We start from the raw sequence: 57,671 nt of genomic DNA, 5'->3' as shown, positions 1-57,671 counted from the left end.
CTGATTACCGCGCTCGACCCCGATACCATCAACCGCATTGAGATCCATGATATCGAACCTTTCGAACGGCTGGTGCGCGGGCGCGTGGCATTACTGGGCGACGCCGGGCACAGCACCACGCCGGATATCGGCCAGGGCGGCTGTGCGGCGATGGAGGACGCGGTGGTGCTGGCAATTGCCTTACAAACCAACTCGCTCGGCATTGAAGACGCGCTGTTGCGTTATCAGGAAAAACGCAGCCACCGGGTGAAGGACCTGGTGCTGAAGGCGCGTAAGCGCTGTGATGTCACCCACGGCAAAGAGATGGCGATCACCCATGGCTGGTACGAAGAACTGAAAAGCGAAACCGGCGAGCGCATTCTCTCTGGTATGCAAGAAACCATTATGGGCGGACCGCTGGCCTGACTCTGCCCAGCCTCTGCGGCAAGGCTTTACCGTCAAACGCTCAAACTGCGGATGCGCCCCGCCGCCAGTTCGATCACCCGGTCCGCCGTGGCGATGGTTTCCGGCCGGTGGGCGATCAGTAAAATGGGTAACCCAAGCTGGCGTAAGGTCTGGCCAATCAGCGTTTCGTTATTAACGTCCAAATGACTGGTGGCTTCATCGAGGATCAGCAACTGTGGCTGCTTGTACAACGCCCGCGCCAACAGTAAGCGCTGTTTCTGCCCGGCGGACAGGGTTCCCCCCATTTCGCCGATTAACGTCTGGTAACCCATCGGCAGTTTTTCGATGTCCTGTTCCAACTGCGCCAGACGAGCACATTCGCCAAGCTTTTGCTGATCAACCCGGGAAGAGAAAAACGTCATGTTTTCGGCAATGGAGCCGCGAAACAGTTGGTCCTCCTGCAACACCACGCCGATATGCTGGCGAACCTGTTGATAATCCCCCTGCCGGTGCTCGATGCCCAACGTGCGGATCACCCCGGCGGTCGGCGGATACAGCCCCAGTACCAGCTTGGCCAGCGTGGTCTTGCCGCAACCAGAGGCTCCGACCAGCGCCAGCACCTCACCGGGCATGATTTGCAACGAGACCTGCGAGAGGATCTCACGTTCGGTTCCGGCGTATTTAAAACTGACCTGCTCCAGGCTCAACGCAGGGCGATCGCTCGGCCAGACGCAGGTCGCTGAAGGCCCATTGGCACCACCTGCCGCCTGTGACGCCGCATCTTCACGCGCCGCGAGCACAATATCCGCCAGCCGTTGGTTATAGACATCCAGCATGCGGTACGCGACCAGTTTGTCGATCAACCCATTGATGCTGGACGAGAAGCGCCCCTGAAAGGACATATAAGCCACCAGCATACCCACCGAAAACTGACCGGCCAGCACCGCGCTGGCCCCCAGCCACAGCACCGCCGCCCCCACCACGCTGCCGATGACGGTCTGCATAATGCCGTACACCATCATCAGTTTGCTTTCGTGCAGTTGAGCATTGCGGCGGGCAACATTCAAATTACGCCAGACCGATTCGCGCGGCGTCAGCGCCCCATTGACCCGCAGGCTCAGCACCCCGCGCAGGCTCTCCAGAAAGTGGCTGGATTCCTGGGTACCGGCGACCCAGCTATCATCTGCCGCTTTACGCAGAGTACTGAACCAAAACAGCCGCAGCAGGCCATAAACCAGAGCGGCGGCCAACGCGACCAGGGTTAATTTGGCACTGTAGAAAAACATCATGGTCAGCGTGCCCACCACCAGTAACACATCCAGAAAGGCTTCGAGCAGCGTGGTGGTCAGCGTGTCCTGAATGGTGTCGACGGCATCGAATTTGGCGCTGATATCCCCCATATTGCGCGCCTCAAACCAGCTAATTGGCAGCCGCAACAGGTGGTGAAACACGTTCGCCGTCCACTGCATGTTGAAGTTGACCGCCATGGTGAGGGTCGCCCACTGTCGGGCCAGTTCCAGTAGCGTTTGGATCGCGGCCATCAGCAACATGGCGATGACGATCAGCGTCAGCAGGCTGGCGTCCAGCGCCACCAACACTTCATCAATCACCAGTTGGTTGATCAGCGGGCCAATCAGCGCAAAGACTTCGAGCGCCAGGGCGAAACAGAAGATCCTGCCCAGCGCCGATTTCAGGCCCTGAGTCTTGCCAATAAGATCGAACAGGCGGATCTTTTTTCGCTGATCTTTGACCGTAAACTGGTGAGTGGGCGTCAGTTCCATGGCAACGCCGGTAAAGTGACGGTTCGCTTCCCGCAGGCTCATGGTTACCGCACCACGAGCCGGATCGTGCAATTCCAGCCTCTGCCCTCGCACCCGTTTGAGTACCGTAAAGTGATTCATGTCCCAGTACAAAATGCAGGGCACCGCCAGCAGGTGCAATTCTTCAAGTTCCAGCTGCACGGCGCGCCCACTTAAGTGCAGCTGTTCGGCACAGCTCATCAACTGCGAAAATGTCATGCCGAGCTGCGAAACGTTAAATCGTGCTCGCAACGTGGGCAGATCAACCCGGTATCCATGCCATCCGGCAATCATCGCCAGACAGGCCACGCCACACTCTGCCGATTCTGTCTGGCGAATCAACGGCAGGCGCTTGCGCCATCCCCAGTTAATCACTTCGGTAACGTCCATGTTCAGATCCTTCCTTGCAGACTCCATAACGGTTCCAGCAGCCACTCGTACAGGCGGCGGCTGTCCAGCTCCACATCCGCAGACACGGTCATGCCGACTCGCAACGGCTCCTGTCGGCCATAGGCCGTAATGGTGGTTTTATCCAAGGCTACGATGACGCGGTAATGCCCTTCGTTTTCCTTCCACACCATCGGGTTTTGCAGCAACGCCTCGCTGGCGCTGAGGCTGGTGTCGGTTATGGCGCGGGTGACGCCATACTGCACGCCAAATTTTTCATAGGGGAATGAGGCAAAGCGCAGCCCCACTCGCTGCTGGGGCTTGATAAACCCCACCGCTTTGCTTGGGGCAAACAATTCGACCTGTAACTGTGCATCATCAGCGACCATCATCAGTAAAGGATCGCTTTGTTTTACCGTCTGACCGGCCCGCGCCAGTACCACGGCGATATGCCCATCCACCGGGGCGGTCAACGTATGATCGCGCTGGGCGCCCAGTTCGATCTCCTGCTGTTTAATGCCCTGTAACTGACGTTCAAGCTCGGCGTCACGCCCTTGCTGTTGTTGTTCCAGGGTCCGAAGCTCTGAGGCCGCCGCGGCAAGCTCGCGTTTTAGCCGCAGCTGCGCCTGTCGCTGGAGTTCAACCTTTTCCTGCGCCGTCGACAGCGTCATTCGCTGCTGCTGAAACTCCAGCTCGGAGACATAGCCTTTGGCGATCAGTTTGCGGTAGCGCTCCATCAACGAATGTGAAAGTTTCGCCTGTTGCTGAACCAGCAGCATTGCCGCGTCTGCGCTGGACAGCTCCTGATTGAGCTGCGCGATGCGTTGCCGTACGCCGGTTTGCTGCAGAACGCGGGTTGCCAGTTCTTGAGCGCGCTGGTGCTCCAGCATGCGATATTGGCGATTTAATGAATCAGAAACCGACGCCAGCGTACCGACGCCCTGCCCATTGAAATATTCGCCGCTGAGCCGATACAGCGCCTGACCGGCCTTGACCGCCGCCCCTTCCGCCACCAGCCTTTCGGTGACCTGCCCGGCGCTGCGGGCTACCACCTTGATCAACCCGCTGGACGGCATAACCACCCCCTCCAGCCGCGCTTTGCGGGTATATTCGCCCAACATTAGGAATAGCAAGATGGCCAGCACCAGCAGGACGCTGACCCAGGCATAGACGGTTAAACTGAGGCTGGCGGGGATAATCACTTCCCCCTCGGCCCTGGTGGCCTGAGCGGCAAAATAACCCTCGCGGTAAAGCTGGGGGGGACGTCCTGTCATTGGGGGTTATACCTTTATCGGCATTATAGGTCGATAATCATCTTACTGACCGCGACGCTTCCATTTACGGACCAATCCTTGCGCCGAGGTATATATTGACTTCATAAAAGTCATTGTCCCTAACAGCACGAAAAAATAAATCATCCACTTGGCCAATTCACAAGGGATATTGATTTTTAACAGACCGCTATATTGGCTAATCCCCACATTAAAAAACAGATTATGGGATAGCGTAACGGCAAGAATGACCATAATAAAAACCGACCAAAACGTCTTCACAAAAGACACCCATTCAACATTAATATGCAATAATACCAACATGTTATATAGAACACTCATACCAAATTAAATTCACACCACTCATATTAAAACCACATATTCAAAAAACGCAAGGCAGACATAGATATAAACACCATCCAGCATCGTGTCAATATATAAAACCATTTTCACCAATATAATAAACTCAACTAAAGCGAATATCTTATACGAGGCACTTAATTACACAGTTAGCAAGATTTCGATATTTTATCACCCAACTTCGTTTATTCATATTTTAAGCGCCGCCAAATTTGACATTCAATTCACAAGGCCAATAAACCATTAAATAAACGGCGGAGCAAAAGCCCCTCACCCCGGCCCTCTCCCTCGGGAGAGGGGGACGCCCACTTAAACGACGTCGTACATTCTTATTCAGAACTTTGCTTAACTGACCGGCATTACGCCCTTAGTGTGGAGATTAATGGCTGCCCGGATTGGCGCGTAGTCTGGCCACCTGCGCTTCCACATTGCGCCAGGCCGGTTTGTCACCGGCATAACGCTGGCGCAGGTAGTTCACCAGATCTGCCACCTGCCGATCGGAGAAACTGTCCTTAAAGCCCGGCATAAAACCCAGATCGGCGGTGGCAGGTTTGGCAATCCCCTGCAGGATCACCTTGATCAGGTTATCCGGTCGCTCACTGAAAATATTGGTGTTATTGGCCAGATCCGGACTGACGCCAAACAGCTGTGGCCCACCGGCAGCGGCACTGTGGCAGGCCTGACAGGCCCCCTGAAACAGACGTTCACCGGCCTGTTGCCCCAGAGCAGGTTGCAGACGGGTGGCCAGTTTGACCTGCGGCTCTACATTTAATTGAGCCGGACTGCTCAGGGATATCAGATAGTTGGCCATCGCCCGCACGTCAGACTCCGGCAACGTCGCCAGTTCGCTGACCACCGGCCCCATTGGCCCGGCCGCGACGCCGTGCTCGGCGGAATGACCGCTGCTCAGGTACTGGAACAGCTGTTCTTCATCCCAGGGTTTCTCCGCCGTGGCCAGTTGGTTCAGCGCCGGCGCCTCCCAGCCGTCCACCATCGCCCCGGCAAGGAAGCTGCTGCCCCCCTTTTCCGCCCCCATCAGATTACGCGGCGAATGGCAGGCCGCACAGTGCCCCAACCCATTGACCAGATAAGAGCCCCGGTTCCACTGGGCGGTTTGCGCAGGGTCCGGCTGAAACTCGCCCTGACGCAGAAACAGTGCATTCCAACCGGCCATCAACGGGCGGATATTGAACGGAAAACGCATCTGGTTAGCCGGATTGCTCTGCGCGACCGCCGGCTGCGACATCATATAGGCATACAGCGCCTGCATATCACCGTCGGTCATTTTGCTGAACGAAGTATAAGGAAAAGCCGGGTACAGATTACGCCCGTCGCGGCTGATGCCCTGACGCATCGCCCGGTCAAAAGCGCCAAACGACCAGTTGCCGATACCGGTCTCCACATCTGGCGTGATATTGGTGCTGTACAGGATGCCAAACGGAGTCTCCATTGCCAGCCCCCCGGCGTTGGTTGCCCCTTCCGAAGCGGTATGGCACACCGCGCAATCCCCGACGGCGGCCAGTTGACGACCGCGCTCCAGGGTGGCTGCCGACCAGGTACCCGAACCAGGGGTTGCCACCGGGGCAATCTCGGCACGCCACGGCAGTGCCGTAGCCGCTACGCCCAACAGCGCACCGAAAATACCGGCCGCACCGCCAAACCACCATTTACTGCGCCTGGGTTTAACCGCTGGCGCAGCTTGCTGTCGGGCGCTATCCGGGCCGTTCAGCGCCTCGCGCAGTCGGTCGGAAGTGATCGGCAACTCGCGGAAACGAATGCCGGTGGCGTCAAACACCGCGTTGGCAATGGCCGCGGCACTGGGCACCGAAGCAGACTCCCCGGCCCCCAGCGGCGGATCGTAAGGCCGTGGCATCATCACCACGTCCACCTCCGGTACCTCCGGGAAGGTCAGGATCGGGTAAGCCCCCCATTCCTTGCTGGAAATAGTCGATTCTTCGAAGGTCACCCGCTCTTTCAGCACCCGGCTGGTCGACTGGATCACATTGCCGTGGATCTGGTGACGCACGCCGTCCGGGTTGACCATCATGCCCGCGTCATGCCCAACCACAATACGCGTGACCGCCACTTCGCCACTGGCCTTGTCGATCGCCACATCGGCGACCCAGGCCGCCCAGGCGGCACCAAAGCCGGGGAATTTGCTGTGAATATAGCGCGCATAGGCAAAACCACGCCCGCGCAACACACCATCTTCCGCCGGGGTTTGCATCGGTTCGGTGTGCGGCGTCCAGCCAGCGCGCTCGGCGGTGCTGAGCATCAGTTCTGTGGCACGTTGATCCTTGATATAACGCAGCCGATATTCCAGTGGATCCACACCGGCCGCCATGGCCAGCTCATCAATATAGGATTCGTGCGCGAAGGTATTCGGCAGTGCCGACACGCCGCGCATCCAGGAGGCTCGAACGATGGGTGCCATGTCCTCAATGCTGACGCGCAGTTCCGGGTATTCATATGGCGGCACCGAGGTGCGGTCCCCCATCTCATAAGCCACCGGTACCGGTTCAACCATTCCGGTCAGCAACAACGCCAGCGTGGGTGCGCCATTGGACGGGTAATAAGTACGAAAATCATAGGCCACCGGGTGACCGTCGGCGTCCAGCCCACCGTCAACCTCCATCAACTGTGCCGTGCCCTTGGGTTCCCACAGGTGTTCCTGCTCGCGGGTGAGCTGCACCCGTACCGGACGCCCTACCGCACGCGACAATAACGCCGCATCGGCGCAGACGTCATCGGCACAGTTGCGGCCATAGCAGCCCGCCGCCTCCATGCGGATAATGTCGATCTGCTGTTCCGGGTATTCCAGCAGCCAGGCGAGATCGGCACGCAGCAGATGCGGGTTCTGGCTACCTGACCACACCCGTAACTGCTGCGGCTGGTAGTCCGCCAATGCGCAGGAAGGGCCGATCGAAGCATGCAGTTGGTACGGCCACAGGTAACTGCGGGTAAAGCGACGATCGGCGGCGGCCAATGCCGCATCCACATTGCCGGTGTCATGCACCACCCGTGTCGAATGCGGGTTATCACGCAGCGCCTGCGCCACGTCGGTCATCTGCGGCAGGTTACGCCGCCAGTCCTTCCAGCTGACCTGCAACGCCTCTGCTGCCTTGATCGCCTGTTCTTCGCGCTCGGCGACGATGCCGATAAAATCCCCGATCACCACCAGTTTGACGATGCCGGGAATATGGGCAATGGACTGCTCGTCCACCGTCAGCAGGCTGGTGCCGACAAACTCACCGCTGTCATAGCCGGCATACGGCGGCCGCACCACCCGGCCGTGCAGCATGTTCGGCAACCGCATGTCGTGCACATAGGTGGACTCGCCGGTGGCCTTGGCCGGGATATCAACGCGTGCAGTGCTGGTGCCGACCAACCGGTATTCGCCCTGCGGCTTGAGAGGCGCATCGCCGGAGACAGGCAGTTCTACATGCACGCCAGTGACCAGTTCGCCGTAGCTCACCGCCGACCCTTGTGGGCTGGTAATCAGGCCGTCGTTCAACGTCAGTTGCTCAACCGCAACGCTAAAACGCTGCGCCGCCTGTTGCAGCAGCCAGCGACGTGCCTCGGCGGCGGCATTGCGCAGCGGCACGGCAGAAATTTGCAACGTAGCGCTGGCGATGGTCGCGCCCTGATTCGGCGTGCTTTCGGTATCGCCCAGCACCATGCGTACCTGCTCCATACGCAGGTAGAGTTCTTCGGCGACGATTTGCCCCAGCGCGGTGCGCACACCGGTGCCGAGATCAACATGGCCGTTGAAGGCGTAAACCTCACCGCTGTCGCAAATGGCAATAAACAGCCCCTGCTCTTTGGGTTTCAGGTTCGGCGTCTGGCCTTTAGGCACCAGCCCCGGCGGCGGTTGGATCTGATCGATAACCAGCAAGGTGCCATGACGCTGCAATAATTCAGCCTGGCTCGGTACTGAGGAATGGGCGTCAGTCATGGGGCGAGGTTTCCTCACTGCGGCAGAGAATGATGGCGCGCTGAACCGCACGCAGGATTTCGATATGGGTGCCGCAGCGGCACAGGTTGCCGGACAGCGCCTGGCGGATTTCGCGGTCGCTGGGCGACGGATTGCGATCCAACAGGGCTTTGGTGGTCATGATCATGCCATTGAGGCAGTAACCGCACTGCGCGGCCTGTTCTTCGATAAAGGCACGTTGCACCGGGTGCAGACGGTCGCGATCGCCCAAACCTTCCAGCGTGGTCACCACGCGGCCGGTCATACCCAGCGCCGGGATCACACAAGAGCGTGCGGCAATGCCGTCGACCAACACGGTACAGGCTCCGCACTCACCCAGGCCACAGCCGTATTTCGGGCCGTTGAGCGCCAGATCGTTACGTAACACCAATAGCAGAGGAGTATCCGCCATTACCCGGGTATGAATATTTTCGCCGTTGACTGACAGCATCAGCGGATGCTCCGTCAGTGTTTTTACCGCGCCTTCCCTGGGCAATTGCACTTCAGCTATCGCCATTGTTGCGTCTCCGCCTGCGCTCTGGTTATTGTGTCGGCCCACCGCACTCACCAGACAACCGCAGTTGCGGGTGGCGAATCAGCCGGGCGGCTGGTCTTCCAGCATTTTATTGAGCAGGAACATCAGTGCTATACGTTCGGCCGGATTCAACGTACCGAAAGTTAATTCTGTGATCGTCGCCGCATGCGGCAGCGTTCCCGCCAGCAGTACGGCACCGGCGTCGGTCAGCCCGACCACCACTTTGCGCCGATCGACAGGATCCGGCATCACGGTAATCAGCTCGCGTGCTTTGAGCCGCTCGATAATGCCGCGAATGGTGGCCTGATCGACCGCCGTCACCTGTACCAGCTCGGTCAACGAACTCGGGCCCATGTCACGCACCGCGCACAGGGTAATAAACTGCACGGCGGTCAGTTGCGAATCCCCAACGTTTTGCTGGAAAATCGCCACATGGCGCTGATAAACCTTACGCAGCAGGTGCCCGACCTGTTCGGTAAAATGATAATTTTCAGTCTTGCCGCTCTCTGCAGCCGGGTATTCGGGGGGCGTCATTGCGTTACTCTCACCATCAATGGAAACCACCGAGAATAGTACAAACCCCTGCTTTTGGCAGCAAGTTAACTCTGGCTGACCCGCGATGCCGCCGGTGCCACCACTTCACCATCCGCCACCACCGTCTTGCCATCCAGACTGATGTCGCAATGACGTAGCGCGATATCCATATGGCACGGGGTTTTGCGCGTGCCGCCGACTTCGGTATTCGGCCCGGTGGAGAACAGGAAATTGCCGTAGAAAGCACGTGCATCCATACACATACCGTCGTTTTTATCGTGCAGCCCCATCGCCGTCCACTGCGCACGCGGCTGCAGGCCCCAGCCGATATGCGAAATGCCGTACACCTCCGGATCGTTGAAATACTTCATGTACTCCCGCAGATACTCCGCCTCGAAGCCGCCGTGAATGCGCGTCACAAAGCCTTTGTCGATCTCAAGCGTTATGCGTTCGCGCGCGTAACTTTTAAACGGCAGCAGGATATCGCCCACCTCCAGCACCAAAACCCCTTCTGCCTGTTCTTCATTCGGCCAGGTGAACAGGAAACCGCTCGGCCAGTGATCCCAGCGCCCCGGTTCGTCGGCATAGCCATATTCGGTCACCGTGGGGTATTGCCCCAACGGCGCACGGAAATCACTGCCGGCGGCAGACTTCACCTGCATCAAACTGGCACGCTCCAGCACCTCGGCGGCGGCCAGCACCCGCGCTTTATCCTCAACATTAGGCAACATGCGTGCCAACACCTCCGGCGGCTCGACGGCCAGCAGAATGCGCGTGCCGGTTTTCAGGATCTGCTCCTGTTCCGGCGAATGCAGCAACATCATGGTGTCGACAATCAGATCGGCCGCCTCCAGCGCACGTTGTGCCGCGTGGTTACCGGTCAGCGCCGTATCGCCACAGTAAGCCGTCATGTCATTGCCCATGGCGCGCGGATGGTTGAACGACGGCAGTTCTACCGCGTAAACCCTGGCACCCAGGCGCAGTGCCGCATCGGTGGCGGCGCGCACCGTACGCGCATCGGAATAGTGACTTTTCAGGATCGCCACGCTTTGCGAAGCATCAACCTTCGACAGCGTAAGCACCTGCTCGAACAGTTGTACCAACTGACTATCATTGACCGCCATGGTGTATCTCCTGTCTCGCTAAGGGTTGGTCGACGCAGCCAGCATCGATGAGGTTATTTTGCGCAAATTAAAGTGATCACGCTCTTTTAAACATCTAGACCAAAATCAATCGGGAAGCAAGCCCCCGTTTCCAGCCATAAGAAAACCCTATTTAAAGCCCTGCACATCCTGCTGTTAACATGAGTTTAACAGTAATGGCCGGTCAATTAGCGTGAGCCAGATCTAAATTAACACTTGTGCAACTTTGCCTTATTTAGCGTATACACTATAAATCGATCATCCGGCATCACTGCAGATGCCAGGTAAAAAACCAACAGTCAGGGGAATAATGATGAGCAAACAACAACGCATTGCCGTGGTCGGTGCCGGTCTGGGTGGCGCCGCCGCCGCCGGTCTGCTGCAAAAAGCCGGCTTTATCGTCGACCTGTACGAACAGAGCCCGGTGTTTTCCCGTCTGGGGGCCGGCATCCATATGGGGCCAAACGTACTGAAGATTTTCCGCCGTCTCGGTATTGAGCAACCGCTGGAACAAATGGCCTCGCATCCGGATTTCTGGTTCAGCCGCGACGCCGAAAGCGGTGACTATTTGTCGCGTATTGAACTGGGGGCCTTTGCCCGTAAAGAGTACGGTGCGGCTTACGTGACGGTGCACCGGGGCGATTTACAGGCGTTGCAGATGGCGGCCCTGCAACCGGGCAGCGTGCATTTTGGCAAGTGTCTGAGCAAAATTGAGGAGCGTGACAACCAGGTGGTGCTGAACTTTGCCGATGGCACCCAGGCCAGCGCCGATATCGTGATTGGTGCCGATGGTATCAACTCACGTATTCGCGAACATCTGCTGGGGGCAGAAGCGCCAACCTACAGCGGCTGGGTTGCCCACCGCGCGTTGATCCGCGGTGAGAAGCTGGCCAAATACAATCTGAGCTTTGAAGACTGTGTGAAGTGGTGGTCGGCAGATCGTCACCTGATGGTCTATTACACCACCCAAAAACGCGACGAATATTACTACGTCAGCGGTGTGCCGCACCCGGCATGGGATTTCCAGGGCAGCTTTATCGACAGCAGCCGCGAGGAAATGTACGAGACCTTCGCCGGTTATCACCCGATTGTGCAAGCGCTGATCGAATCCAGCGAACAGGTCACCAAATGGCCACTGTTGAACCGTAAACCCCTGCCGCTGTGGAGCGAAGGCCGCATGGTGCTGCTCGGCGACGCCTGCCACCCGATGAAACCGCACATGGCGCAAGGTGCGGCGATGGCGATCGAAGACGCCGCTATGCTGGCGCGCTGTCTGCAAGAAACCGGCCTGAGCGACTACCGCACCGCTTTCCAACTGTATGAAGCCAACCGTAAGGAACGCGCCTCCCGCGTGCAGGCCGTCTCCAATGCCAACACCTTCCTGCGCACTCAGGAAGATCCGGCCTGGGTCTACGGTTATGACCTGTACGCACAGGCGCTGAAATCGGAGAACGCCGCATGAGCCATTTTCTGTATGGCGCCAACGTGCAGGCCAACGGCATCCGCCAGCACTACCTGCGCTACGGTGGCCAGGGGCCGGTACTGATCCTGATCCCCGGCATCACCAGCCCGGCGATCACCTGGGGTTTCGTTGCCGAACGCCTGGCCGAGCGCTACGACACCTACGTGCTGGACGTTCGTGGTCGCGGTCTGTCCGCCAGCGGCCCGGATCTGGCCTATGACGCTGAAACCTGCGCCGAGGACGTCAACGCCTTCGCCGCCGCATTAAAACTGGAAAACTACGCCCTGCTTGGCCATTCGATGGGCGCGCGCTTTGCCCTGCGCGCCGCAGCACTGCAGCCGGATGGCGTACGGCGATTGGTATTGGTCGATCCGCCGGTCTCCGGCCCCGGCCGCCGTGAATACCCAGGCAAATGGCCCTGGTACGTGGATTCGATCCGCCAGTCATTGCAGGGAATGGACGCCGAACAGATGCGTGCCTACTGCCCGAGCTGGAGCGAACAACAGCGCCAACTGCGTGCCGAATGGCTGCACACCTGCTATGAACCGGCGATCCAGCGTGCCTATGAAGATTTTCATCAGGTCGATAGCCATCGCGATTACCCCGAGCTGCGCATGCCAACCTTGCTGATGGTGGCAGGCCTGGGTGGCGTGATCCAACCGCAAGACGAGGCAGAGATCCGTCAGTTGCAGCCGGAAATCACGTTGGTTCACGTCGAGAAAGCCGGCCATATGATCCCGTGGGACGATTTCGACGGTTTCTTCCGCGCCCTGGGCGATTTTCTGGATTAATCAAGGAGCCTTTGTCATGAGCAAAAATTACCGTATCGGCCAGATAGTGCCCAGTTCCAACACCACGATGGAAACCGAGATCCCGGCGATGCTGACCGCACGCCAGTTGATCCGTCCGGAACGCTTTACCTTTCACTCCAGTCGCATGCGCATGAAGCACGTCAGCAAGGCGGAGCTGGCGGCGATGGACGCCGAATCAGACCGCTGCGCACTGGAGCTTTCCGACGCGCAGGTTGACGTACTGGGCTATGCCTGCCTGGTGGCAATTATGTCGATGGGCCTGGGCTATCACCGTGAATCCCAGGCCAGGCTGGCGCAGGTCACCCAGGACAACAACGCCGCAGCCCCGGTGATCAGCAGTGCCGGTGCGTTGGTCAACGGCCTGAAGGTGCTGGGTGCCAAACGCATTGCGCTGGTGGCCCCCTACATGAAGCCGCTGACCCAAATGGTGGTGGACTATATCGAGCACGAAGGCATCGAGGTCAAGGTCTGGCGCGCGCTGGAGATCGCCGACAATCTGGCGGTAGGTCGTCATGATCCGGCCAATCTGCCGGGCATTGTCGCCGGGATGGATCTCAGCGGCGTCGACGCTATTGTGCTGTCCGCCTGCGTACAAATGCCGTCCTTGCCGGCGGTCGCTACGGTGGAGGCGCAAACCGGCAAGCCGGTGCTGACCGCCGCCATCGCCACTACCTACGCCATGCTGACCGCACTGGAACTGGAACCGATCGTTCCCGGTGCCGGGGCCCTGCTTTCCGGCGCTTATTAAGGAGGCAAAATGGCAGCCGATAATTCACTTACCGATAACTACCAGGGCGTTTGGGGCAACCGCATCGGTTTCGGCCAGCGTCCGGCACTGCTGGTGATCGATTTTATGCAGGGCTACACCACCGAGGGTGCGCCTCTGTTCGCCCCCGGCGTGGTCAGCGCGGTCGATGAAAGCGTGGCACTGCTGGCAGCCGCACGCCTGGCAGGAGTTCCGGTGATCCACACCAATATCCGCTATCATGCAGGGCATTTTGCCGATGGTGGGATCTGGGTGAAAAAAGCACCGGTTATGAAGGACATGGTGGAAGGTAATCCGTTGGCGGCGTTCTGCCCGCAGGTGGCCCCGCTGGCCACGGAAGTGGTGCTGACCAAGCAGTACGCCAGCGCCTTTTTCGGCACTTCATTGGCTCCGATGTTGGTGGCGCTCGGCGTCGATACCCTGTTGCTGGCCGGCTGTTCCACCAGCGGTTGTATCCGTGCCAGCGCGGTAGACGCGGTGCAACACGGGTTTCGCACCATCGTGGTACGTGAATGTGTCGGCGATCGCCACCCTGGCCCACACGAGGCCAACCTGTTCGACATCGACAGTAAATACGGCGACGTGGTGGCCAAACAGGAGGCTATCGCTTATCTGAAACGGTTGTAATCGAGAGTTTCACCTGCACGGAGTGCTGAAAAATCAAGAAGGCGCGACAAGCGCCTCGAAAGCAAACACACAACGCTCCTCCTCCGGAGGCCACTATGCACCACCTGGAGACATCATCATGGCCATTGTTGAAACCCCGTTAGCCGGGAAAGCGGGCGCAGAATCGCTTCTGTACCGCAAAATCACCTGGAAGCTGATCCCGTTCCTCTGTCTGTGCTATTTGGCCGCCTACCTCGACCGCATCAATGTCGGGCTGGCCAAGCTGCAGATGGCCGACCAACTGCAACTGAGCGAAGCGGCCTTCGGCCTGGGCGCTGGGCTGTTTTTTGTCGGCTATATCCTGTTTGAGGTGCCGAGCAACCTGATCCTGCAACGGGTCGGCGCCAAGGTGTGGATTGCCCGCATCATGATCACCTGGGGCCTGCTTTCCGCCTGCACCATGTTCGTTACCACCCCCAATCAGTTTTACGTCATCCGCTTTCTGCTCGGCGTGGCGGAGGCCGGTTTTCTGCCCGGCGTGCTGTATTACCTGACCCTGTGGTTCCCGACTTACCGTCGCGGCCGCATTATTGCGTTATTCATGATCGGCCTGCCGCTGTCGAGCGTGCTCGGTGGCCCAATTTCCGGCTGGATCATGGGGCATTTTGATATGCGCCACGGGCTGCACGGCTGGCAATGGCTGTTCCTGCTGGAGGGCATCCCCAGCGTGCTGTTGGGTATATTGACGTTCTGGGTGTTACCGAACCATTTCCGGCAGGCCAAATGGTTATCCGATGAAGAGAAACAACAAATTGCCGACGACCTGGCGCAGGATGACGCCGAGGCCAGTCACAGTAAACACAGCTTCCGCGATGGCTTCTTTAATCTCAAGGTCTGGATGCTCGGCGGCATTGATTTTTCGATCCTGCTGAGTGCCTATGCGATGGGGTTCTGGATGCCGACCTTTATCAAAACCGCCGGGGTGACCGACATTACCACCATAGGTATGCTGACCGCGCTACCGAGCGTCGCCGCCCTGCTGGGGATGCTGGTGATCGGCACCAGTTCGGATCGTATGCGTGAGCGGCGCTGGCATATCATTGTGCCGTTTATTATTGGCGCGATGGCGATGGCCGGCAGCACCTTCTTCACTCATAGCGTGATCGCCACGGTGTTGTTGTTCTCTGTGGCCCAGGCGGCGATCATCGGTGCAGTGCCGGTGTTCTTCAGCCTGCCCGCCACCTTCCTGCGCGGTACCGCGGCGGCAACCGGCTTCGCGCTGGCCTGCTCGTTAGCCAATATTGCCGGGTTGGTGAGTAATTCGCTGATGGGGCTGGCGCTGGATCTGACCGGCAAAAGCGGTGGCGCACTCTGGGCGTTCGCCGGTTGCCTGCTGTTAAGTTCGTTACTGGTGGTCGCTCTGCCGGCCAAGGTGGTTAACCGCTGAGACCAGGGGGCGCGAGTTTCCGCACCCCTGCTTCACTCCTTAATCTCAACCAAACTGCTTATAACAAATAAAGAGGGCGTAATTTCTTACGCCCTCTTATCACTACTTACCAGGCTAATGCCATGACCTGTTATTCGTCTTTCAAACCACGGTTGATCAGCATCGGCTCAATGCTTGGCTCTTTGCCGCGCCAGTCGATGTACAGTTTTTCCAGGTCCTGACTGTTGCCGCGCGACAGGATCATATTGCGGAAACGCTGGCCGTTCTCTGCCGTCAGGCCGCCATGTTCGGTGAACCACTGGAAGGCATCATCCGCCAGCATTTCTGTCCACAGATAGGCGTAATAACCGGCAGCATAGCCGTTACCCCAAATGTGCTTGAAGTAACTGGAGCGATAGCGCGGCGGCACATAGCTGAGATCGATTTTGTCTTTCATCAGCGATTCCGCCTCGAACTTGTCCACGTCCTGCTGCGGCTGGTCGGCGCTCAACATATGCCAGTGCATGTCCAGCAGTGCCGCAGAAAGCAGCTCGGTCATGTCATAACCTTTGTTGAACTTGTCGGCCTTTTTGATTTTGTCGACCAGTTCCTGCGGCATGGCTTCACCGGTTTTGTAATGCTTGGCGAAGTGGGCAAAGACTTTCGGATCGCTGGCCCAATGCTCGTTAAACTGCGATGGGAACTCAACGAAGTCACGAGCGGTGTTGGTGCCGGACAGGCTTGGATATTCCTGATCGGCGAACATGCCGTGCAGCGCATGACCAAATTCGTGGAACATGGTGATCACGTCATCGTACGACAACAACGCAGGCTGGCCCGGTGCCGGTTTGGTGAAGTTGGCGACGTTGTAAATTACCGGTTTGGTGCCTTTCAGCTTCGATTGTTCGACAAAATTGCTCATCCAGGCGCCACCGCCCTTGTTGTCGCGCTTAAAGAAGTCGGTATAGAACAGCGCCAATGATTTGCCGTCTTTATCGAACACCTCATAAACCCGCACGTCCGGCTGGTAAACCGGGATGTCCTTGCGCTCTTTGAAACTGATGCCGTACAGCAGATTGGCGGCATAGAACACGCCGTTGTTCAGCACGTTATCCAGTTCGAAGTAAGGTTTGATCTGCGACTCATCCAGGTCATATTTGGCTTTGCGCACCTGTTCAGCGTAGAACTGCCAGTCCCAGGCTTCGACCTTGAAACCGCCTTTCTGCTGGTCGATGACCGCCTGAATATCTTTGGCTTCACGTTCGGCACGGGCGGTGGCCGCCGGGACGATATCACGCATAAAGCTCAGCGCCGCATCCGGGGTTTTGGCCATCTGGTTTTGCAGCTTCCAGGCCGCGTAATTCGGGAAGCCCAGCAGTTTCGCCTGCTCGGCACGCACTTTAGCCAGACGAGCAATGGTCTGACGGGTGTCGTTAGCGTCGCCCTTTTCCGCACGGTTCCACGAAGCATCAAACAGTGCCTTGCGGGTCTCGCGGTTTTTCAGGCTTTGCAATTCCGGCTGTTGGGTGGTGTTTTGCAACACCAGCAGCCACTGTTTATCCAGCTTGCGTTCGCCGGCCGCCTGGGCCGCCGCCGCCAGTTCGCTTTCCGACAGGCCGTCCAGATTGCCTTTGTCAGCGATCGCCAATGCGCCATCTTTGGTCGCCGCCAGCAGTTTGTTGGAGAACTGGGTGCTCAGCGTTGCCGCTTCCTGGTTCAGCGCCTTAAGTTTGGTTTTATCGGCGTCGGACAGATTGGCCCCCGCCAGCTCAAAGTTCTTGTAGGTCACTTCAACCAGCCGACGCGATTCCGCATCCAGTTTTAGCTCATCGCGCTGTTGATAAACGGCCTTGATACGGGCAAACAGCTTGCTGTTGAGCATGATGGCATCATCCAGCGCCGCCAGCTTCGGCGAGCTTTGCTCATCGAGTTTTTGCAACCCGTCGCTGGTGTTGGCCGAGGTCATGGCGCCAAAGACGTTCATCACTCGCGACAGCAACGCGCCGCTTTGTTCCATTGCCACAAAGGTATTTTTAAAATCAGGCTTGGCCGGGTTGTTGGCAATCTTCTCAATCTCTTCCAGTTTCTGCTTGATGCCCGCATCAATTGCCGGGGCATAATCACTTTCTTTGATCAGATTGAACGGCGGTGCCTGGAATGGCAGACGGCTTTGATAGAAGAACGGGTTTTGGTTCTTTTTGTTGTCGTGTTGGTTGGCTTCACCGGTCACGGTTGCCTCCTTCGCCTGGCCACTTGGCAACGCGCTATGATCCGCGTGCGGGTTGGTTTCTGCTGCCTGTGCCTGCGTGCCCAGCGCCATGCCGATCGCCAGCACCAATGTCGATAAACGCATCAAATCGAAACTCCTCCATGTCCACAGAATAATGTCGCGGAGAGCTCATCTCCCCTTGAGTCACATCCTAGCTTAGGCGCAGTTGGCAGATTGAGCAAAAACAAGTGATTAGAAGCTCTCCAGCCTCGACAACAGGCCGTTGATTGTCCGATTTTATATAACGGTTCATCCCAAACTCGCCTATAGACGCTTTATTAGCGGCGCATTAGCCTAATTCAACCGACTAATTATTCATCGAAATAACCCGACCTAACCGCTTACCAATATCAAATCCACCCTCAACTAATTCTGAAAACGCGTCATGCACATGACCTAATCCGCACCAGCTTAGACCTGCGGCTATTTAAATCAGGAGATGGATATTTCATGGCTACAACACCTCAACCTAATGAACAGATTTTGGGGGGACATTCGCATCATCAGGAAAACCGGACCACGCATGAACACCCCCTACTTAGCGCCAGGGTAATCGGTCAGGGCACCCGATGCGTGGTGATGCTGCCGGGTTGGTTTGGTGACCATAGCGTCTATCAGCCGATGTTCCCCTATCTGGACACCGAGGCCTTCACTTATGTGTTCGTGGATTTTCGTGGCTACGGGCAATCACGCGGCATAGCCGGCAGCTACACCACTAATGAAATGGTCGCTGACGTGGTCAACCTGATGGACAGCCTGGGTTGGCAGCGTTTCGACGTGGTTGGGCATTCCATGGGGGGGAAAATTGCGCAGATTATTGCCGCTCGACACTCTGAGCGAGTACGCAGTGCGGTGGGCCTGACACCCGTTCCTGCCAGCGGGCTGGACGTAGAACAGCAGGTTTGGCGCATCTTCGAGCAGGCGGTCGAGGATGATACCTGCCGCCACTCTCTGATTGATTTTTCCACTCATCACCGGCTGCCACGCCGCTGGGTCAGCGATACCGTTCAACAGTCGCGTGCGGCCTGTGCCCCACCGGTATTCGAAGCCTACCTCCGTAGCTGGGCACTGGAGGATTGTTCCATCGAAACTTACGGCTGCACGGTTCCCCTGCTGTTGCTGATCGGCCAGCACGATCCGGCACAGACGCTGCCGATGATGGATAACACCTGTTTGAAGTGGTTCGTCAATGTGGAGATGGAACTGCTCGAAGGCTGTGGACACTACCCAATGCAGGAAATCCCGCTTTATCTGGCGGGTGCCATCGAGCGTTTCTTACGCAAACAAACTAAGTAGCAGTGACTCTGCTGGAGGTTTACATCATGCATACCGATCTTCCATCGTCTAAAGAAACGGCGGTTAAAACCGACGACCATGTCAGGCCGATCCGTCGGCTGCACCATTTTGCCTGGCGTTGCCGGGACGCAGAGGAAACCCGTCATTTCTATGAAGATATTCTCGGCTTACCGCTGGTCCATGTGATTAAAAACGATCATGTCCCCAGCACCGGTGAGTACTGCCCGTATGTGCATATCTTTTTCCGCATGAAAGATGACTCGCATATCGCCTTCTTCGATTTGGGGGACGGGATAGCGGCGCAACCCAGCCCAAATACCCCGGAATGGGTTAACCATATTGCCTTGAAAGTGGATAACCGGGCCGATCTGGACAGCATGCACCAACGACTCCTCGCGCAGGGCATTGAGGTGATTGGGGTTACCGATCACGACAGCTATATTGAATCCATTTACTTCTTCGATCCGAACGGGTTTCGTCTGGAGTTGACCACCGAAGTGGCGGCGGCCGAAACAGTGGAAGGCTTTGCCCACACGGCGCATCAGGAGTTGGCGATTTGGACGCGAGAACAATCACGGCGCCAGGCCCTGGCTGAGGGGAAATCATGATCGCCACTCTGGCTCCGCAATTACGTTTGGCCACACGAGAAAACGGCCGTCGGGATGGCGAATTGGTGCTGGTCTCTCCCGATCTTTCACGTTGCATTGCCGTGCCCGCTATTGCCCGCACCCTGCAGGAAGCGTTAGATAACTGGTCGGCTATAGCACCGCAGCTGATGCAGATTGCAGAGAACGGCTGGGACGGCAGTGACCTTTTCATTGCCTCAAGCTGCCTGGCACCGCTGCCCCGAGCCTATCAGTGGGTCGATGGTTCCGTTTATCGCCACCACGCCAAACTGATGTATCAATGGCGAAATGAACCTATCCCTCCGCAATATGAAGAGAAGCCGCTGGTTTATCAGGGCGGTTCGGACGTGATGTTAAAGGCAACCGCACCGATCGAAGCCACTGATGATGAGCTGGATATTGATTTTGAAGCAGAGATCGCCGTAATCACCACTGACGTCCCACTCGGGGTGACGCCCGAGCAGGCGCTGGAGTGTATCGCGCTAGTGGTGTTGCTCAATGACGTCTCTCTCCGCGGTCTGATACCCGACGAAGTGGCCCGGGGCTTCGGTTTCTACCAGAGCAAGCCCGCAACCAGCTTTGCCCCGGTTGCCGTGACGCCCGCGGCGCTCGGCGCGAACTGGCGGGACGCAATGTTACATTTGCCGGTGCACGTCAGTCTAAATGGAAAATGGTTTGGCGCTCCGGACGCCGGTGATGATACGGCGTTTAATTTCGGGCAGCTTATTGCACACCTGGCCTGCACCCGCGCTTTGGCGGCCGGCAGCATCGTGGGTGCAGGCACCATCAGCAATGCCGATCCGGCATCCGGCAGCGCCTGCATTACCGAAGCCCGGGTGCGTCAGGCGCTGAGTGGTGTAGATGAAAGTCAGCGGCAGCCCTATTTGGTACAGGGTGACCAGGTGCGGATCGAGGTGTTCGATGCTGATGGACATTCCGTGTTCGGTGCCATCGACCAAAAAGTGGTGATCCTTCAACCATAAGCCGCGCTGGCCAGGTTAGCGCTGGCCGTAGCAGGCAATGATCTCTCCAGCCACCGCCACGGCAATTTCTGCGGGCAGTTTGCCTTTAACGTCCGGCAGACCCAGCGGGCAGCGCATGCCGGCGATTGCCGCTTCGCTGATGCCACGCTGACCGAGTTTATATTCGAAGCGTTTGCGCTTGGTCAGCGAGCCGATCAGGCCGAAGTAACCGGCATCGCCACGGCGTAAAATCCGTTCCGCCAGCGCCAGATCCAGCGCGTGGTCGTGGGTCATAACGATGAAATAGCTGCCCGGCGGCATGGCGTCGACGATCTCCAACGGTTCTTCGCAGACGTTTTGTTGCACCCCAGCCGGGAGCAGCGCCGGGAACTCCGCCGCCCGGCCATCAACCCAGCGTACCCGGCACGGCAGCGTAGCGAGGATATTGACCAGTGCGCGGCCCACATGTCCGGCGCCAAACAGCGCAATTTGCGGGCGTGGCGGGATCAAGGGTTCAAACAGCACGCTGGTGGTACCGCCACAGCACTGTCCCAGCCGTGCTGCCAGCGGAAAGCGTTCCAGCCGCAGCGTGGCCGCCTCTTGTTGTAGCATCTCGCGGGCAATCGCCAACGCCTGGAACTCCAGGTGCCCGCCGCCAATGGTGTTAACCGCCCGTTCGGCCGTCACCAACATTTTGGTGCCACGATTACGCGGCGTGGAGCCCAGCTCATCCACCAGCGTCACCAGTACGCAGGGTTCTCCGCGCCGTCGCAGATCGGCCAGTGCCTCAATCCACTCATCCATCGCCGTTCTCCCGCGCCAATTTAGTGACAATGTCACTTGAAAGCATCTGCTGTACTCCCCACAGCACCCGCTCCGGCGTGGCCGGTGCGTCAATATTGGGCTGCAGACGGTAGTCCGCCAGACTGGCCACCGCATCCTTGATGGCACACCAGACCGAGATGCCCAACATAAACGGTGGCTCGCCCACCGCTTTCGAATGAAATACCGTGTCCTCGGGGTTTTTGCGGTTCTCCAGCAGCGTGACGCGCAGATCCGCAGGAACGTCACCAATCGCCGGTATTTTGTAGCTGGCCGGGCCGTTAGTCAGCAGCTTGCCCTGTTGGTCCCACACCAACTCCTCGCTGGTCAGCCAGCCCATGCCCTGCACAAAACCACCCTCCACCTGACCGATGTCGATTGCCGGGTTCAGCGAGTCACCCACGTCGTGCAGAATGTCGGCGCGCAACAGTTTGTATTCGCCGGTCAGCGTATCAATTAACACCTCTGCGCAAGCCGCGCCGTAGGCAAAGTAATAGAAAGGATGGCCGCTGGCCTTGTCGCGATCGTAGAAAATCTTCGGTGTGCGGTAGTAACCGGTACTGGCAAGTGAGATTTGATTGAAATAGGCCTGTTCTACCACCTGTTCGAAGCTGAAATAGCGTTCACCCACCCTGACCTGTCCATTGTTGAAGACGATCTGCTCAGCGCTAACCTGATGCTGCCTGGCCAGCATGTCAGTCAATCGCTGTTTGATGGTCAAAGCCGCATTCTCCGCCGCCTTGCCGTTCAGGTCGGTGCCGGAGGATGCCGCCGTCGGCGAGGTGTTCGGCACTTTACCGGTATCGGTGGCGGTGATCTGGATACGCTCTATTTCCACCTGAAATACTTCGGCGACAATCTGCGCCACCTTGGTGTTCAACCCCTGGCCCATCTCGGTACCGCCGTGGTTGAGTTGAATGCTGCCGTCGGTGTAAATCAGTACCAGCGCCCCCGCCTGATTGAGGAAGCCGGCGGTAAAGGAGATACCGAATTTGACCGGCGTCAGCGCCAGCCCCTTCTTCAGGATTGGGTTTTGTGCGTTGAACTGCCGGATAGCCTGACGCCGCGCCTGATAATCCGCACTGCGCTCCAGTTCGGCGGTGATCTCTTGCAGCAGATTCTGTTCCACCGGCTGATGGTAATGGGTGATGTTGCGCTGATCTTTACCGTAGTAATTGGTTTTACGCACCGCCAACGGATCAAGTGCCAGATAGCGCGCGATGTGGTCCATGATCTGCTCGATCGCCATCATGCCCTGCGGCCCACCAAAGCCACGATAGGCCGTATTGGAGGCGATATGGGTTTTACAGCGGTGGCCGGTTATCAGTACATCCTGCAGGAAATAGGCGTTATCAGCATGGAACATGGCGCGATCAACGATAGAACCGGAGAGATCGAGCGAGTAGCCGCAGTTACCGGCCAGGGTGATTTTCACCCCATTCAACAGACCGCTGTCGTCAAAACCGACGTCATACTGAATATAAAACGGGTGGCGTTTGCCGGTGATCAGCATGTCGTCGCGGCGGTTCAACCGCATTTTGACCGGCCGCCCGGTAAGGTGTGCCACCACCGCACACAGGCACGCCGGGCCGGCGGCCTGAGTCTCTTTGCCGCCAAAGCCGCCGCCCATGCGCCGCGTGTCGATAGTCACCTTGTGCATCGGTAAATTAAGCACCGAGGCCACCAACTTTTGGATTTCCGTCGGGTTCTGGGTCGATGAATACACCAGCATGCCGCCGTCCTCGGCCGGCAGCACCGAGGCAATCTGGGTCTCCAGATAAAAATGTTCCTGGCCACCGACGTGCAGTTCGCCCTGAATGCGATGCAACGCCTGCGCCAGTGCGCCATCCGCATCGCCGCGTCGATGGTGGTGAGCTTCCTGAACCACGAAGCCTTCCTGCAACGATTGGGTGACGTCCAGCTGTGCAGGCAGCTCCTGATAGCTCACTTTAATGGCCTGCGCGGCCCGCCAGGCGATCTCCGGATCCTCCGCCGCCACCACCGCAATCACCTGCCCGACGTATTCGACCACGTCCTTCGCCAGCAACGGATCGCCGTAGGTTAACGGAGCAATATCCAGTTCGCCCGGTACGTCCCGCCAGGTGATCACCCGTACCACACCAGGAAAATCGTAGCAGGCGGACAGATCCAGTTTTACGATGCGCGCATGCGCTTTCTCACTCAGTTTTGCCGCCAGATGCAACTGGTTGGGAAACTCCAGCCGGTCGTCAATGTATTGCGCTTCACCGCTGACGTGTTTATCGGCGCTCTCGTGTTTGCGACTGCGCCCCACGCCGCTGGTCAGCGACTGACGGAAACGTTCGGCCAACTGCTGCTGGGTATATTCGGTGCGTTTGCTATTACTCATAAGCCGTCACCTCGATCGCCAGCTGTGGTTCAGTCAGCGCAATGAAATAGCGACGCAACAGATTCTGCGCCACCAACAGGCGATAAGCGCTACTGGCACGAAAATCGCTCAGCGGGGTGAAGTCCTGCGCCAGCGCCTGAACCGCAAGCTCCAGGGTAGCCCGCCGCCACGGCTGCCCCACCAGTTGCCGTTCGCACAATATGGCGCGTTTCGGCGTCGCGGCCATGCCACCAAAGGCCAGCCGGGCATCGCGGATCATCCCCTGTTCAATCGTCAGGTTGAAGGCACCGCACACCGCCGAAATATCATCCTCCAGCCGCTTGGAGACTTTCCAGGCGCGGAAATCTACCGGAGCCTGGCCCGGCAGCACGATGCTTTCAATAAACTCCCCCGGCTGCAGCGCGGTCTGGCGATAGCCCAGGAAGAAGTCGTTCAGCGGCAGTTCACGCCGCACGGCACCACAGCGCAACATCAACCGCGCATCCAGCGCCAGCAACAGCGGCGCTGCGTCACCAATCGGCGAAGCGTTGGCGATATTGCCCCCCAACGTGCCCTGGTTGCGGATTTGCTGCGAAGCAAAACGCGCCAACAGTTCGCCAAAAGCCGGATGGTAATCGGCCAACAGCGGGTAAAGGTCACTCAACGCCGCCCCGGCACCAATAATCAGACGGTCGTTGTGCCGACGAATCTGTTTTAACGCCTCAATCTGGCCAATGGCGATCATCAAGGGTAAATCCTGATGCCGCTGGGTGACTTCCAAAGCCAGATCGGTGCCACCGGCCAACAGTTTGGCCTGCGGATGCTGTAGATACAGCGTCGCCAGTTCATCAAGGCTCTGCGGCAGCAGACAGCGTTTCCCCGCCGCCTCCAGCGGCGTCGCCGCCGGAATAGTCCGCAGTTGTTGCAAGGTTTGCTGTTGATGACGGTCGAAGTTGTCTGGCGTTTTGCTGTCGCACGCCTGCTGCGCCGCCGCCAAAATCGGCCGGTAGCCGGTACAGCGGCACAGATTACCGGCCAGTGCCTGCTGCGCCTGTTCGCGATGATAGTTTTCACCGTTTTTTTGCAGGCAAAACATCGACATCACGAAGCCCGGAGTGCAAAAACCGCACTGCGATCCATGGCAGTCGACCATCGCCTGCTGCACGCTGTGCAATTGGCCCTGCTGTTTCAGGTCCTCTACGGTGATCAACTGCTTGCCATGCAGCGCACTGACAAACGTCAGGCAGGCGTTAACGCTGCGATAGCGTAACTGGTCGCCGTCCGGCTCCGCCAGCACCACGGTGCAGGCGCCACAGTCACCGGAAGCGCAGCCTTCTTTGGTGCCACAGCGGCCGAGATCGCGGCGCAGATAATTAAGCACCGTGGTATTGGGGTCGATCGCGCTTTCATTTTTCAGCGTTTGATTAAGCAGAAACTGGATCATGCCGCCTCCTGCTGCGTAGCCGGTCGGTACACCACTTTACCGTCGACGTAGGTTCGGTAAACGTTGCGGTCATCACCCAGCGTCATCAGCACAAACAGTTGCTCCGCCAGCTCACGGCTGTTTTCATGGCGCAGTTTTTGCAGTGCTGATACCGCCGGATCCAGCACCACAAAATCAGCCTCTTTGCCGACCGAGAAATTACCGATTTTGTCATCCAGCGACAGCGCCCGCGCCCCACCCAATGTGGCGTGGTAGAAGGCTTCGCAGGCCGAGAGCTGGTAGCGCTGCAGTTGAGCGACCTTGTAAGCTTCGCCCAGCGTTTGCAGCATATTGAAGGTGGTACCGGCACCGACGTCGGTGCCAATACCCAGCCTGACCTGTTTCTGCCAGGCCTTTTGCAGGTTGAACAAGCCGCTGCCGAGGAACAAATTGGAGGTTGGGCAAAAGGCGATGGCCGAACCGGTGTGACACAGGCAATCCCACTCTTGCTCTTCCAGATGCAGGCAATGGGCAAACACGCTTCTCTCTCCGGTCAACCCATACTGGTGATAGACATCCAGGTAACTGCGGCTGTCCGGGAACAGTTCTTTCACCCAGGCGACTTCCTCCAGGTTCTCGCTCAGGTGAGTGTGCAGATAGGTATCCGGAAACTCTTCACGCAACCTTTGTACCTGAGCCAACAGCGCCGGGGTGCTGGTGGGCGCAAAACGCGGCGTGATGGCATAGCTCAGCCGTTGCTTGCCGTGCCAGCGCTCAATCAGTTCGCGGGTCTGGCGGTAGCTCTGCTCCGGGGTTTCCAGCAGTTCCTCAGGCGCATGGCGGTCCATCATCACCTTGCCGGCGATCAGCCGCATATTCAGCGCCGCCGCCTGACTGAACAGCGCTTCAACCGACTGCGGGTGTACGGTGCCGAACACCAGCGCCGTGGTGGTGCCGTTGCTTAACAGTTGCTGTAAAAAGAAGGCCGACATCTTGCCGGAGTGCTGCTCGCAGCAGAATTGGCTTTCCGTCGGGAAGGTGTAATGCTTCAACCATGCCAGTAGCCGATCGCCATAGGCACCGATCATTTCGGTTTGCGGGTAGTGAATATGGGTATCGATAAAGCCCGGCACTATCAGTTTGTCCTGATAATGAGTGACCTCAAACCCCGGCGGCAACAGCGGTTCCCCCTGCTGCCAGGGGCCAAACCAGACAATGCGGCCTTCATCGAGCAGCAGCAATCCGTCAGGTATATGTCGCAATTGCTGCTCCAACTGCTGCGGTTGATCGACACAGGCAGCAATATCGAAAAAATTGCCACGGATCGCCGTGGTGAATGACAGGCTCATTTTGCTTTCCTTCTCTACCGGCCAGCGCACAGCCCCCGGCTGAGTTAATTCAGCCCGGGGAGCCATGGTGGTCTTTTATCGTTCGCAGGTGTTGATTTAAGGATAGCAAGCAGCGTGCCAGTTGGTTTTTTATTGATAATTTTCATTTAAAAACAAAAAGATAAAAACTCACCTCACAATAATCCGAATCAATAAAAATAAGCAGAAAATAAGCAAACGGTTGCCTTTAAATAGCAACCGTTTGCTTATATTGAGCTAATGGTGAGCCTGCACCAATAACGGGCAAGAATACAAATCGGGGGAATGAAATTTATGACTTCAATAACACTTCATAGCGCGGGTTAAATTCATCAAACAGCGGTAACGCGGCCGCGCCTAATGCGGCGGTATCCGCGCCGGTAGTCCCCAATCGAACCCGCAGACCGTCGAGATATTTGCTGCGCACCGACCGGTGCAGCGGCGCCAGGCGCTTGATCAACTGTTCTACGATACTTTCCGGCATCAGCCCGCCAATAATCACCGCTTCGGCGTCAAACATACACTCAATAATATTGATCGCCTGGCGTAACGCAGGCACCGCCGTATCCAGCCAGGCGTCGATCTGCGGCTGCGGTAGCGTCAGCAGGTCTTGCGGCATGGCGCGCATCGGATCCAGCCCGCAACTCTCGTAGGCCGCCTGCAACGAGACATAACGCTCCAGACACCCCTGGTTGCCGCAGTAGCAGGCCCGCCCACCCGGTTGCACAATCATGTGGCCGACTTCACCAGCATTGTGCGCATGGCCGGTATAAATTCGGCCATCGGTAAAAATCCCTGCCCCAAGTCCGGTCCCGAGATACAAATAAATAAAGGAATTAAGCTGCCTGGCTACGCCGTGCAAACGCTCGCCGATAGCGGCCACGGTAGCATCGTTTTCCAGCGTCACCGGCAGGCCACTTTGCGCGTTAAGTTCAGCCACCACATCGATATTTTCCCAACCGTTAAGCGTGGTCGGCCCGACCGACGAGATCCCTTCCACGCCAAACGGCCCCGGCATCACTACGCCGATGCCCAGCATTTTTCTCCAGCTCAGATCCGGCTGCTGGCGCATTTCTTGCAGTACATCACAAATCAGTTTCAAGGTGGCAGCAGGTTGCGGCTTTTGCACCATAATCAGCCGGTGGAAACGAACGCTGCCTGAGAGATCAACCACGATGATCAGCAGTGACTGGTGATCCAGATGGATACCGATGGAATAAGCGCTATCTGGATTCAGGGTCAACGGCGTGGCCGGTTGACCTCGCCCACCGGCACGACGCGGCAGGTGCGAGGAGAGAATACCGGCCTGTTCCAGTTCTGTTGCAATGTTTGAAACGGTTTGCGGCGTCAGTGAGGTCAGCCGGGCAATTTCGGCACGGGTCAGTTCACCGTGCAGACGGATAGCCTCTATCACTACGCGCCGGTTGTGTGCACGAGCATGTTCAAGGTTAGTGCCGGAAGTCGTCATAACTGCCTATGCAGAAAGGGAAATCGTCTTTGCAGTATGGTGCCCTCCAATAAAGCAATCAAATTGATTTAAGAATCTTTTTAACACCGGAGAACGCACAATGAAAAGCCATACCCTTGCCGCTACGGCAGTCTGTACCCTGTCGCTCCTGGCGCTCAGCCTGTCATCTGCCTATGCCGCCCCGACTCAAATTAACGCGTTGTTTATGACCCAGGCGGCGTACAGCGAAAATGATATCCGTGCCATGACCGCCGATTTTAGCAAGCAGCACCCGGACATCACCGTTAACCTGGAGTTCGTTCCTTACGAGGCGCTGCACGATAAAATCGTCGCGGCGCGCGGTGCCGGCAGCAACGGCTACGATGTGGTGCTGTTCGACGCCATCTGGCCGGCAGAATTCACCAAGTTCGGCCTGCTGCAGGACGTGACCTCGCGCATCAGCGCCGACGACAGCGCCAAAATCTTTGCCGGCGCCATGACCACCGTCACCTATAAGGACAAGCGCTGGGGCATGCCGTGGATCCTCGACACCAAATACCTGTATTACAACAAAGCCATGCTGGCCAAGGCCGGGATTGCCGCCCCGCCGAAAACCTGGCAGGAACTGGCGCAGCAGGCAGAGATCCTGAAGCAAAAAAACGTGGTCAAATACCCGCTGGTATGGAGCTGGTCACAGGCCGAGGCACTGGTTTGCGATTACACCACCCTGGTGTCTGCCTATAAGGGGCAGTTTATCCAGCAGGGGAAAATCACCTTCTCCAGCCCAGGTTCACGGCAGGCCGTCGACTATATGAAAGCGTCGCTGGACAAGGGGCTGACCAATCCGAACTCCCGCGAATATCTGGAAGAGGACGTGCGCAAAGCGTTTTCCAACGGTGACGCGGCCTTCGCCCTTAACTGGACCTACATGTACAACATGGCCAACGATCCCAAGCAAAGCAAAGTGGCCGGTGACGTCGGCATCGTGCCGGCTCCGGGATCGGTGGCGGGTCAGGTCTCTGCGGTTAACGGTTCGATGGGGTTGGGCATCGCCAAGGCCAGCGCCCACCCCGATCAGGCCTGGCAATACATCAGCTACATGACCTCACAGCCAGTGCAGGACAAATACGCCAAACTGAGCCTGCCGATCTGGAAATCGTCTTACGACGATCCGGCGGTGCAGAAGGGTCAGGAGCCGTTAATCGCCGCCGCCAAACAGTCGTTGAACGTGATGCTGTCGCGCCCTGAAACCGCCGATTACTCTCGTTTGTCCAACGGACTGCAACAGGATTTGCAGCAAATTCTACAGGGCAAGGTAACGCCGCAGGCCGGGCTGGATGCGGCTACCCAAAGCGCTGCGCGGCTGCGTTAAGCGATGACGATGCTCACTTTACCTCAACGTGAGCGGCGTCAGGCATGGGTGCTGCTGGCACCCATGCTGCTGATGATGCTGCTGTTAACCGCCTGGCCGCTGGCACGCACCCTGTGGCTGAGCTTCACCGATGCGGCGCTGGTGGGCGACGGCGTAAGCCCGGCCTGGGTCGGTACGGATAACTTTTTTTACGCTCTGACCGACCCGGACTTCCAGGCCGCACTGGGGCGCACGCTGTATTTCACCCTGGTTTCGGTGGCGTTCGAAGGGGTGATCGGCGTGCTGGTGGCGCTGCTGCTCAACCAAAAATTCCACGGCCGTAATGTTCTGCGGGTGCTGGTTATTTTGCCCTGGGCGCTACCGACCATCGTCAATGCCACCATGTGGCGGCTGAATTTCAACCCAGATTACGGCAGCATCAACGCGCTGTTAACCCAGCTCGGGGTGATTGACCACTACCGCAGTTGGCTGGGTGACCCGGCGTCGGCGCTCAACGCGGTGATGCTGGCGGATATTTGGAAAAACTACCCGCTGATTACCCTGCTGACGCTGGCGGCGTTGCAATCGATCCCGGACGATTTGTACGAAGCGGCGCGACTGGACGGAGCCTCTGCCTGGCGGCGCTTCCGGGCCATCACCCTGCCCGCCATTCTGGCCCCGCTGGCGGTGGCGTTGGTGCTGCGTACCATTGATGCCTTCAAGGTGTTCGACATCATTTACGTGATGACGCGCGGCGGCCCCATGGACAGCACCAAGACCCTCAGCTTCTTCGTTTACCAGGAGTCGTTCAGCTATCTGCGGGCCGGCAGCGGCGCAGCCTACGCGGTATTGATGACCTTGCTATGCGGCCTGCTGATCGCGCTGTACATGCTGATGCTGTTCCGTCAACGCAGAAGGAGCCTCGCCGATGAAGCGTAAAATCCGCCTAGTATTGCGCTACGCTGCCGCATTGCTGCTGGCGTTGTCGATCCTGGCGCCGATGCTGTGGCTGTTTCTGATGAGCGTCAGTTCCTCGGCCGATCTGACCCGCATACCGCTGGAATGGCTGCCGCGCCACTGGGATTTTTCGCGCTACGGCAGCCTGCTTTCATTGCAGCCCGGCCAGCCGGGTGCCCTGTTCCTGCATGCGCTGTTCAACAGCCTGCTGGTGGCCTGCGGCGCTACGCTGATTTCGCTGTTGCTGGCGATCCCGGCGGCGTTCAGCTTCTCGCGTTATCCGGGACGCGACGGTTGGCTATTCGCCAGCCTGGCCATTTATATGGTGCCACCGGTGGCCTTTGTGCTGCCGCTGTACTTTATTTTGCAGCAGTTGGCGCTGCTGAACACCCATATCGGCCTGGTACTGGTCTACTGCTCGCTGATCCTGCCGTTCCTCACCTGGATGCTGAAAAACCAGTTCGACGCCCTGCCAATAGACATTGAACAGGCCGCACGGCTGGACGGACTGCGTCAGTGGCAGGTGCTGCTGCGCATTACCCTGCCCTTGGCCACACCGGCACTGGGCGCTTCTGCGCTGTTTGGCTGGCTGCTGGCCTGGGACGAATTTTTCTACGCGCTGCTGTTCACCAGCAATATTCAGGCGCAGACGCTGCCGGTGACCATCGCCGGTTTCACCGCCGGGCGCGCCACCGATGACGGGTTGATCGCCGCCGTCGGCATTCTGGCCGCCATTCCACCTCTTTTTATTGCCATCTGGCTGCAAAAAACGCTGGTTAGCGGCTTAACCAGCGGTGGCAGCAAAGGCTAATTTACTCAGGGAAATTAACATGATGAGCACCAATACCCGGCCCACGCTGTACGTGGTGGGCAATATCAACGTCGATGTGATCATGAGCACCTTGCAGCAGTGGCCGCAAAAAGGCACCGAGGCGATGCTGGATCACAGCGAACTGCGCCCCGGCGGTTCGGCCGGTAACTGCGCACTGGCGCTGGCGGCGCTGGAAACCCCTTACCGACTGGTGGCCAATCAGGGCAACGACTATTTCAGCCCCTGGCTGGCGCAACTGTTCCCGGAAAGTTCGCTGTACTGGCCGACCTACAGTTGCGAAACCTCGCTGACCTTCGGTGTCACCCACCCCGACAACGAGCGCACCTTTTTCAGCAATCAGGGCCATATCACTCGCCTGAGTCAGGACGACGTATTGCATCAGATCCCGCTGTTTGCCGGTAATGGCGACACCATTTTGCTGTGCGGCACCTTCCTGTGTACCACCCTGTTGGCGGAATACCCGGCGCTGCTGCAAACCCTGCGCCAGCGCGGCTATCGCATCGCGGTTGATACCGGTTGGCCACCGCAGGGCTGGAGCGATACGCTGCGGGGGCAGATCGCCGACTGGCTGCCGTTCTGTGACATCCTGTTGCTCAATGAAGTGGAAACCTGCGGCATGGCAGGTCATGAAGATTTGTACACCGCCGCCCGGACGCTGAACCGGCAACAGCCGGCCGACGCCGCCTGCGTGGTGAAATGCGGCCCGGACGGCGCACGCATGTGGTGCGGCGAACGGCAGTTGCAGGCGGCGGCACATCCGATCAAGGTGGTCGATACCATAGGTGCCGGCGACAGTTTTAACGCCGGTTTCCTGAGCGCTTGCCTGCACGGCCATTCGGCTGCGGTAGCGCTGCGTTGGGGCATTCGCGCCGCCAGCCACGCCATCAGCAGTTCGCCACGCCAGTATCTGGACTGGAACACGCTGAAAACCTGCGCCGGAGAAATGGTCTGATGGCAAGTGTCGAACTGGTAAAAGTCGCCAAATACTATGGCAAGCAGCGGGTGCTGAATCCGTTGGATCTGACCATCCCCGACGGCAGCTTTACCGTGCTGGTTGGCCCGTCCGGCTGTGGCAAGTCCACCCTGCTGCGGCTGCTGGCCGGGCTGGACACGCTGACCGAGGGGGCGATCCTGCTGGATAAGCAAAAGATTAACGATCTGGATCCGGCCGATCGCGATATTGCCATGGTGTTCCAGAGCTATGCGCTCTACCCACATCTGACGGTGGCAGAAAACATGGCATTTCACATGCAGGTGATGAAGGTCGCCAAAAGCGAACAACAGGCCAAGGTCCAGCAGGCGGCGCGCATTTTGGCGATCGACCATCTGTTGCAGCGTTATCCGAAAGAACTGTCCGGTGGCCAACGCCAGCGAGTGGCGATGGGCCGTGCCATGGTGCGTAACCCGAAGGTCTTTTTATTCGATGAACCACTGTCCAACCTCGACGCCCAGTTGCGGATGGAGCTGCGCGCCGAGATTAAATCACTGCATCAGCAGTTCAAAACCACCACGGTGTATGTCACCCACGACCAGATCGAAGCGATGACGCTGGCCGACCAAATCGTGGTGATGAAAGACGGCAATATCGTGCAGCAAGGCAAGCCGCTGGAGATCTACGATGCGCCCGCCAACACCTTTGTGGCGCGTTTTATCGGCTCACCGCCAATGAACCTGTTGGCAGGCATCGTCACGCCGCGTGACAATCTGCCCGGTGTGGCCTGCGGTGAATTGTGGCTACCGCTGCCGGCCAAGTGGCGCTTGGCGACGCCCGGCAGCCAGGTGATCCTCGGGCTGCGTCCGCATGATTTCCGTTTAGTGGAAACCAGCCAGCAGCCTGCCGCTACCTTGCGCCTGATGGAGATCACCGGCGATGTCAGCCTGCTGCACCTTACCTGGGGCGGTTATCGTCTGCATGTCCAGCTCAGCGGGCGGGTTAATGCCGAAAGCGGTCAGCCGCTGTGGCTGATGCCCAATACCGAGGCGATCCACCTGTTCGACGCCGCGACGGGGCAACGATTGAGTGAAAATTGAGTCGCTGATAATGCGCGAAGACCAAACCGGCCAACAACGTTGCGGGCGCTATTGCTGCGCCCGCTAATTATCACCTTCTTAACCTCTTTTTAACCTCTGTGTGATGCGCTATGCTCCAAAACTCTGCCAGCGTTAACATTTTTGAAACGAGGTTTCTGTCATGCCTGCATGCTGTTTTTACTCCGCCCGGCGCACTCAGCCATGAGTTTTTTTTCACGCGCCAGCGCGCTGCCGCTGCTGGTGGCGGGTGCCTTCTTTATGGAAAACCTCGACGCCACGGTGATTGTCACCGCCATGCCGCAGATGGCGGCGGCCTTCGGCGTAAGGCCGGTGGACATGAACATTGGTATCTCGGCTTACATTCTGACGCTGACGGTGTTTATTCCTGCCAGTGGCTGGATTGCCAACCGCTTCGGCGCCCGCAATATCTTTGCCGCCGCGGTGCTGATTTTTACCCTGGCATCGGTGCTGTGCGCCGTCAGCGTTAACCTGCCCACCTTCACCGCCGCCCGGATTCTGCAAGGCTTCGGGGGTGCGCTGATGGTGCCGGTGGGTCGCCTGGTGGTGCTACGTAACACTGCCAAACCGGATCTGATCAAGGCCATTGCCACCATTACCTGGCCAGGGCTGGTAGCCCCAATCCTCGGCCCGCCGGTCGGCGGTTTTATTACCACCTACGCCTCATGGCATTGGATCTTTATTCTTAACGTGCCGCTGGGTATCGCCGCGCTGTGGTTGGCCTGGCGGCTGATCCCGCAGGAAGCGTCGCAGAAAGGAGTGCCTTTTGACGCGCTCGGCTTCGTATTGACCGGCATCGCCTGCTTCGGCTTGATGTTCGGTCTGGATTTGATCAACCACCCGCAACTGTCCTGGCTGGTGCCTGCGCTGTGTATTCTCGGCAGCCTGGCATTAGGCACACTGGCGGTTCGTCACGCCAAACGCACCGAGTACCCGCTGATCAATCTTTGGGCGATGCGAATCAAAAGTTACGCCGTCACCATTTGGGGTGGCACGCTGTTCCGCATCGCCATTGGCGCCGTGCCCTTCCTGCTGCCGCTGCTGTTCCAGATCGGTTTTGGCCTGAACGCCTTCGACGCCGGGCTGCTGGTACTGGCGGTTTTTGCCGGGAATCTGGTGATGAAGCCGTTTACCTCGGCGGTGCTGTACCGTTTTCGCTTTCGCACCACGCTGGTGGTCAATGGCTTGTTGAACGCAGCCACTATTTTCGCCTGCGCGCTGTTGACGCCACAGACCCCGACCTGGCTGATTCTGGCGCTGCTGTTCGTCAGCGGGCTGACGCGGTCCATGCAGTTCACCGCGCTCAATACGCTGGCGTTTTCCGAAGTGCCACAGCCACAGATGAATGGTGCCAACACGCTGTTCAATGTGTCGCAGCAAATGGGCAGCGGGCTGGGTATCGCCATCGGTGCACTGGCCCTGCGGCTGGCAGAGATGCTGATGCCGCAATCGGGCGAGCGCATCCCCCTGGTCGATTTTCAGTGGGCATTTGTGGTCATCGGCGTGATTGCCCTGCTGGCCGTGGTTGACTGCTTTACCCTGAACGCCAACGCCGGCAGCGAGGTTCGCCAGAGAAAACCGGCCGCCACGGTGCCAAACTCCCCCCAACGATTGCAAAAATAAGTCGCATCTGCCGCCAATCAACGTAATATCGATGATCCGCCCCGTTTCACCGGTGCGGATTTTTGCCGTTTTGGCCTGAAAAGCGAGGTAATAATAATGATTCACAGTGACCTTTCTCAGTGCCGCGTGAATACCGACCGGTTGTTGATTGCCCCTTTTACCGCAGCAGACGCCGACGATGTTTACCAGGCGATCACCCCTACCTTGACGCGCTTTATGAACTTTGAGCCCGAGGAGTCGCCGGAAGCCTTTGCCAACGTTTGGCAAACCTGGCTGCCGCTGATCCGCGAAGGCGAGGAAATGATTTACATCGCCCGCCTGCGCGACACCAAACAGTTTGTCGGCATGGGCGGCGTGCACGATCTTTACAACACCACGCCTGAACTGGGCATCTGGGTGAAAGAGAACCTGCACGGCAATGGTTATGGGCGCGAAATCGTGCACGCCATGGCGGTGTGGGCAAGCGAACGTTACCATCCGCGCCACTTTATCTACCCAGTGGCCGAACAGAATACGCCAAGCCGACGTATCGCCGAATCTCTGGGCGGCGTAGTGGCCGGCCGACGTGAAAACACCAAATACGACTGCGTGGTCTATCACATACCCCCGCAGCTATAACTGCTATCCCCAGGGCCGGATCGACCGGCCCACAGTTCGTCATCACCTATGTTAACTGTTGAAAAAACCGCCCGTCTGGCAGCAGCGATGGCGGTTTTTCAGTGTGGAAGCCGATAACCACTGCCACTTAAAGTGGGATTATGCTAATGCTAGTAGCATGTAGGGTAAAAACAGTTGAGGAACAGCAACATGATCATTTTTGTTACGGGTGCCACATCCGGATTTGGTGAGGCCATTACACGGCGTTTTATCCGCGAAGGCCATCAGGTGATTGCCTCTGGCCGTCGTATCGAACGTCTGGAAGAGTTGAAAGACGAGCTGGGTGAAGCACTGCATATCGTCCGCCTCGACGTGCGTAATCGCGCGGCCATTCAGCAGGTGATTGATGAGCTGCCGGCAGCGCTGCGCCACATTGACATACTGGTCAATAATGCCGGGCTGGCGCTGGGTCTGGAGCCGGCGCACAAGGCCAACGCCGACGACTGGGAAACCATGATCGACACCAACACCAAAGGCCTGGTGAATATGACCCGCGCCCTGCTGCCGGACATGGTCGAACGCAACATTGGCCACATAATCAACATCGGCTCGGTCGCAGCCAACTGGCCGTATGCCGGTGGCAACGTTTATGGCGCAACCAAAGCCTTCGTCAAACAGTTCAGCCTCGGTCTGCGTGCCGATCTGCACGGTACCCGCATCCGTGTGACCGATATTGAGCCGGGCCTGGTAGGCGGCACCGAATTTTCCAACGTGCGCTTTAAAGGCGACGACGGCAAGGTGGATAAGGTCTACGACGGTGCCAATGCGCTGACGCCGGAGGATATCGCCGAGTCCGTGTTCTGGGTCGCGACCCTGCCGGCCCACGTCAACATTAACTCTCTGGAAATCATGCCGGTCAGCCAATCCTTTGCCGGGTTGAATATCCACCGCGAGTCTTAATCCTGAGCGGCAGGGCCTGTCCCTGCCGTCGTTTCTCAGGCCGCGCGCCAGCCGGAAACGATAATCAACATGCCGGCCAGGGCCACGCCGGCCCCTAACCAGTCCAGCGCTGATAGTTTCACTCCGTCTACCACCCGCAACCACAATAGCGCCGTCGCCACATAGACCCCGCCATAGGCCGCGTAGACCCGCCCACTGGCTGCCGGGTGCAGCGTCAACAACCAGACAAACAGCATCAGACTGGCCGCTGCCGGCAACAGCAACCAGGCACTGGCGCTTTTTTTCAGCCACAAATAGGGCAAGAAACAGCCGATGATCTCGGCCAGTGCGGTGGCGAAAAATAACAGGGTGGTCTTTAACATCGGGGAAACTTTCTCTCTGTAAACTAAACAAGGCCGTGCTTGACTGGTGCAGTCCGACAGCGCGATGGTATATTTATCCACACGCCTGCGGGCGCGGTAAAGCCAGTGTTGCCGTTATCAGGCAACACTAACTCATAAGGATGAAACGATGAAAACACTTTCGACTCAACGACTGCTACGCGGGATGCTGCCGGTCGCCATGCTGATGCTGATGGGGGCCTGGCAGGCTCCGGCACTGGCCGCCAGCTGCACTCAGGGCAGCACCTGCGTTACCGTCGATGGCAGCAACAGCGGTGCCATGAGTACCGAAGCGGCCCGTCAGAGCAAACAGCAGTTTAACGATACCAAATCCCTGCGCAATAAGGTTAACACCCGCGTGGAGAAAGAGTTCGACAAGGTAGACAAGGCGATTGACAGCGAAGAGCGCTGCGATGATAGCCTGAACGTCAATGCTTACTGGGAACCAAACACCCGTAAATGTCTGGATCGCCAGACCGGTCGTCAGATTAATCCTTAATCTGGTCGCAGCAAGACGGTGGCCGTTACTCTTCGCCACCGTAGCTGCTATCCTGACAAAGTAAGCCCATTTTCAAATAAGGACGAATGGATGAAAAAAGCGCTTATTCTGGGTGCACTGCTGATGGCCGCTGCGCCGTTGGCCGCTCTGGCCTCATGCGAAAGCGTGAAGGCAGACATTTCGCAGAAAATCGTCAAAAACGGCGTGCCTGAGTCTGGTTTCAAACTGGATATCGTGCCGAACGATCAGGCCCAACAGGCCGGTGGTCTGGTAGTTGGCCACTGCGAAAATGACACGCAGAAGATTGTTTATACTCGCCTGGGCAACGGCGATGACAATGGTGACGCGGCTCAGACCGGCACCAGTCAGGATACCAAAACCTCGCAATAGTTTCCGCTCAGGGCGCTCAGTGCGCCCTTTCCTTTTTATTTAAGCCTGTTCCGCCTCTTCCCCCTCACCCTGTGGCCTGTGCCGCGCCGGGATCAGCATCGCCGCCGCCAGTGCCAGCAATGACAACAGTGCAGAAACCAAAAATACCCAATGCAACGAAGCGGCAACCTGCTGCGTCATCTCCGCCAGTATTTCTGGCGTCATCGCGCTACGCGCAGCCGGTTCCATCAGTTGTTGTACCGGATCGGTCGTTTGCGGCAAACGAAACTGCAAGTTGATGTTCAGCGTTGCGCCCAAAATGGCGGTACCAATGGCCGAACCCATCATCCGGGTAAACACCGTGCAGGCGGTGGCAATGCCGCGGATGCTGTGGTGAGCCGCGTTCTGCACCGAAACCAGAAACGTGGTGTTGCACAACCCCATACCGGCACCGACCATAAACGCCGCCACCCGGCCCCACAATAAGCCGCCGGTCGGCTGCAGCAACAACAGAATCAGGCCGCCGGCCAGTAATAACAACGCTCCCAATAGCGCCGTGGTGCGATAAGAAGTCATCAGCATCAGTCGACCGCTGAAGGTACTGGCCAGCGGCCAGCCAATCGACATCAGCGCCAGCGTGGTACCGGCCTCCAGGGGCGTTCCGCCCATCACGCCCTGAATAAAGGTCGGCAGAAAGGCGCTGATGCCCATCATCGCCGCGCCAATCACCAGGCCGCCAATATTGCCGGCCACGATCACCCGGCTTTGCCATAACGCCAACGGAAACAGTGGCTCCGGCGCTCGTCGTTCCTGGCGGATCAGCAACATTAGCGAGACGGCCGCCAACGCCAACAACGGCAGCACCCACCAACCGAGATTTTCTGCCTGCAGCAGTGACAGCAGCAGCGCGGTAACAAACAACGTCAGCCAGGCGGTCCCCGCCAGATCCAACGCGTGTTCGCGCACCTGCTGACGGGAAGGCAGATAACGAGCCAGGAAAAACATCGCCAACAGGCCGATCGGCAAGTTGACCCAGAACACCAACGCCCAGGGCAAATGCTGGACGATAAACGCCCCCAGCAAGGGTCCAATAATCGCCGACACACCCCAAACGCTGGAAATATAGCCCATCACCTTGGGCCGCTCGGTAGGGCTGTAGATATCACCAATAATGGTGGTCGCGGTTGGCATAATCGCCCCGGCCCCCAACCCCTGCAGCAGACGAAAACCGATCAGCCAGTACATGTTCGGCGAGAAACCGCACAGCACCGAACCCAGTAAAAACAGCGATGCACCAAAGAAAAATACCCGCTTGCGCCCCAGCAGGTCCGCCAGCCGACCATATATGGGAATAGTGATGGCCTGCGCCAATAGATAGACCGCGAATACCCAGCCTAACAGGGAAAAACCACCAAGATCTCCGATGATGGTTGGCATCGCCGTGGCGACAATGGTCGCTTCTATGGCCGACATAAACATCGCCAACATGCAGGCAATCAGGATTAAGGGGCGATGAGCGATCGGGGCTGATGCATCGTTATTTGTCATAGAGTTATTACAAACCGTGGATTCTTGTTTGCCTTAAATTATACCAGCCGAATTAGAGCTTGCCGTTACCGGTGTCTATTTCCCTGTTTTTACTGATTATAAACGCACCATTTGAACAGAAAGTGACATCGTAACACAAAGCCATCTCGTGGCTCGTCGTAACGAATAAACCGCGAGCCTGTCTGCGGATTTGTAAAGATTCTCTGGTCTTCGGCCGGGGTGGCAAGCACAATGCTCAGCGACCCTTTCATTTTTCTCACGATTTTACTGACGCATGAAACGATTGGTCCACCTGCACCACTATCGCGCCCTGCTGCGCCGCCTGTTTATCGCCATCTTTCTTGGTATTGCCGCTGCGTTGGTGGTTTGGCTGTTTCACCGTGCGATGCTCGGGCTGGAATGGTTATTGCTCGATCATGAAGACGGCAGCCTGGTGGCCGCGGCCGCCGCATTGCCTGGCTGGCGCAGAGCGCTGACCCCTGCGTTGGGTGGGCTGGCGGCAGGCCTGCTATTATGGGTTTATCAGCGCTATCAGCACCAGCGGCAGGTTGCTCCCACTGATTATATGGAGGCGATCGAAACCGGTGATGGCCGCCTGGACGTCAGCGCCAGCCTGGTGAAATGCCTGGCCTCACTGCTGGTAGTCTCCAGCGGCAGCGCTATCGGCCGCGAAGGCGCGATGATCCTGCTGGCAGCATTGGTAGGTTCCGTCTTTGCCCAGCGCTTCACCCATGAGAAAGAGTGGAAACTGTGGGTGGCCTGCGGTGCCGCAGCCGGTATGGCCAGCGCTTATCATGCCCCACTAGCCGGCAGTCTGTTTATCGCCGAAATTCTGTTTGGCACACTGATGCTGGCCTCACTGGGTCCGGTGGTGATTGCCGCCGTCAGCGCCCTGCTGGTGACCAATCTGCTCAACGGCGGCCAGGCGCCGCTGTATCTGGTAGAGCCGCTGCCCGCCCCCTGGCCGGTGCAATATCTGTTGATGGCACTGCTCGGCGTTTTAGCCGGGGTCTGCGGCCCGTTGTTCCTTTGGGCAATGTCTTCTTCCGGTCGCGCATTCCGTTCGCTACGGCTAAAACCACCGCTGCAATTGGCGTTAGGGGGGCTGATTGTCGGGCTGCTGTCGCTGCTGTTTCCTGAGGTATGGGGCAATGGCTACAGTGTGGTGCAGGCGCTGCTCAGTGCGCCGCCCGGCGTATTGCTGGTAGGCGCCATTCTGATCTGCAAGTTGCTGGCGGTGCTCGCCAGCAGCGGATCCGGTGCGCCTGGCGGTGTGTTCACACCCACGCTGTTTGTCGGAGCGGCGCTCGGTTCGTTAGTTGGGCAACTCTGCGCCATCTGGCCGGAGTTGGGCAGTGCGGTACCGATTCTGATGGCGTTAACCGGCATGGCTACGCTTTTGGCGGCCACCACCCACGCGCCGATTATGGCTGCGCTGATGGTGTTCGAAATGACCGGTGAATATACCCTGCTACCGGGGATCCTGTTGGCCTGTGTGATCGCCACCACCGTCTCACGCGGTTTACGTTCGGTGTCGGTCTATCACAACGCCTAACGGTTTAGCAGTGGAGAGATATCCAGATAACGTGCCAGTTCCCGCTGTTCGGCGCGTGGCAGATAAGGTATTTCACCCAGCAGCGGCGCAGGAATGCGTTGCTGCATCGCATCGATAGTTTCGGCGTAATGTGCCAGCCCCGGATTGATGCGGTTCGCGACCCAGCCCAGCAGCGGCAAGCCGTCATTAATGATCGCCTGCGCCGTTAATAAAGCGTGGCTGACACAGCCCAGTTTGATCCCCACCACCAAAACCACCGGCAGTTGTTCCTGAATGACCCATTCGGCGTAAGGCCGCATATCGTTCATCAACACGCGCCAACCACCGCTCCCTTCCACCACCACGGTATCGGCTTTGGTGGACAAATGTTGCAGCCCACTGCTCATCACACCGTAGTTGGTTTCCTTGGTAGGTTGCGCGTGAAAGACTTCTTCCAGACAGGTAATGGGATTAATTTCCTGATACGACAGCGGCATGGTCGAAGATGCCTGCAAAACCAAAGCGTCTTTATTGCGAAGACCTTCGCTGGTTTCCTGACAGCGCGCAGCGACAGGTTTATAGCCGGCCACAGAACGGCCCTGCGCAGCAAGCGCCTGTAATAAAGCGCGGGAAACCACGGTTTTACCGACATCGGTATCCGTACCTGTAACAAATAAACGCGTTAACATGACTTAATTGCCCCGAGATGCACCGTTAACCAAAAAGTCGCCAAGAATGTGGCGAAAGCGACGAACGGGAAAAGTCTAGAGGATGCCGGGGAGACGGGGCTTGAGGTAGCTCAACCTTTTGTCGTTAAACGATAAGAATTGCTGATTGGTATTAGCCTTGCAGCAACTGCACCAGCAGCGAACCGTTGTATAGCGCTTCTTTCACCAGTGCCGCGCCGGGCATAGTGCCCTTATTGAAGAACTGAGTGGACTCCACCTGCACCTGCTCACTGTAGGCCGGCAGCGACTGCTGACGTATACAGGAGGCAATGGCTGGATGCAGAATTTCTGCTGCCCGGTTCAGCGGGGAACCGACCAGGATTTTTTCCGGATTAAACAGATTAACCATGATCGCCAGAATGCGGCCCACGCTGTGCCCCACCCCAAGGATAATGTCTTTCGCCAACTGGTCACCCGCCAGCGCCGCATCACACAGCGACTCGACCGTCAGCGGCGCACCGTGCAGACTGGAACTCATTGATGTACCGAGGCGCGAACGGGCAATTTCCAGCATATTCTCGATGCTGGCGACGGTTTCCAGGCAACCGTGATTGCCGCAGTAACAACGTTTGCCGTAAGGATCGACCTGAGTATGGCCAATCTCCACCACGCTACGGCTGCCGGCATGCAGCACCCTGCCACCGGTGATCACCCCAGCGCCAACGTTGTGGTCGATCACCACCTGAATCACGTTTTGGCTGCCGCGCGATGCACCGTATAAGGCTTCGGCCATGGTCCAGGCGCTGATGTCGTGCTGCAGGTAAACCGGCAGACCGGTACGCGTTTCCAGCGCCGGGCCTAACGGCATATCCTCGACATCGTAAAACGGCATGCGGTGTACCACGCCGGAAATCGCGTCAACCATGCCCGGCAGCGTAATGGCGATCGCCGTCAGGCGTTCAAGCTTGCTTTGATGGCGGATAAAGAACTGGTCGACTTCAGCAAGAATGCGTTTTAACAATGGATCGGGATGTTCAGCAGCCAGTGGCAACAACTCTTCCACCACCAGTTTGCTGCTGATATCGCGCAGCGCCAGCGTAATGGTGCCACGGCTGATGCGTGCGGAAAGGTAGTGCCAGGCTTCGGTGTCCAGCACCAGCCCAACCGCCGGACGGCCACGGCTGCCAACTTCCTGGAACTCGGTTTCTTTAACCAGGTGGGCTTCCAGTAGTTCGCGTACGATTTTGGTGATGCTGGCGGGGGCGAGCTGCGCCCGTTTTGACAGTTCGATGCGCGAAATTGGGCCCAGTTGATCGATTAGCCGATAAACTGCCCCTGCGTTTGTTTGCTTGATTTGATCGATATGCCCAGGCTGCCCAACAGCAATCACAAACCTGCTCCTACTATTTTTCGCGCTTCTAAATAAAGACTATCGGCTATGGTGGGGCTTTTGTAATACAGCGTCAACTATTTGATTCGTTATGTGATTTGCTGCACAAATTCACCCCACTTTCCCTGCGGAATGCGTTTTATTTGCCCAGTTGGCTTTCAGGCAACAGTAACGCCATCAGGGATTTGGCCGCTGCCGTCAGAGGGCGTTGGCGATGATGTACCAACCAAACCTCGGTCATCGCCTCAGGCTCCGCCAGCGGTAAATATTGCACGCCGTCGATTTTAACCCGCGCGAAAGACGCCGGCAGAATCGAGATGCCCAAGCCGGAGGAGACCAGGCCGATAATGGTCATCGCCTCACCAACTTCCTGGGTGATATAAGGGGTGATACCCGCTTTGGCCAGCAGCGACAAGATCTCGTCATGCAGCGCGGTTCCTACTTCACGCGAGAAAAAGACAAAGGGTTCTTCCGCCAGATGTTGGAAGCGCAGCGTACCGGGTGCCACATGGGTTAACGGATGCCCTTCCGGTACCACCGCCACCAAGGGTTCACACAGTAAAAGCTGATGCTTTAATACGTCCGGTAAGCGCGTGTTGCGCATCACGCCCAGATCCAGCTCGCCATTAAGTAAGGGTTCGATCTGCTGCTTGGTGTTCACTTCGCGCATCTTGATATGCACCTGTGAGTGCTGCTGACGAAAAGCTCGCAGGCTGCGCGATACCACGCTGATAAAGGGGGCCGAAGAGGTGAAACCTATGGTCAATTCACCCAGTTCGCCACGTTCCAACCGCGCCGCTTTCTCGGCAGCGCGACTCACCTGATCAAGCACCTGATAGGCCTCTTTCAGAAACATGTCTCCCGCCTGCGTCAGGCTGACATTGCGGTTGTTGCGCGCCAGCAGGCGTGCGCCGACCATTTCCTCCAGCGCCTGGATTTGCTGGCTAAGCGGCGGCTGAGAGATACGCAGACGTTCTGCGGCCCGACCAAAATGCAACTCTTCCGCCACGGCGACAAAATAACGCAGATGCCTCAATTCGATATTCATACTTTAAAAGTCTCAATTTTAATTATTAATATATTAGACAAAAAACTGGCCCCTCCCTATGATTTTGTTAACTCATAATGTGTTGATATATACCCTAGTTCGGTAAGGAAAAACTGTGACAACCCCTGTGCGTTCTGCGGCCGGTATGCCGTCGACGCTGGCCGCCAACGACGATGCGGCTGCTGCGCCAAAAACCCGACGCTCCACCCTTAGCAAACTTCCCTACATCGAACGCGGAACGCCGCAGTTTATGCGCGTTACTTTGGCGTTGTTTTCCGCCGGCCTGGCCACTTTCGCCTTGCTGTATTGCGTGCAGCCGATCCTGCCGGTTCTGTCTCAGGACTTTGGCATCTCCCCGGCGGAAAGCAGCCTGTCGCTGTCAGTTTCCACCGGGCTATTGGCGATCGGCCTGATGTTTACCGGCCCGCTGTCCGACGCCATCGGCCGTAAATCAGTGATGGTGGTGGCGCTGCTGCTGGCGGCTATTTGCACCCTGATTTGCGCCTTTATGACCAGCTGGCATGGCATTCTGCTGATGCGCGCTCTGATAGGTCTTTCACTAAGTGGCGTCGCCGCCGTTGGCATGACCTACCTGAGCGAAGAGATCCATCCCAGCTTTGTCGCCTTTTCGATGGGGCTGTATATCAGCGGTAACTCCATCGGCGGCATGAGCGGCCGCCTGGTGACGGGGGTACTGACCGACTTCTTCTCCTGGCGGGTATCGCTGGCGGTGATCGGCCTGTTCGCGCTGGCCGCTGCCTGCATGTTTTGGCGTATTTTGCCCGAATCAAAACATTTTCGTGCCAGTTCGCTTCGCCCGCGCACCCTGCTTATTAACTTCCGCCTGCATTGGCATGACAAAGGCTTACCACTGCTGTTTGCCGAAGGTTTTCTGCTGATGGGCAGTTTTGTCACCATGTTCAACTATATTGGCTATCGCCTGCTGGCGGATCCTTATCACCTCAGCCAGGCGATAGTGGGTTTGTTGTCGGTGGTGTATCTGACCGGTTCCTACAGTTCGCCGAAGGCCGGAGCCATGACCTCCCGATTTGGCCGTGGGCCGGTACTGTTGGCTTCAACCCTGATTATGCTGATCGGGATCCTGATTACCGCGCTGGCTCCGGTAGCGGTTATTTTCATCGGCATGATGCTGTTCACCGCCGGTTTCTTTGCTGCCCATTCGGTTGCCAGCAGTTGGATTGGTCGCCGCGCGCGCCGCGCCAAGGGCCAGGCATCTTCACTTTACCTGTTCTGTTATTACGTGGGTTCCAGCGTCGCCGGTACCCTCGGCGGCGTGTTCTGGCACAGTTTCGGCTGGAATGGCGTGGTGGCCTTTATCAGCGTGATGCTGTTGTTGGCCCTGTTGGTCGTGCACTACCTGAAGAAATTGCCGGAAGCGGCCCGCGTTTAACCCCTGCCTTACCGCCTGCCTCTCGTGCAGGCGGTAACCCCCTTAAACCGCTACCAGGCTGGACTACTCGGTATCCCTGCTCACACTGCTGCCGATGTTGCCCTTTCGTTTGCTACTCTCTTATTGTATGTTGTAACTAAAATGGGAGTGCATGATGGATAAATACGATTTAATAGGTAGGATGAATGCTTGTTTCAGCGAACTGGAACAGGCACTAACGGGCCTCCACCAGCAGATCCTGCCATTGCGCTTGCTGGCTGGGCGGGTGTTTAGCCTGCCCGAAATAGAGAAAGGCAAGGAACATGACGCGGTGGCGCAGATTGCCGTCGAACAGCATGTTGGCCTGGCCGCACGCGATTTGGCGCTGGAGCACTATCAGCGGCTGTTTATCCATCACAACAAGCACAACATCAGTAGCAAAGCGGCAGTGCGCCTGCCCGGTGTCATTTGCCTGGCGGTGGAGCAACCGGAATACCTGGCGCTGCAACAGCGAATTGCCCTGATTAACCGGCTGAAGGCCGAACTGGAACAGATCATCACCGTCGACTCCGGCCTGGCACCGGAGCAACGCTTTGACTTTGTCCACACTCACCTGCATGGCTTAATCACCCTTAGCGCCTATCGTAGCCTCACCCTTTTAACCAATCCGGATTCGGTGCGTTTTGGCTGGGCCAACAAGCATATTATCAAGAACGTGAAACGCGACGATATTCTGGCTCAATTGGAAAAAAGCCTGAAAGCCGGACGCGCGGTGCCGCCCCATAATCGCGAACAATGGGCCGAACTGGTGAGCCGTGAGATCGACGATGTCAGTCGCCTGCCGCAGCAGACGGTGCTAAAAATCAAACGGCCGGTAAAAGTGCAACCCATCGCCCGGGTGTGGTATCAGCCGCAGCAAAAACAGGTGCAGCACCCCTGCCCGCTGCCGCTGATTGCCCTGTGCCAGGTTGAAAACGGTGCTCAGGTGCCAAAAATTGGCGAATTGCTCAATTACGACGCCGCGGCGGTCAAACATAAATACAAACCCGATGCCAGACCGCTGCGGCTGCTGGTCAAACGACTGCATTTATATACCGACGTTCCCGATCGCTAAGGCTGCACACTCGCAGACGATGACCATCCGGCCTCAATAAAAAAGGCTTACCTCAAGTAAGCCCTTTGCCACTGGTGCTATCAATTACTTCTTCATGCTGCCGACCATATCTTCCGGGCGCACCCACAGGTCGAATTCCTCTTCGGTCAGGTAGCCCAGCTTCAGCGCCGAGGCTTTCAGCGTCAGGCCTTCCTTGTGCGCTTTCTTGGCGATTTCTGCCGCTTTGTCATAACCAATATGGGTATTGAGCGCGGTCACCAGCATCAGTGACTCATTCAGCAACTGGCTGATGCGGTCACGGTTAGGTTCGATACCCACCGCACAGTGCTCATTAAAGCCCTGCATTCCGTCGGCCAGCAGGCGAATGGATTGCAAATAGTTGTGGATCACCATAGGTCGGAACACGTTTAACTCAAAGTTGCCGGAAGCGCCGCCGATATTCACCGCTACGTCGTTGCCCAGCACCTGCGCGCACAGCATGGTCATCGCTTCGCACTGGGTTGGGTTGACCTTGCCCGGCATGATGGAACTGCCCGGTTCGTTTTCCGGAATCGAAATTTCCCCGATGCCGCAACGCGGGCCGGAGGATAACCAGCGTACATCGTTGGCAATTTTCATCAGCGAAGCCGCCAGCCCTTTCAGCGCGCCGTGGCCGTGCACCAACGCGTCGCAGGTGGCCAGCGCTTCAAATTTGTTGGGTGCGGTAACGAACGGCTGCCCGGTCAGGTCAGCCAGCGCCTTGGCAACGCGAACCGCGTATTCCGGATGGGTATTCAAACCGGTACCCACGGCGGTACCGCCCAACGCCAGTTCACTGATATGCGGGATACTGGCTTCAATGTGCTGCAGATTATGCGCCAGCATGGCTGCCCAGCCGGAAATCTCCTGGCCGAGGGTCAGCGGGGTCGCGTCCTGCAAATGGGTGCGGCCAATTTTGACGATATCGCGGTAGGCCTCTGCCTTGTCGCTCAGGGTTTTATGCAGCACTTTCAGTTCGGGGATCAGGTGCTCACGCACCGCGATCACCGCGGCCACGTGCATCGCGGTTGGGAACACGTCATTGGAACTCTGGCTCTTGTTGACGTCGTCGTTCGGATGCACTCGACGCTCTTCGCCACGGACCCCGCCCAACAGCTCACTGGCACGGTTGGCCAACACTTCATTCATATTCATGTTGGTCTGGGTGCCTGAGCCGGTTTGCCAAATCGACAAGGGGAATTCATTGGCATGTTGATCCGCCAGCACTTCATCGGCGGCGCTGATAATGGCATTGGCACGCTCGGCAGGCAGTAAACCCAGGTCCATATTCACGCTGGCCGCCGCGCGTTTGGTCAACGCCAGCGCATGGATCAAGGCGGTCGGCATCTTTTCAGAAGAAATACGGAAGTGCTCCAGAGAACGCTGAGTTTGCGCCCCCCATAGCCGATCGGCCGGCACTTCAATCGGGCCCATAGAGTCTTTTTCAATACGAACGGCAGCCATCACGATCTCCTTAGTACAATTCCTAAAAATGTACGATTACGCCAACGCGCTCATGCCCGCCGGCACACCCCAACCAGTATAGTGACATAATAACTATTCGCATTAAGAGAGTTGGCTCACAGCATTTTTTCTCCATATGTCCCGTTTATTGTACGGCCATTATTGGCTGGTGAATTTTCTCGCTCCGCAAGATGAACATAGGTAATAAAAAAGCGCCGTCTGGCGCTCTGATTATTTATTTTCAGTCAGAAGATTAATGGTGATATTGATTATAGGCATTAATTCTCTGGTCCTGCAGATGATTGATTTCATCATAAGCGTCCTGACGTTCATTATGGCGATAGACCCCCGCCCCCACTGCACCGACAGCAGCGGCAACCGGGTGAGCAACCGGTGTTGCCACCACCGGCGCAGCAGACACCACGACTGGCGCCGGCGTGACTACCACAGGCCGCGGTACTACCACCACCGGACGTGGCGCTACGATCACCGGTCTTGGCGCTACCACCACCGGCCGGGCAATCCCATACCCATAGGCATGAGTGACCACCACGGCCGCATTGGCCCCGGAAGTACAGAGCAACAGGGCCAGTAACAATTTTTTCATCATCGCCTCAGTATTAATAATAATTAAATGGGGTTATAGGCGAGCACTGTATAGCGGCACTGCCCATTAAATTTAGCTAGCCGTGTGGTTGCCAATAGAAACGGAATAATTATGATGAGAAAGATATTCAGCCGGTAATAATTCAATGCAAAAAACACAGTTTGAAATATGCAGCAGTGATATGGGCCAAAATATTCAGACCTTCACTTTCTGCCAAAAGATATATTCAACGGCAAACACATTGGCGTTTTTTTAAACTCTATTTACTCCGTAGTCACCGAAGGCCCAATTGTGACGGCGGTTGCTATCACGTTATACTTTGCCGGCCTTGGGCCACTTGTTTGATCGCGCCCCGCTTCCACGCCACAGTTCGCGTGTAGGATAAGGCGCACAAGGTTTTTAACAGTCAGCTACTACCGCCCCTGGCGGCGAACGCAAAGGATGTTTATCAAGATGCAAAAAATGACCAACGCAGTGCAAAACTATGCATGGGGCAGCCACGACGCGTTAACCCGGCTTTATGGCATCGCCAACCCACAAGGGCAGCCGATGGCGGAGCTGTGGATGGGCGCTCATCCGAAAAGCAGCTCCCGTGTGGCCGGTGCCGACGGTAATTTGCGCTCGTTGCGCGACGTGATTGATGAAGATCAGCCCAAACAACTGGGTGCCGACGTTGCCCGCCGCTTTGGTGAGTTGCCATTCCTGTTCAAGGTGCTGTGTGCCGACCAGCCGCTGTCTATTCAGGTGCACCCAAGCAAATCGGCCGCAGAAACCGGTTTTGCCAAAGAAAACGCCGCCGGTATTCCCCTGGACGCGGCTGAACGCAACTATAAAGATCCTAACCACAAGCCGGAGCTGGTGTTCGCCCTGACGCCTTTCCTGGCGATGAATGGCTTCCGCGAACTGTCCGACATTGTTTCCCTGCTGCAGCCGATCGCCGGAGCCCATCATGATATCGCCGCCTTCCTGCAACAGCCGGATGTCAGCCATCTGTCGTCCCTGTTTGCCAGCCTGCTGGCGATGAGCGGCGAACAAAAATCGCTGGCGCTGGGCGTGCTGAAGGCCGCACTGAATAACCAACAGGGTGAAACCTGGGACACGATTCGCTTTATCGCCGGTTTTTATCCGGACGACAGCGGCCTGTTCTCGCCGCTGCTGCTGAACGTGGTACAGCTCCAACCGGGTGAAGCGATGTTCCTGTATGCTGAAACGCCGCATGCCTACCTGAAGGGTGTAGCGCTGGAAGTAATGGCTAACTCGGACAACGTGCTGCGTGCCGGTCTGACACCTAAATTCATCGATATTCCAGAACTGTTAGCCAACCTGCAGTTCCGTCCACAGCCGGCATCCGGCCTGCTGACCCAGCCGCAAAAGCGCGGTGACGAACTGTTCTTCCCGATCCCGGTTGAAGACTTCGCCTTCTCACTGCATGACCTTTCCGCCGCCCCACAGGCGCTGGCGCAAAATAGCGCGGCCATTGTGTTCTGCGTTGAAGGTGAAGCGGTATTAACCAAACAGGATCAGCAACTGGTGCTCAAGCCGGGTGAATCCTGCTTTATCGGCGCGTTCGAATCGCCGGTCAGCGTCAGTGGCAGCGGCCGAATCGCCCGCGTTTATAACCTGTTGTCGTAAACACTCGGTAAATTTCCGCAAATTGGTTGCTGAAAGAGTGGCTTACCTTCACAATTAAACGCCTGCGGGTAAACGCCTGCCGGCGTTTTTTATTGGCCCAAATTTGCCCATCCATCTGTTTGCAACAGATGGCTTTATAAGGATGAACAGAACTATGAAAAAATCGTTAGTCGCTGTTAGCGTCATTGTGGTTCTTGGCGCAGCATGGACCGGGGCTTCCTGGTACACCGGCAAACTGATCGAACAACGGATGGGTGAAGTGGTTGATAACGCCAACAGCCAGCTGAAAGCCTACCTGCCGAAAGCGGGTGTCAAACTGGGTTATGAAAATTACCAACGCGGTATTTTCAGCAGTAAAATTCGCTATGTACTGCGTGCCGACGGCAGCGTCACCACCGACGATGCTCCGCTGAAAGCCGGTGACGAAGTGGCGTTTATGGAAACCATCGACCATGGTCCCTTCCCGTTTGCCCAGTTGAAAAAATTCAACCTGCTGCCAAGCATGGCGTCGGTGCATACCGAGCTGGAAAATACCCCGGCTACCAAGGGCCTGTTTGAAATCACCAAGGGCAAATCGCTGTTCACCGCCGATTCCCGTATCTCCTACAGTGGTGATACCTCGTCTGCCATTGACGTGATCCCGCTGGAATACCAGAAAGACAAGTCCTCGCTGAAGTTTAGCGGTGCGACCATCAATGCCGACGTGTCCCGCGATATGAAAGCCATCACTCTGGACGCCAACAGCGACAACGCGGTGATCAGCGGCCCGAACCAGTTTGGTCAGACCGAGCAGGTTCAGCTGCAGGGCTTCTCGCTGAAAAGCCAGACCCACGCCGGGCAGTTCGATCTCAGCCTGGGCAACCAGAACATGGAGTTGAAACAGGTCAAGGTTGCCGTTGACGGTAAAGAGACCCTGACGCTGGACGGCTTCAAGCTGGCAAGCCAATTCGGGGAGAAAGACACTAACCTGAACGGCCAGATTGATTACACCATGGACGCGCTGAAGATCCAGAACAGCGACTTCGGCTCCGGCAAGCTATCGCTGAAAATCGACAAACTGGATGCCAAATCGCTGAAAGAGTTTGCCGACCGTTACAACCAGCAGGCCATGCAGATGCTGCAACAGGCGCAGACCATGGATCCGGTTGCCTATCAGCAACAAACCACCGATATCCTGCTGCAGAACCTGCCGCTGCTGTTGAAGGGCAACCCAAGCATCAGCATTGCTCCACTAAGCTGGAAAAACAGCAAGGGCGAAAGTACCTTTACCCTGAATCTGGACCTGACCGATCCTGCGCAAGCCGGTTCCCCGGCAGAATCACCGGATCAGCTGATTGCCCGTTCAGTGAAAAAACTGGACGCTAATCTGAGCATTCCAGTGGCGATGGCGACCGAAACCACTTCGCAAACCGCGTTACTGCAAGGCTATAGCGCCGAAGAGGCGCAGAAACTGGCGCAGCAACAGGTGCAGGGTCTGGCGGCCATGGGGCAGATGTTCAAATTGACCACGCTGAAAGACGGGGTGATCGGCAGCAGCTTCCATTACGCCGACAACCAGGTTGATCTGAACGGCAACAAAATGTCGCTGCAAGAGTTCATCGGCACCTTTGGCCTGTTGGGTGCACCTGGCCCGGTCGAAACTCCGGCTCCGGACGCAGTCCCTGCTCCGGCACCCGCCCAGTAATATTTCCCCTCGGGGCCCGCTTGCTCGGGCCCCTGTTTTATCCTTAATCGCCGTACACCGCATCGCGTATCTGCTGAGGATACATCCCGCTCATGCCTTCAAACGCCGTGTTGGTCAGCGCCACCACGCTCAATGCCGCCTGCGGATCGTAAAACCAACTGTGTCCATAAACGCCACCCCACTGCAGGGTGCCGTTGTGCTGTGGCGTCGCCGCCAACTGGGCATCCACCAGCACCGCCCCACCAAAACCAAAGCCCCAGCCCGGCCCCTGAACCTCAGCCTCGGCCCCGACATGCGGCTGGCGCATCAGCTCCACGCTGGCCGGCTGTAAAATGCCCTCACCGCCGCTGCGTAACGTCTCCACCATGCGCAGCACGTCGTCAGCATCACCGACCATACCCGCCCCGCCAGAGGCAAAAGCCGACGGATCAAGCGCTCGTGACGGCGACATTTCGATATCAAAGCCGAACTCCTCCGGCAGTGTCAGCAGCATGCCATCCAGTAAAGGTTCCGGCCTGGTGGCGGTATCGTGATACGCGGTCGCCAGGTTGTCGGCGTCACTGGTGTAGAAACCGGTATTGCCCAATCCCAACGGCTGCGCGACCCAGTGTTCGAACACCTGCGGCAACGGCTTGCCCGCCACCTGCTCCAGCACCGCTCCCAGCACGTCGATCGCCAGAGAATAATGAAATTCGCTGCCGGGTTCCGCCAACAGATCCGCCTGCGCCAACAGACGTAAATTCTGCTCCAGCGTCAGCGACGACAACGCCAGTCCATCTTGAATACCCAACCGCTGGTACGGCCCATCAACGGGCTGATTAAATCGATAGCCCAGCCCGGCGCTGTGGCTGAGCAAGTGGCGGATTTTAATTTCTGGCTGACGGCCATCGGCCAACGACGGAGTGAACCAGGGCAGCCAGCGGCTGACCGCGTCATCCAGCCCCAGCTTGTGCTGTTCGACCATGCGCATCGCCGCCAGTGTGATATAGGGCTTGGACACTGACGACAGTCGGAACTGTGTTTCACGACGCATCAACTTCTGTTGTTCTCGGTCGGCGTAACCGCTGGCCTCGGCGTAAATGACCTTGCCGTGCTGCGCCACCAGCACCACGCTGCCGACGATGCGCTGTTCGGCTATCGCTTTCTGGCTAACCGCCTGTACTCTTTTTATTAATGACTGATTCAGTTCCGACATGTTTTGTTGCTCTCTAAGGGATAATAAAATCAGTCTAAAACGATTATTATAAATTTAAACACCCAATTACTTAACGAATCATTAAGCAGGAATTACTGATAGATGAGTTCACTGTTGCAGTTACTGCCGTTTTTCGAAGCCGTTGCCCGGCTGGGCAGCTTTACCCAGGCGGCCAGTCAGTTGGGCGTCACCCCACCCGCGGTGTCGCAAAACATTCAGGCGTTGGAAACCCGGCTTGGCGTACGGCTGTTCAACCGCACCAGTCGGTCGGTGCGGCTAAGCGATGAGGGCCGCCTTTTTTACCAACGAGTGGCGCCGGCGATGGGCCAAATAGAGGGGGCCGCAGACGACGTTCGCGCCCTGCACGGTCACCCTTCCGGCCTGCTGCGCATTACCCTGCCGCAGTTGGCCGCCTCGCTGTTGGTGATGCCTCATCTGGCGGAGTTTCAGGCGCTTTACCCCGAGGTGCAGCTTGAACTGTTTACCGACGACCACTTTTCCGATTTGGTGTTGGACAGTTTCGATGCCGGTATCCGCATGCACGCCATGCTGCCAAAAGACATGATTGCAGTGCCGATCGACAACGGCCAACGGCGGATGATTATCGCCACGCCCGGCTATCTGGCAAAGTACGGCACACCACTGACGCCGCAGGCACTGTACGAGCACAACTGCCTGCGCTACCGTTTCCCCGTCAGCGGTAAGTTTGAGCCATGGTATTTCAGGCAGGATGAAGAGCTATTAATGCTGGAGTTCGGCGGCAGCCAGATATTTAATGAAGATCGCCTGATTAAAGACGCCGCGTTGGCGGGATTAGGCATTACCCAGCGCTTTAGCGGCACGGTGCAACGCGAACTAAACAGTGGACAACTGGTGGAAATACTGGCCGATTATGGCAGCGACTTCCCCGGGTTTTTCATCTACTTTCCGGCCAGTCGGCATATGCCGCTCAAGCTGCGGGTATTTGTTGATTTTATGCGGGAAAAGCGGGCGCAACAGTCATCGTCTCAGGACGCCATTACAGCGTCCTGAGAGGTCATTAATTAACGTTTATCCAGCGCCTGGACCAACTGGTAGGTGGCCGCAACCCGATCGTCGTTCGGGAACCATTTGTTGGCCAGCATCACCACGGCAATTTTCTTCGATGGGATGAATACCGCATAGGTGGAGAACCCACCGGTCGAACCGGTTTTATTGTACCAGGCTGCGCCCTGATCCTGCTTCGGCGGCGTGATGGCGGTGGCCGGAGTGCCGTTCATGATCATCCCGGCGTTGTTGCCTTCCGTCAGCGTCGTCAACTTTTCCGGATAAGCGTAGCTTTCCCACATCAGATCCTGGGTGAACACCCCGGCCCGGTAATAACCGGTATGGGTAGCTGCCAGTGCCTTGCGCCACTTATCCCCCACCTTGGCCACCTGCATGTTGGCTTCAAGGTAACGGATCAAATCCTCGGCATTGGATTTGATGCCGTAGGATTCTGCGTCCAACGGGCCGGGGGTGACTCGCACCGGTTGGTCTTTCTTGTTGTAGCCCTGCGCGTAATTATCCATCTGCGCAGCCGGAACATTAACGTAGCTGTGGTTCATGCCCAAAGCCGGCAGCAGCTGTTTTTCCATCGCCTGCGCAAAGGGCTGGTTCAGGCTTTTGGCGGTGATCATCCCCAGCATGCCAATACCCAGGTTGGAATAAACCCGATAACTCCCCACGGCATGTGGTGGCTGCCAGTTTTTGTAATACGCCATCAATTGCGCGTCATTGGTCACTTCGTCCGGGACAAACAGCGGCAAGCCGGAGGTGTGTGTCGCCAGGTTCAGCAGGCTGACACGGTCAAATGCACTGCCACGCAGCTCAGACAGGTAATGGCTGGCCGGTTCGGCGAACGACAGTTTGCCCTCATTTTGCGCATAGGCCGCCAGCGTGGCGGTGAAGGTTTTGCTCAATGAGCCCACTTCAAACAGGGTCTGGTTGGTGATCGGCTTGCCGGTCTGTTTGGACGCCACACCATAATCATAAAACTGCTGTTTCCCGTCCACCGACACGGCGATGGCCATGCCCGGCACGCCGTATTTTTGCATCAGCGGCTGAATAATGGCGTCAATCTCGGCTTTGTCGGCGGCATGGCCTGCCGGCAGGATCATTGCGGCCAACAACGCGGCCGCCAGGCGATTTATTTTGGTCATGTGAAAGCTCTTGGTTTGCAGGGTATCGGCCGATGGCAAAAGATTTTATTGCCTGTCGACGCGAAGATATCCTTGGATGATGGTGTTATTCCTTTTCTGACTGCGTTAATTCCGCACCAGCAGGCTAAATATCAGGGTTTATCCCTGGGTTGACAAGCGATAAGAATTTCAGCCAGCATAAAGAAAAACTTATGGCTAACTTTATGCGTAACCGACTTCCCCTCAATGCCCTGCGGGCGTTTGAATCCTCCGCCCGTCACCTGAACTTTACCCGCGCCGGGCTGGAACTGAGCGTCACCCAGGCTGCCGTCAGCCAGCAGGTGCGTATGCTGGAACAGCAACTGGGTATTCAGCTGTTCCGTCGTCTGCCGCGTGGGTTGGATTTGACCGAAGAAGGACAGGCGCTGTTGCCGATATTGACCGACGCTTTCGACCGTATTGAATCGGTGTTGCAACAGTTTGAAGGCGGGCATTTCCATGAGGTGCTGACGGTAGCCGTGGTCGGTACCTTTGCCGTCGGCTGGCTGATGCCCCGTCTGGCGGCGTTCAGAGAGTCGCATCCGTTTATCGACCTGCGGGTGTTAACCAACAATAACCTGGTTAATTTGTCCGCCGACGGAATGGACTTCGCTATCCGTTTTGGCGAAGGCCGTTGGCCGGCGACCCACAACCTCAAATTGTTTGATGCCCCGCTGACGGTGCTCTGCCCGCCGGAGGTTGCCGCCCGCCTCCACAGTCCGCAGGATTTGCAACACGAGCGGCTGATGCGCAGCTACCGCAAGGACGAATGGGAACGCTGGTTTACCGCCGCACAGGTCACGCCGTGGCGGATTAACGGCCCGGTGTTCGACTCTTCCCGGCTGATGGTGGAAGGGGCGATCCACAGCGGTGGTGTAGCGCTGGCCCCGGCGCGCATGTTTGCTCGGGAGCTGCGTGAAGGTTTGTTACAGCGCCCTTTCAGCGCCGAAGCGGATCTCGGCGGCTACTGGCTGACCCACCTGAAATCACGCGATATGACCCCGGCAATGAAAGTGTTTGTCAGTTGGATCCAGCAACAGGTCACGGATGAACAACAATGAGGTCAGGCCGAGCCGCGCTTGATCAGCAATGGCGGCAGGATCACGTTTTGCGGCGGTAAGTCGGCGTCGGCAATCCGTTGCAGCAAGCGTGAGGCGGCGCTGCGCCCCACTTCCCGCGCGGAACTGGAGACCAGCGTCAGCGGCGGTTCGGTCAGTTCGGCCTCAGGCACGTCGCCAAAACCAATCAGCGCCACCTGCTGGCCGTAATAGGTATCCACCCCCTCAGAACCGATGCTGCGCCCACTACGCACAATGCCAAAATAGGCGCCCAATGCCACCGACGCCTTGTGGCAAACCAGCGCGCTGATATTGGGATGTTGCCGTAGCAGGTTTTCCGCCGCCTCCGCCGCGGCCCGTTGATGGCAGTCACATTCGACAATCCAGTCGGAGCGGAATGGCAGGCCATATTGCACCAGCGTGGCACAAAAGCCCCCCAACCGTTCTGCGCGGGTTAACGAACTGCTTTGCCCACCCAGATAGGCAATTTGGCTGTGACCGCGTTTGATCAGAAATTCGGTGGCCATTTTAGCCGCCTGCATGTTGTCCGGCCGCACCACGTCGACCCCTTCCAGCCCATTAGAGCGCGCAGCGCACACCAGCGGCACGCCCTGCTCCGCAGCCTTTTCCTTCAGACCCTCGGCCGAGCGTACGCCGCCCGCCAGCACCATGCCGTCAATGCCGTGCTCGAGCAAAGTATCAAAACAGCGCATCAGCCCCTTGCCGTCGCGACCGCTTTGAGTCAGAAACAGCACTTTGCCGTGCGCCTCCAGCACCTCGCTCAGGCCCGCGGTCATTTCCGCATAAAACGGCTCGCAGATATCACGCAGGATCAGCCCAATCACCCCCGACTCGCCACCACGTAGCGTCGCCGCCTGACGGTTGCGCACGTAGCCCAAGCGCTCAATCGCCTGGTTCACCCGCGCCACGGTGGTGGGCGAGATACGCCCTTTGCCGCTCAGCACCAGCGAAACGGTAGTGACCGAGACGCCGGCCTGCTGTGCAACATCGGTGATGGTGATCTTTTTGATGGTCATGACCTCTGCAAGCCCGATCCTGGGCATTCTGCCTGGTAAGGCAAATGGTATACCGAATCTGTTTGGTCAGTAAAACGTTTTACTGGTCTTGCCATTGTCGCCGTAAAGTGCACGCCGGAATTGTGATTAGCGGCGCATTTTTGCTAGGTAAAACGTTTTATCTTATTTTTACCTAACAGGGGTACACACCACTTTCGCACGTTTTTTCGCCAGGAGCCGCCGGTTATGCCAGCACCTAAAAAACAAAAAATCACGCTCTGGGAGTTTTTCCAGAGCCTGGGCAAAACATTCATGCTGCCCGTCGCCTTGCTGTCGTTCTGCGGCATCATGCTGGGCATCGGCAGTTCGCTAAGCAGCCGCGATGTCATTACCCTGCTGCCGTTTATCGGCCACCCTGCTTTCCAGTTGCTGTTCACCTGGATGAGCAAGATCGGCTCCTTTGCCTTTAGCTTC

General features: G+C 57.4%; 49 protein-coding genes (2 of these 49 cut by a window edge). 27 read left to right on the top strand and 22 right to left on the bottom strand.

Annotation, left to right across the window (positions count from 1 at the left end; genetic code table 11):
* A protein-coding gene (hpxO, locus tag ACNT1W_RS13850; protein ID WP_419245709.1) for an FAD-dependent urate hydroxylase HpxO crosses the window boundary here: on the top strand, positions 1-405 show its 3' end. 753 nt of this gene lie to the left of the window's left edge; the window shows 405 of its 1,158 coding nt (coding positions 754-1,158); its start codon lies off the left edge, out of view; its stop codon occupies positions 403-405.
* Positions 406-437: 32 nt separating this feature from the next.
* Here hpxO and ACNT1W_RS13845 read toward each other — a convergent pair whose 3' ends face one another.
* From ACNT1W_RS13845 to ACNT1W_RS13820, 6 genes are all read right to left on the bottom strand, one after another.
* Positions 438-2,573, bottom strand: a complete 2,136-nt coding sequence (locus ACNT1W_RS13845; protein ID WP_419245708.1) for a peptidase domain-containing ABC transporter — start codon at positions 2,571-2,573, stop codon at positions 438-440.
* A 2-nt stretch (positions 2,574-2,575) separates the two neighbouring features.
* Entirely contained in the window at positions 2,576-3,844 is a 1,269-nt protein-coding gene (locus ACNT1W_RS13840; protein WP_259189196.1) for an HlyD family secretion protein, read from the bottom strand.
* 736 nt (positions 3,845-4,580) lie between these two features.
* Positions 4,581-8,156 (bottom strand): molybdopterin-dependent oxidoreductase, encoded by a 3,576-nt coding sequence (locus ACNT1W_RS13835; protein WP_012145043.1) that lies wholly within the window; start codon positions 8,154-8,156, stop codon positions 4,581-4,583.
* Positions 8,149-8,691 carry a (2Fe-2S)-binding protein gene (locus tag ACNT1W_RS13830; protein ID WP_012145042.1) on the bottom strand — a complete coding sequence of 181 codons (543 nt, stop codon included), beginning with the start codon at positions 8,689-8,691 and terminating at the stop codon, positions 8,149-8,151. The genes ACNT1W_RS13835 and ACNT1W_RS13830 overlap by 8 nt, the downstream gene beginning before the upstream one ends.
* A gap of 78 nt (positions 8,692-8,769) precedes the next feature.
* Entirely contained in the window at positions 8,770-9,243 is a 474-nt protein-coding gene (locus ACNT1W_RS13825; protein WP_012145041.1) for a MarR family winged helix-turn-helix transcriptional regulator, read from the bottom strand.
* Positions 9,244-9,308: 65 nt separating this feature from the next.
* Positions 9,309-10,367, bottom strand: coding sequence for a 2,5-dihydroxypyridine 5,6-dioxygenase (locus ACNT1W_RS13820; RefSeq protein ID WP_012145040.1), 1,059 nt, complete (start codon positions 10,365-10,367; stop codon positions 9,309-9,311).
* 328 nt (positions 10,368-10,695) lie between these two features.
* Here ACNT1W_RS13820 and ACNT1W_RS13815 point away from each other — a divergent pair, with 328 nt between their 5' ends.
* The 5 genes from ACNT1W_RS13815 to ACNT1W_RS13795 all read left to right on the top strand — a co-directional run bounded on the left by ACNT1W_RS13815 (position 10,696) and on the right by ACNT1W_RS13795 (position 15,478).
* Positions 10,696-11,847, top strand: a complete 1,152-nt coding sequence (locus ACNT1W_RS13815; RefSeq protein WP_012145039.1) for an FAD-dependent monooxygenase — start codon at positions 10,696-10,698, stop codon at positions 11,845-11,847.
* Positions 11,844-12,638, top strand: coding sequence for an alpha/beta fold hydrolase (locus ACNT1W_RS13810; RefSeq protein ID WP_012145038.1), 795 nt, complete (start codon positions 11,844-11,846; stop codon positions 12,636-12,638). Before ACNT1W_RS13815 ends, ACNT1W_RS13810 begins: the two co-directional genes overlap by 4 nt.
* Positions 12,639-12,654: 16 nt before the next feature.
* On the top strand, positions 12,655-13,407 hold the full coding sequence (locus ACNT1W_RS13805; protein WP_012145037.1) for an Asp/Glu racemase: 753 nt from the start codon (positions 12,655-12,657) through the stop codon (positions 13,405-13,407).
* A gap of 9 nt (positions 13,408-13,416) precedes the next feature.
* Positions 13,417-14,052 carry an N-carbamoylsarcosine amidohydrolase gene (locus tag ACNT1W_RS13800; protein ID WP_261129007.1) on the top strand — a complete coding sequence of 212 codons (636 nt, stop codon included), beginning with the start codon at positions 13,417-13,419 and terminating at the stop codon, positions 14,050-14,052.
* A gap of 118 nt (positions 14,053-14,170) precedes the next feature.
* The gene (locus tag ACNT1W_RS13795; protein WP_218216915.1) at positions 14,171-15,478 is read left to right on the top strand and encodes an MFS transporter; all 1,308 of its coding nucleotides are present in this window, start codon (positions 14,171-14,173) and stop codon (positions 15,476-15,478) included.
* Between the two features lie 130 nt (positions 15,479-15,608).
* Here ACNT1W_RS13795 and dcp read toward each other — a convergent pair whose 3' ends face one another.
* Positions 15,609-17,810, bottom strand: a complete 2,202-nt coding sequence (gene dcp / locus ACNT1W_RS13790; RefSeq protein ID WP_419245707.1) for a peptidyl-dipeptidase Dcp — start codon at positions 17,808-17,810, stop codon at positions 15,609-15,611.
* Between the two features lie 366 nt (positions 17,811-18,176).
* Between dcp and ACNT1W_RS13785 the strand changes: the two genes are divergently transcribed.
* Genes ACNT1W_RS13785 through ACNT1W_RS13775 form a run of 3 tightly spaced genes read left to right on the top strand, consistent with a single transcriptional unit; the run spans position 18,177 to position 20,631 of the window.
* On the top strand, positions 18,177-19,022 hold the full coding sequence (locus tag ACNT1W_RS13785) for an alpha/beta fold hydrolase (protein ID WP_112362925.1): 846 nt from the start codon (positions 18,177-18,179) through the stop codon (positions 19,020-19,022).
* A 26-nt stretch (positions 19,023-19,048) separates the two neighbouring features.
* Positions 19,049-19,630, top strand: a complete 582-nt coding sequence (locus tag ACNT1W_RS13780) for a VOC family protein (protein ID WP_419245706.1) — start codon at positions 19,049-19,051, stop codon at positions 19,628-19,630.
* A complete protein-coding gene (locus tag ACNT1W_RS13775) occupies positions 19,627-20,631 on the top strand; it encodes a fumarylacetoacetate hydrolase family protein (protein ID WP_419245705.1) in 1,005 nt (334 codons plus the stop codon). Before ACNT1W_RS13780 ends, ACNT1W_RS13775 begins: the two co-directional genes overlap by 4 nt.
* 15 nt (positions 20,632-20,646) lie before the next feature.
* Here the strand turns inward: ACNT1W_RS13775 and xdhC are convergent, their stop codons facing one another.
* The 5 genes from xdhC to ACNT1W_RS13750 form a co-directional block, all read right to left on the bottom strand.
* Complete coding sequence (gene xdhC / locus ACNT1W_RS13770) at positions 20,647-21,414, bottom strand: xanthine dehydrogenase accessory protein XdhC (protein ID WP_012145030.1); 768 nt, start codon at positions 21,412-21,414, stop codon at positions 20,647-20,649.
* The gene (xdhB, locus tag ACNT1W_RS13765) at positions 21,407-23,800 is read right to left on the bottom strand and encodes a xanthine dehydrogenase molybdopterin binding subunit (RefSeq protein WP_419245704.1); all 2,394 of its coding nucleotides are present in this window, start codon (positions 23,798-23,800) and stop codon (positions 21,407-21,409) included. The genes xdhC and xdhB overlap by 8 nt, the downstream gene beginning before the upstream one ends.
* Positions 23,793-25,223 (bottom strand): xanthine dehydrogenase small subunit, encoded by a 1,431-nt coding sequence (gene xdhA / locus ACNT1W_RS13760; RefSeq protein ID WP_419245703.1) that lies wholly within the window; start codon positions 25,221-25,223, stop codon positions 23,793-23,795. Before xdhA ends, xdhB begins: the two co-directional genes overlap by 8 nt.
* Complete coding sequence (guaD, locus tag ACNT1W_RS13755) at positions 25,220-26,551, bottom strand: guanine deaminase (protein WP_419245702.1); 1,332 nt, start codon at positions 26,549-26,551, stop codon at positions 25,220-25,222. Before guaD ends, xdhA begins: the two co-directional genes overlap by 4 nt.
* A 310-nt stretch (positions 26,552-26,861) precedes the next feature.
* Positions 26,862-28,037 (bottom strand): ROK family transcriptional regulator, encoded by a 1,176-nt coding sequence (locus ACNT1W_RS13750; protein WP_012145026.1) that lies wholly within the window; start codon positions 28,035-28,037, stop codon positions 26,862-26,864.
* 100 nt (positions 28,038-28,137) lie between these two features.
* On the opposite strand from ACNT1W_RS13750, the gene ACNT1W_RS13745 reads away from it, so the two are divergent.
* The 8 genes from ACNT1W_RS13745 to ydfG all read left to right on the top strand — a co-directional run bounded on the left by ACNT1W_RS13745 (position 28,138) and on the right by ydfG (position 36,385).
* A complete protein-coding gene (locus tag ACNT1W_RS13745) occupies positions 28,138-29,388 on the top strand; it encodes an extracellular solute-binding protein (protein ID WP_419245701.1) in 1,251 nt (416 codons plus the stop codon).
* A 9-nt stretch (positions 29,389-29,397) separates the two neighbouring features.
* Positions 29,398-30,306 carry a carbohydrate ABC transporter permease gene (locus ACNT1W_RS13740; RefSeq protein ID WP_419245700.1) on the top strand — a complete coding sequence of 303 codons (909 nt, stop codon included), beginning with the start codon at positions 29,398-29,400 and terminating at the stop codon, positions 30,304-30,306.
* The gene (locus tag ACNT1W_RS13735; protein WP_419245699.1) at positions 30,296-31,135 is read left to right on the top strand and encodes a carbohydrate ABC transporter permease; all 840 of its coding nucleotides are present in this window, start codon (positions 30,296-30,298) and stop codon (positions 31,133-31,135) included. Before ACNT1W_RS13740 ends, ACNT1W_RS13735 begins: the two co-directional genes overlap by 11 nt.
* A 19-nt stretch (positions 31,136-31,154) precedes the next feature.
* The gene (locus ACNT1W_RS13730; RefSeq protein WP_012145022.1) at positions 31,155-32,108 is read left to right on the top strand and encodes a carbohydrate kinase family protein; all 954 of its coding nucleotides are present in this window, start codon (positions 31,155-31,157) and stop codon (positions 32,106-32,108) included.
* On the top strand, positions 32,108-33,187 hold the full coding sequence (locus tag ACNT1W_RS13725; RefSeq protein WP_112362750.1) for an ABC transporter ATP-binding protein: 1,080 nt from the start codon (positions 32,108-32,110) through the stop codon (positions 33,185-33,187). Before ACNT1W_RS13730 ends, ACNT1W_RS13725 begins: the two co-directional genes overlap by 1 nt.
* A gap of 201 nt (positions 33,188-33,388) precedes the next feature.
* Entirely contained in the window at positions 33,389-34,828 is a 1,440-nt protein-coding gene (locus ACNT1W_RS13720; RefSeq protein ID WP_419245698.1) for an MFS transporter, read from the top strand.
* 96 nt (positions 34,829-34,924) lie between these two features.
* On the top strand, positions 34,925-35,446 hold the full coding sequence (locus tag ACNT1W_RS13715; RefSeq protein ID WP_012145019.1) for a GNAT family N-acetyltransferase: 522 nt from the start codon (positions 34,925-34,927) through the stop codon (positions 35,444-35,446).
* Between the two features lie 189 nt (positions 35,447-35,635).
* A complete protein-coding gene (ydfG, locus tag ACNT1W_RS13710; RefSeq protein WP_112362747.1) occupies positions 35,636-36,385 on the top strand; it encodes a bifunctional NADP-dependent 3-hydroxy acid dehydrogenase/3-hydroxypropionate dehydrogenase YdfG in 750 nt (249 codons plus the stop codon).
* A gap of 35 nt (positions 36,386-36,420) precedes the next feature.
* Here the strand turns inward: ydfG and ACNT1W_RS13705 are convergent, their stop codons facing one another.
* The gene (locus tag ACNT1W_RS13705) at positions 36,421-36,747 is read right to left on the bottom strand and encodes a YnfA family protein (RefSeq protein ID WP_012145017.1); all 327 of its coding nucleotides are present in this window, start codon (positions 36,745-36,747) and stop codon (positions 36,421-36,423) included.
* A 148-nt stretch (positions 36,748-36,895) separates the two neighbouring features.
* Here ACNT1W_RS13705 and ACNT1W_RS13700 point away from each other — a divergent pair, with 148 nt between their 5' ends.
* Together ACNT1W_RS13700 and ACNT1W_RS13695 are read left to right on the top strand one after the other, a co-directional pair.
* Positions 36,896-37,264 carry a DUF1283 family protein gene (locus ACNT1W_RS13700; protein WP_012145016.1) on the top strand — a complete coding sequence of 123 codons (369 nt, stop codon included), beginning with the start codon at positions 36,896-36,898 and terminating at the stop codon, positions 37,262-37,264.
* A gap of 90 nt (positions 37,265-37,354) precedes the next feature.
* Positions 37,355-37,654: a DUF1161 domain-containing protein gene (locus ACNT1W_RS13695; protein WP_017892728.1), complete on the top strand. Its 300-nt coding sequence runs from the start codon at positions 37,355-37,357 to the stop codon at positions 37,652-37,654.
* A gap of 39 nt (positions 37,655-37,693) precedes the next feature.
* On the opposite strand, the gene ACNT1W_RS13690 is transcribed toward ACNT1W_RS13695, so the two are convergent.
* Positions 37,694-39,181 carry an MDR family MFS transporter gene (locus ACNT1W_RS13690; protein WP_012145014.1) on the bottom strand — a complete coding sequence of 496 codons (1,488 nt, stop codon included), beginning with the start codon at positions 39,179-39,181 and terminating at the stop codon, positions 37,694-37,696.
* 274 nt (positions 39,182-39,455) lie between these two features.
* On the opposite strand from ACNT1W_RS13690, the gene clcB reads away from it, so the two are divergent.
* Complete coding sequence (gene clcB, locus ACNT1W_RS13685; RefSeq protein WP_012145013.1) at positions 39,456-40,736, top strand: voltage-gated ClC-type chloride channel ClcB; 1,281 nt, start codon at positions 39,456-39,458, stop codon at positions 40,734-40,736.
* On the opposite strand, the gene bioD is transcribed toward clcB, so the two are convergent.
* From bioD to ACNT1W_RS13670, 3 genes are all read right to left on the bottom strand, one after another.
* The gene (gene bioD / locus ACNT1W_RS13680) at positions 40,733-41,404 is read right to left on the bottom strand and encodes a dethiobiotin synthase (RefSeq protein ID WP_012145012.1); all 672 of its coding nucleotides are present in this window, start codon (positions 41,402-41,404) and stop codon (positions 40,733-40,735) included. The genes clcB and bioD overlap by 4 nt on opposite strands.
* A 151-nt stretch (positions 41,405-41,555) precedes the next feature.
* Entirely contained in the window at positions 41,556-42,773 is a 1,218-nt protein-coding gene (locus ACNT1W_RS13675) for an ROK family transcriptional regulator (protein WP_017892723.1), read from the bottom strand.
* A 139-nt stretch (positions 42,774-42,912) separates the two neighbouring features.
* Positions 42,913-43,821, bottom strand: coding sequence for a LysR family transcriptional regulator (locus ACNT1W_RS13670; protein WP_112363835.1), 909 nt, complete (start codon positions 43,819-43,821; stop codon positions 42,913-42,915).
* A 145-nt stretch (positions 43,822-43,966) separates the two neighbouring features.
* On the opposite strand from ACNT1W_RS13670, the gene ACNT1W_RS13665 reads away from it, so the two are divergent.
* Together ACNT1W_RS13665 and tus are read left to right on the top strand one after the other, a co-directional pair.
* Positions 43,967-45,232 (top strand): MFS transporter, encoded by a 1,266-nt coding sequence (locus ACNT1W_RS13665; RefSeq protein WP_375190084.1) that lies wholly within the window; start codon positions 43,967-43,969, stop codon positions 45,230-45,232.
* Positions 45,233-45,386: 154 nt separating this feature from the next.
* The gene (gene tus, locus ACNT1W_RS13660) at positions 45,387-46,325 is read left to right on the top strand and encodes a DNA replication terminus site-binding protein (protein WP_419246871.1); all 939 of its coding nucleotides are present in this window, start codon (positions 45,387-45,389) and stop codon (positions 46,323-46,325) included.
* A gap of 84 nt (positions 46,326-46,409) precedes the next feature.
* Here tus and fumC read toward each other — a convergent pair whose 3' ends face one another.
* Both fumC and ACNT1W_RS13650 read right to left on the bottom strand, forming a co-directional pair.
* Positions 46,410-47,807: a class II fumarate hydratase gene (gene fumC, locus ACNT1W_RS13655; protein WP_115184753.1), complete on the bottom strand. Its 1,398-nt coding sequence runs from the start codon at positions 47,805-47,807 to the stop codon at positions 46,410-46,412.
* A 253-nt stretch (positions 47,808-48,060) separates the two neighbouring features.
* Entirely contained in the window at positions 48,061-48,414 is a 354-nt protein-coding gene (locus tag ACNT1W_RS13650) for a hypothetical protein (protein WP_419245697.1), read from the bottom strand.
* Positions 48,415-48,867: 453 nt separating this feature from the next.
* On the opposite strand from ACNT1W_RS13650, the gene manA reads away from it, so the two are divergent.
* Together manA and ACNT1W_RS13640 are read left to right on the top strand one after the other, a co-directional pair.
* Positions 48,868-50,046 (top strand): mannose-6-phosphate isomerase, encoded by a 1,179-nt coding sequence (manA, locus tag ACNT1W_RS13645; protein ID WP_115184972.1) that lies wholly within the window; start codon positions 48,868-48,870, stop codon positions 50,044-50,046.
* Positions 50,047-50,200: 154 nt separating this feature from the next.
* Positions 50,201-51,730 (top strand): YdgA family protein, encoded by a 1,530-nt coding sequence (locus ACNT1W_RS13640; RefSeq protein WP_112363829.1) that lies wholly within the window; start codon positions 50,201-50,203, stop codon positions 51,728-51,730.
* 43 nt (positions 51,731-51,773) lie between these two features.
* Here the strand turns inward: ACNT1W_RS13640 and ACNT1W_RS13635 are convergent, their stop codons facing one another.
* Positions 51,774-52,925, bottom strand: coding sequence for a serine hydrolase domain-containing protein (locus ACNT1W_RS13635; protein WP_012145003.1), 1,152 nt, complete (start codon positions 52,923-52,925; stop codon positions 51,774-51,776).
* Positions 52,926-53,027: 102 nt separating this feature from the next.
* On the opposite strand from ACNT1W_RS13635, the gene ACNT1W_RS13630 reads away from it, so the two are divergent.
* The gene (locus ACNT1W_RS13630; protein ID WP_419245696.1) at positions 53,028-53,957 is read left to right on the top strand and encodes a LysR family transcriptional regulator; all 930 of its coding nucleotides are present in this window, start codon (positions 53,028-53,030) and stop codon (positions 53,955-53,957) included.
* 11 nt (positions 53,958-53,968) lie between these two features.
* On the opposite strand, the gene ampC is transcribed toward ACNT1W_RS13630, so the two are convergent.
* Complete coding sequence (gene ampC, locus ACNT1W_RS13625; protein ID WP_419245695.1) at positions 53,969-55,105, bottom strand: class C beta-lactamase; 1,137 nt, start codon at positions 55,103-55,105, stop codon at positions 53,969-53,971.
* A 191-nt stretch (positions 55,106-55,296) separates the two neighbouring features.
* On the opposite strand from ampC, the gene ACNT1W_RS13620 reads away from it, so the two are divergent.
* Entirely contained in the window at positions 55,297-56,184 is an 888-nt protein-coding gene (locus ACNT1W_RS13620) for a LysR family transcriptional regulator (RefSeq protein WP_012145000.1), read from the top strand.
* Positions 56,185-56,186: 2 nt separating this feature from the next.
* Here the strand turns inward: ACNT1W_RS13620 and ACNT1W_RS13615 are convergent, their stop codons facing one another.
* On the bottom strand, positions 56,187-57,218 hold the full coding sequence (locus ACNT1W_RS13615) for a Mal regulon transcriptional regulator MalI (RefSeq protein ID WP_041418554.1): 1,032 nt from the start codon (positions 57,216-57,218) through the stop codon (positions 56,187-56,189).
* A 225-nt stretch (positions 57,219-57,443) separates the two neighbouring features.
* On the opposite strand from ACNT1W_RS13615, the gene malX reads away from it, so the two are divergent.
* Positions 57,444-57,671: the beginning of a maltose/glucose-specific PTS transporter subunit IIBC gene (malX, locus tag ACNT1W_RS13610; protein ID WP_259189158.1), read on the top strand. The gene runs 1,392 nt beyond the window's last position; 228 of the gene's 1,620 nt are visible here — the first part of the coding sequence; it begins with the start codon at positions 57,444-57,446; its stop codon lies off the right edge, out of view.

This window comes from Serratia sp. NFX21, from assembly GCF_048517035.1.
In the GTDB taxonomy this organism is placed as follows: Bacteria; Pseudomonadota; Gammaproteobacteria; order Enterobacterales; family Enterobacteriaceae; genus Serratia; species Serratia quinivorans.
Note: the sequence above shows the minus strand (reverse complement) of the source record. Positions and strands in the feature narration are given on the sequence as shown.

Bases quoted from the DNA above. Each gene is read 5' to 3' on its own strand.
- ACNT1W_RS13810 (WP_012145038.1), top strand. From the start codon at position 11,844: ATGAGCCATTTTCTGTATGGCGCCAACGTGCAGGCCAACGGCATCCGC.
- ACNT1W_RS13700 (WP_012145016.1), top strand. From the start codon at position 36,896: ATGAAAACACTTTCGACTCAACGACTGCTACGCGGGATGCTGCCGGTC.
- manA (WP_115184972.1), top strand. From the start codon at position 48,868: ATGCAAAAAATGACCAACGCAGTGCAAAACTATGCATGGGGCAGCCAC.
- xdhA (WP_419245703.1), bottom strand. From the start codon at position 25,223: ATGATCCAGTTTCTGCTTAATCAAACGCTGAAAAATGAAAGCGCGATC.
- ACNT1W_RS13820 (WP_012145040.1), bottom strand. From the start codon at position 10,367: ATGGCGGTCAATGATAGTCAGTTGGTACAACTGTTCGAGCAGGTGCTT.
- ACNT1W_RS13730 (WP_012145022.1), top strand. From the start codon at position 31,155: ATGATGAGCACCAATACCCGGCCCACGCTGTACGTGGTGGGCAATATC.
- ACNT1W_RS13805 (WP_012145037.1), top strand. From the start codon at position 12,655: ATGAGCAAAAATTACCGTATCGGCCAGATAGTGCCCAGTTCCAACACC.
- ACNT1W_RS13840 (WP_259189196.1), bottom strand. From the start codon at position 3,844: ATGACAGGACGTCCCCCCCAGCTTTACCGCGAGGGTTATTTTGCCGCT.
- xdhB (WP_419245704.1), bottom strand. From the start codon at position 23,800: ATGAGTAATAGCAAACGCACCGAATATACCCAGCAGCAGTTGGCCGAA.
- ACNT1W_RS13665 (WP_375190084.1), top strand. From the start codon at position 43,967: ATGCCGTCGACGCTGGCCGCCAACGACGATGCGGCTGCTGCGCCAAAA.
- ACNT1W_RS13630 (WP_419245696.1), top strand. From the start codon at position 53,028: ATGAGTTCACTGTTGCAGTTACTGCCGTTTTTCGAAGCCGTTGCCCGG.
- ACNT1W_RS13715 (WP_012145019.1), top strand. From the start codon at position 34,925: ATGATTCACAGTGACCTTTCTCAGTGCCGCGTGAATACCGACCGGTTG.
- ACNT1W_RS13835 (WP_012145043.1), bottom strand. From the start codon at position 8,156: ATGACTGACGCCCATTCCTCAGTACCGAGCCAGGCTGAATTATTGCAG.
- ACNT1W_RS13705 (WP_012145017.1), bottom strand. From the start codon at position 36,747: ATGTTAAAGACCACCCTGTTATTTTTCGCCACCGCACTGGCCGAGATC.
- ampC (WP_419245695.1), bottom strand. From the start codon at position 55,105: ATGACCAAAATAAATCGCCTGGCGGCCGCGTTGTTGGCCGCAATGATC.
- ACNT1W_RS13635 (WP_012145003.1), bottom strand. From the start codon at position 52,925: ATGTCGGAACTGAATCAGTCATTAATAAAAAGAGTACAGGCGGTTAGC.
- ACNT1W_RS13735 (WP_419245699.1), top strand. From the start codon at position 30,296: ATGAAGCGTAAAATCCGCCTAGTATTGCGCTACGCTGCCGCATTGCTG.
- ydfG (WP_112362747.1), top strand. From the start codon at position 35,636: ATGATCATTTTTGTTACGGGTGCCACATCCGGATTTGGTGAGGCCATT.
- ACNT1W_RS13785 (WP_112362925.1), top strand. From the start codon at position 18,177: ATGGCTACAACACCTCAACCTAATGAACAGATTTTGGGGGGACATTCG.
- ACNT1W_RS13800 (WP_261129007.1), top strand. From the start codon at position 13,417: ATGGCAGCCGATAATTCACTTACCGATAACTACCAGGGCGTTTGGGGC.
- ACNT1W_RS13725 (WP_112362750.1), top strand. From the start codon at position 32,108: ATGGCAAGTGTCGAACTGGTAAAAGTCGCCAAATACTATGGCAAGCAG.
- ACNT1W_RS13650 (WP_419245697.1), bottom strand. From the start codon at position 48,414: ATGAAAAAATTGTTACTGGCCCTGTTGCTCTGTACTTCCGGGGCCAAT.
- xdhC (WP_012145030.1), bottom strand. From the start codon at position 21,414: ATGGATGAGTGGATTGAGGCACTGGCCGATCTGCGACGGCGCGGAGAA.
- ACNT1W_RS13615 (WP_041418554.1), bottom strand. From the start codon at position 57,218: ATGACCATCAAAAAGATCACCATCACCGATGTTGCACAGCAGGCCGGC.
- ACNT1W_RS13795 (WP_218216915.1), top strand. From the start codon at position 14,171: ATGGCCATTGTTGAAACCCCGTTAGCCGGGAAAGCGGGCGCAGAATCG.
- ACNT1W_RS13845 (WP_419245708.1), bottom strand. From the start codon at position 2,573: ATGGACGTTACCGAAGTGATTAACTGGGGATGGCGCAAGCGCCTGCCG.
- guaD (WP_419245702.1), bottom strand. From the start codon at position 26,551: ATGAGCCTGTCATTCACCACGGCGATCCGTGGCAATTTTTTCGATATT.
- ACNT1W_RS13720 (WP_419245698.1), top strand. From the start codon at position 33,389: ATGAGTTTTTTTTCACGCGCCAGCGCGCTGCCGCTGCTGGTGGCGGGT.
- dcp (WP_419245707.1), bottom strand. From the start codon at position 17,810: ATGCGTTTATCGACATTGGTGCTGGCGATCGGCATGGCGCTGGGCACG.
- ACNT1W_RS13830 (WP_012145042.1), bottom strand. From the start codon at position 8,691: ATGGCGATAGCTGAAGTGCAATTGCCCAGGGAAGGCGCGGTAAAAACA.
- ACNT1W_RS13775 (WP_419245705.1), top strand. From the start codon at position 19,627: ATGATCGCCACTCTGGCTCCGCAATTACGTTTGGCCACACGAGAAAAC.
- ACNT1W_RS13670 (WP_112363835.1), bottom strand. From the start codon at position 43,821: ATGAATATCGAATTGAGGCATCTGCGTTATTTTGTCGCCGTGGCGGAA.
- tus (WP_419246871.1), top strand. From the start codon at position 45,387: ATGGATAAATACGATTTAATAGGTAGGATGAATGCTTGTTTCAGCGAA.
- bioD (WP_012145012.1), bottom strand. From the start codon at position 41,404: ATGTTAACGCGTTTATTTGTTACAGGTACGGATACCGATGTCGGTAAA.
- ACNT1W_RS13780 (WP_419245706.1), top strand. From the start codon at position 19,049: ATGCATACCGATCTTCCATCGTCTAAAGAAACGGCGGTTAAAACCGAC.
- ACNT1W_RS13745 (WP_419245701.1), top strand. From the start codon at position 28,138: ATGAAAAGCCATACCCTTGCCGCTACGGCAGTCTGTACCCTGTCGCTC.
- ACNT1W_RS13620 (WP_012145000.1), top strand. From the start codon at position 55,297: ATGGCTAACTTTATGCGTAACCGACTTCCCCTCAATGCCCTGCGGGCG.
- clcB (WP_012145013.1), top strand. From the start codon at position 39,456: ATGAAACGATTGGTCCACCTGCACCACTATCGCGCCCTGCTGCGCCGC.
- ACNT1W_RS13690 (WP_012145014.1), bottom strand. From the start codon at position 39,181: ATGACAAATAACGATGCATCAGCCCCGATCGCTCATCGCCCCTTAATC.
- ACNT1W_RS13740 (WP_419245700.1), top strand. From the start codon at position 29,398: ATGCTCACTTTACCTCAACGTGAGCGGCGTCAGGCATGGGTGCTGCTG.
- ACNT1W_RS13750 (WP_012145026.1), bottom strand. From the start codon at position 28,037: ATGACGACTTCCGGCACTAACCTTGAACATGCTCGTGCACACAACCGG.
- ACNT1W_RS13825 (WP_012145041.1), bottom strand. From the start codon at position 9,243: ATGACGCCCCCCGAATACCCGGCTGCAGAGAGCGGCAAGACTGAAAAT.
- ACNT1W_RS13640 (WP_112363829.1), top strand. From the start codon at position 50,201: ATGAAAAAATCGTTAGTCGCTGTTAGCGTCATTGTGGTTCTTGGCGCA.
- fumC (WP_115184753.1), bottom strand. From the start codon at position 47,807: ATGGCTGCCGTTCGTATTGAAAAAGACTCTATGGGCCCGATTGAAGTG.
- ACNT1W_RS13695 (WP_017892728.1), top strand. From the start codon at position 37,355: ATGAAAAAAGCGCTTATTCTGGGTGCACTGCTGATGGCCGCTGCGCCG.
- ACNT1W_RS13815 (WP_012145039.1), top strand. From the start codon at position 10,696: ATGATGAGCAAACAACAACGCATTGCCGTGGTCGGTGCCGGTCTGGGT.